Consider the following 44897-nt stretch of genomic DNA (forward strand, 5'->3'; position numbering starts at 1 on the left):
GTTCTCGTTCTCTGTGTTATTGCTTATTTGATTTGGGAATCGGCTTGCTTTTGAGCGTCTGCAAGAACAGCGTCAACGGCTTTGCCGTTCAGGTAGTTCTGCATTTCCACGACGAGGATGTCTTCGATCGCGTACGTGTGCATGCCGTAGTTGACGTTAGGGATTTCCGCAGTCCATTTCGCGAAGTCCTGCACGATCTCTTGACCGCCGAAGAAATCGTTTTTCGCTTTGTACGCTTCGCCTTCGGATGCAGGCTTGTAAGTGCCTATCGCGCCGATCTCTGTGACGAGCTTCTGGTACAGATCCACGTCTTTGCCAAGCGTAGCGCCGAGGAATTCGGCTGCCGCCTCTTTGCCCGGCACGTTCAGGACGTACCACGAGCTGCCGCCGAGGCTGGATGCGTGTACGGAATTGGCGTTGTTCGTCAGCTTAGGCAGCGGAACGATCGCCCATTTGCCGGATTGGTCGGCTGCCGCCGTGATGGAAGGCGTGAACCAGTTGCCAGTCGGTACGGATGCCGCCGCGCCGCTGTTGTAATTTGCCACGAATTGGCTCCAGTCGGAGTGGATTTTTACAATGTTGGCGTCCATCATTTTTTTGTACGTTTCAAATGCTTCTTTCAGAGCGGCGTTACCGGCCAGATCTGCCGTCTTGCCGTCTTCCTTCAGATACCAGGAGCCCGCGGATTGAATCATGACGCGCAGGATGCCGAGGTCATTTGGATCAAGGGACAGCATTTCTTTCCCCGTTTTTTCCTTAACGGCCTTGCCGATCTCGATGTACTGATCCCAGGTGATGTTTTGCATATCTTCTACCTTATATCCGGCTTGCTCCAGATAGTCGGTTCTTACATATAAGCCGGTAACGCCGGAGTCGAATGGAAGTCCGTAGTTTACGCCGTCCACGCTAGTCGGTCCCAGCTTGTATTCCGCGAAGTCGGAAGCCTTGAAGCTGTCCGTCAGAGGATGGAACATGTCCGGATAAGCCTGCAGGAAGCTTTGTGCCCGGTAGTCCTCGATCAGAACGATGTTCGGAAGACCTTTTGTCGTGCCGGAGCTCATGCCCGTGTTCAGCTTCTGAACGATATCGGCTTGCGCGTTTTCGATGATTTCGATCTTTACGTTAGCGTTGTCGTCGGCGTAAGCTTCTTTCGCCAGATTCATCGCTCTAATATTGAAGTTCGGATCCCATGCCCAAACCGTAAGGTTGGTTGTTTCCGCCGCGTTGTTGCCGCCGTTCGCGCCGCCTTCGCCCGCCTTATTGTTGGCGTTCGATGAGCACGCCGCCGTAACAACCATCATGCCGGCAAGCAGAAGAGCCATCATTTTTTTCATTTGTCCAGACCTCCATTTTATATATGTGGCGAAAGCGTTTCCCGCCTTCTGATAACATCTTAGCATCGGGACAAAAGCGTGCGTTATGAGGATCTTTGCCTTCAATTGTCGGATTGTTATCAGTTGCGCATTAGTCACTTTCTGTCATTTGGAGTATCTTTGGATTATTGGACGATTTTTATTCCTCAATCAAAGGAATGCGGATCTTCACCTTTGTTCCTTGCCCCGGCTGGCTCGTCACCGTCACGCCGTAACTCTCGCCGTAGAGAAGCTTGATGCGCTCGTGCACATTTTTCACCCCGATGCCGGTAAACAGCTGCCGCCGTCCCTCCCGCTTCGCCAGCCTGTCATCCTCGATTGCCGCCGGATCGAAGCCGTCGCCATCGTCGACGACCTCGCAGACAAGCGCGTCCGGTTCCTTCGCCGCCATAAAGTAAATACTGCCTGTCGCCTTGCGGTTGAAGCCATGAAAGAATGCATTTTCGATAAAGGGTTGGATCATCAGCTTCGGCACATGGTACCCCATGCAATCCGGCGCGACAAAATAGTTCATCTTGATCCGATCGCCGTACCGGACATGATTGATGAATACGTAGTTGCGCATATTGACGAGCTCCTGGCTGAGCGTAATCGTCTCGCTGACGTTGCCGATCGCGTTCTGCAGCAGCGAGATCAGGGAATTGATTGTATCCGCCGCCTTCTCCTTGCTGCCCTGCTGCACCATAAATTTTACCGAGGCAAGCGTGTTGTAAAGGAAGTGCGGATTAATCTGCTGCTGCAATGCCTCCAGCTCCGCATTGCGCTGCTGCTTCTGGGTATGCACCAGCTCCTTTACGTATTCTTGCAGTTCGTCCATCATAGCGTTAAATGCTTGACCCAGCTGCCTCGTCTCGTAGCTCCCGCCTACGTTGACATGATGGTCGAATTCATACTTGGAGATTGTGGAAATTTGTTTGACGAGCCGGGTCAGCGACTTCGTCAGTCTCCTGGAAATAAGAAAGACGATAATCAGCGCCGCCGCGACGATGGCAATAACGCTGAGCGCAATGGTCCTCGTATCGGTGAGCTGGCCGATCGCCGCTTCCTTGTCGACCAGATTGATAAGATAGAGCCCGAACGGCGCCAGCATCCGGGATAACACGATACCTTCCTTGCCCATAATCTCCGCATTTACGGAGGCCAGCTTCTTCTCCTCAATATCCTTCGCGTATTGGAGCAGATCGGGAAACGGCTGTCCCAGCCAGGCCGTACGGTTGCTCGATACGATAGAGCCCGCTTCGTCCATGATCGCGACGTCGTTTCCGAAGCTGGTAAAGCTTTCGAAAAACTTCTTGAAGTCTCTTTCCCGGATCGCAAAATAAATCGCGCCGTACACGTCGTCCGTCGTACGGTCGATGAGCGCCTTGGACGCGACGATCGTCGGCTCCGTTGCCGCTACGCCCGAGCGGCTCGAATCGTCATATTGATAGTGGATCTTGCGCGGCTCCGCAAGCGTTCGATCGGTTAAGGGATGCTCGCGAAGCTTGGCCCCGTACACCGGCCAAAGCGCGGGATCCGTCGTATAGCTCCTTCCGTTCATGCCGATGACCGTTATGCCTACCTCATAAGCGTCCACCAGAGATTGAATTCGTTTAACCTGTTCCACCAAATTGTAATAGGATCGATATTGCTCCAGGGAGCTGCCGTCTCCCTCGGACAGGGCGCCTCTGATCGTGCCGCTCTGCTGGGCGTTGTTAGCCGCCATAACGACGGCATAGCTGAACGCGTCCATATTGCTCGTAATCTGAGCGATGACCTTGGCGTTTGTAATACTGAAAGTTTGCATAAATACCCGTTCCGATGTATTGATCGTGGTCCAGGTAGACGTCACGGATACGGCAATAATCGAGACCACCATAATAATAAACATCTTAATAAACAAGCCGTTGTACTTGAATCGATCGAATACGTTCCTCATACCCGCCCCTTCTCTTCTCCCACGAATTGCCTCCTGTAGCGGCTCGGCGAAAGCCCCGTCGACTTCTTGAACACCTTGCAGAAGTAGCTGTGGTCGGAGTAGCCCACCATGCCGCTAATCTCGGAGATCATCGCGTCGCCCTTGCGCAGCAGCTCCTCTGCCTTCTCGATTCTGACCTTGTGCAAATAATCGACGAACCCCTCGCTGTTATGCGCGGAGAAGTAGCTGGACAGATAAGAGGCATTAAAGTGGAAGTGTTTCGCCATATCCGTCAGGTTCAGCGGCTCCGCATAATGCTGGTGAATGTAATCAAGCAGCTTCTTCATGTTGGCGTTGCCCGGCAAAGCGGCCTTGTCCGAGATACATGCCTCCGCCTCGGCGATAAAGGCATCCAGACAATTCAGCGCCTCGGAGGCGGACTTGGCATCCTCGATCGCCTTGAAGTGGCGATACTTATCCTTCTCAAGCTCTCGGGCGTCATACTCCATATTGCCCAGCAGCACCGTTATATTGAAAACGAGATTGCCCAGGAACGACTTGAAGGCGAACACATCCGTCGTATAATCGCCGGCCATCGCCTTGGCGTGATCGCGCAAATAATGGAAAGCCTGATGGAACTGGCCTCGCTTGAAGTCCTCCGTAAAACGGTTCAAATGGAAGCTCTCCGTTTGCAGCACCGGCGGAGGCAGCTTGCCCTCCTGCAGAACGCCCATATCCGGCAGATAGAAAGCATAACCCAGCAGCCTGGTCAAAGAGCCGTTGTACACGTCGCGCAGCTCTTTCACATCCGGGAACGGATTCGTGACCGCGATCGGAATACGCTGGCCAGCAGCGGACAAGCTGACCGCCGCCATGCCTGCTATGCGGACCGCTTCGTCCATCGCGCTCTGGTCGGCGTTGATCAAGACGGCCCTCAGCTGCCCTTCTATTGGAAGTGCCCGTATAACGGGCAGGTTCCTTTCAGAGCTGGAGCTCGACGCCAGCAAGCCCGTTAACTTCTCCTGCAGCTGAACCGCAGAAAGTTGAACGCCTTCCTCCAGTACTCGCGGGTCAAAGCCGGCTAGCAAGAAGAGCGGATGCGGAAACGTCTCCCGAAGCTCGTCCGCCGAGAAGTCGGCATCGTATCCGGATAAAAGACGCTCCAGCTTCTGCTCCAGGGAAGGAGCGTAGCCGCCCCCCGACGACTCCTTGGCGCCGAGCGAGGGAATACGCTGCGCCGTCATCTTAAGCACCGTCAGCAGATGCTGGAGATCGAGCTTCGGCTTTAAAATATAATCCGCGACGCCGCTCTGAAACGTCGAACGGACATAATCGAATTCGCCGAAGCTGCTTAATACGATCACTTCTATCTCGGGGTAATGCTTCTTGATCTGCCTGGTCAGCTCTTCTCCATCCATGACCGGCATCACGATGTCCGTAATGACAATATGCGGCCTCAGCTCGGCGATCCGCTCCAACGCCTCTTGTCCGTTTGACGCCTCTCCGACAATATGGAAGCCTTCCTGCTCCCACGCCATAAAATGTTTGATTCCCTGTCTAATGAGTACCTCGTCGTCGACGATGAGCACCCTGCAGTATTCGGACGCTGCCATATGGGCCGCACCTCCCGCGCGTAATGAATGTGCTTCTAGTATAGCCGTTCTTCACGACAACTGTAATGCCCCTTGGGAGAGCATGAGCGTAAGCCGTCGATATGACTGGGAAGATGAGGGGGGCAGATGGGGAAAGAACATGAACGAACGCCGGACGGATGGAGAACGAGCGTGGAAGGAACGCGGAACGGATGGGGAACTATCGTGGAAGTAACGCGGCGGAAGTCTAACGGACATGGTTGCATCTTAGACGCCGTTATTGTATCAGCTACGATTCTAACGGACACAGTGGACGCTAAGCCGGGCGAACGGGGCGATATACCTTGCATTTGATGCTCAAAGAGTTGCTGATGTCCGTTAGGAATTTGAATTTGTGTTTTTGGTGCGCTAAGCGTCGCTAATGTCCGTTAGAGGGTTCGCCAACAGAAAGCTGGTCGTGATTTTTCGTGTTTCGTATAAAAATCTCTGACGGCTACGGCCAAGTCCGGCTCAATATAGCGGACTTTTCCACTATATTGAGCCCATCCGAATCGAGCCGATCAACTTCGACAGCCTGATCATCGGCCGGCAGATACACCCCATTATTTGACCAAATCCTCTACAAACTTCGGCAGCACGAATGCCGCTTTGTGAAGGCGGGGCGTGTAATACTTGGTCGCAAGCTCCGGAATGGACGATTCCTCGACTTCAAGCGGATCGTAAGTCTTGCTGCCCATCGTAAATGTCCACAGGCCGCTTGGATACGTCGGGATGTTGGCGCCGTAAACGCGCACGATCGGGAACACTTCCTTCACGTCGCGGTTCACGCTTTTTATTAGTTCCGCCTTGAACCAAGGATTGTCCGTCTGCGCGACGAAGATGCCGTCCTCCTTCAGCGCTTCGTAGATGCCTTGGTAGAAACCGCGCGTGAACAGGTTCGCCGCAGGGCCGACCGGCTCGGTGGAATCCACCATGATGACGTCGTACGCATTTTTGTGATCGTGAATATGCATAAATCCATCGCCTACGAGCACTTCGACGCGGGGATTGTCCAGTTCGCCGGCAATGCTCGGCAAATACGTTTTGGAATATTCGATGACCTTGCCGTCGATGTCGACAAGGACCGCTTTTTTTACCTTGGGATGTTTCATCACTTCGCGAATCACGCCGCCGTCGCCGCCCCCTACTACGAGAACATGCTCCGGATCAGGATGCGTGGACAATACCGGATGCGCGACCATCTCGTGATAAACGAACTCATCTCTAACGGTTGTCATAACCATGCCGTCCAGGACCAGCATCGTACCGAACTCTTCCGTTTCGATCATATCCAACTGTTGAAAGTCGGTTTGCTCATGGACATACGTTTTCGTAATTTTAGCCGTTATGCCGAAGCTTTCGGTCTGTTTCTCGGTATACCACATTTCCATCGTTGATCCCTTCTTTCCTTTAAAGGTTGTTCAAAAACTCCGCTTTTGAGATTCATACACTCCTGTGCTAAAAACCAAACTTTTTAGCTCGCATATTTAGAAGCGGCACGTTTGCGCGCGGTTCAGCCTGTTTTATAGTGTTTCAAACCCGTGCACTTCGTATGACAACAATATCGGCAAATGAATAGCCTATGCCGCAATTTTCCATACTAAAGGTAGAACTTATCAACATGAAGAACAGAACAACCTCTGCGAAAGGGAGTCGGCAGCTATGACCAAGTCTTCCAATCAGCCCGTCAAGCGGCAGGGCAAGCTGCGCCGCGCCGTCAAATTCCCTCGCCTGTCGGAGCGGCTCCTGGGACCCGCTCTCGCTCTCCGCAAGTGGTCGATTAGGGCAGGTCTGGCCGCTCTGGCCTGTCTGATCCTGCTTGTCGGGCTTTATCTCTATATAAGGTCGCAGACCCTGCCAGCGTCATCGGTGAGCCAAACCTCTCAAATGCTGGATATCCATGGAAACGTCATCGACACCTTCCATGCCGGCGAGAACCGACGGTCGGTCGCTCTGGCGGACATCGCGCACGAACTGATCGACGCGACGCTTGCCATCGAGGATCGCCGCTTCTACGACCATTCCGGATTCGATCTGAGGGGGATGGCGCGAGCCGTCGTCGTTAACGTGCAAGGCATGTCCAAGCTTCAAGGAGCCAGCACGCTCACCCAACAGCTCGCTCGCAATCTCTACCTGAGCCATGAGCGGACTTGGGAACGCAAGCTTAAGGAAGCCGCGTACACAGCCCAGCTCGAGATGAGCTATTCCAAGGACGAGATTCTCGCCATGTACTTGAATCAGATCTATTACGGTCATGGCTCGTACGGCGTCGAAGCTGCGGCCATGATGTATTTCGGCAAACACGCCTCGGAGCTGTCGCTGGCCGAAAGCGCCATGCTCGCCGGCATACCGAAAGGACCAAAATATTATTCGCCATACATGAATATGAAGAACGCCAAGGACCGTCAGTACATCATTCTGGAATCCATGCTGGAGGGCGGCTCTATTACGGAGGAACAAGCGGCGGCGGCTTATGCCGAAGTGCTGGAATTCCAGCCGTTCGGCGGGACGGAGCAAGAAGGTTTCGCCCCGTACTTCCGGGACTACATTAGAAGCGTTGCCGTAGATAAGCTCGGCTTCGACGAAAAGCTGCTTAACGAAGGGGGCATTACGATCTATACGACGCTGGATCAGGAAGTGCAGGCCGCGGCCGAAGAAGCCATCAAAAACGGCATGCCGGAGAGCTCGGAGCAGCAGGCCGCGCTAGTCTCCATCGATCCCCGTACCGGCTATATCAAAGCGATGGTGGGAGGACGCGATTATTCGAAAAATCAATATAATCGCGTATTCGCAAGCACTCGTCAGCCTGGTTCGTCGTTCAAGCCCTTTTTATATCTGGCCGCCATCCGCAGCGGATTTATGTCTCCCATCACCCGTTTCAAAAGCGAACCTACCGTCTTTACCTACGACGAAGGGCGCAAAACTTACAAACCGAGCAACTACGGGGACAAATATACCGGCGATTATATCGATATGCGGAAAGCCATCAGCGGCTCCGACAATATCTATGCGGTAAACACGATTATGACTGTAGGGGCCGATAAGGTGATCGAGACGGCCCGTACGTTGGGCATTGACAGCAAGCTGACTCCCGTACCGTCGCTTGCGCTCGGCACCTCTCCGGTCAGTCCGTACGAGATGGCCTCCGCATATGGCACCTTCGCGAACGGCGGAACACGGATCGAGCCCGTTGCCATCCTCCGGATTGAAGACCGGAAGGGCAACGTATTATATGAAGCGAAGCCTAAGGCGCAGGAAGCCATTACGCCGGCCGAAGCCTATGTCATGACGAGCCTGCTGGAGAGCGTGTTCGACGAAGGCGGCACCGCCCATCGCGTAGAGGCTACCATTAAGCGCCCCGTCGCCGGCAAGACGGGAACGACGTCGACCGACGCATGGCTCGTCGGCTATACGCCGGAGCTGGCGACGGCGGTCTGGGTCGGCTACGACAAGGACCGCATGCTCACCGTCGCGGAAGCCCATCGTGCCGCGCCGATCTTCGCGAACTTTATGGAGGATGCTTTGGATGCGGTGCCTCCAAAGATGTTTACGGTGCCCGAAGGCGTCGTAAACGTCTACATCGAGCAGGAAAGCGGCAAGCTGGCGGCGGCCGGCTGCTCCGGTACTACGCGGCTGGAGTCCTTCCTCGCTGGCACGGAGCCGACTGAGGTATGCGGCAACGCGGCAGTCGGAGGAACCGGAGATTCGGGCACCGATGGCAGTGGAGGCGCAGGCAAAGGCCGTGCCGGTTCGGAGAAACAGCGCTCTTGGTGGCAAGATCTAAAGCGTTGGTGGACGAACTGACGTTTCGCACGCCGAGATCGTTCCCACGTTCATGCTTCCATCCATTTGTGCCATCCCGCGGCCGAGGTAAGTTCGTCAAGTTTCGCATGCTTTTGATCGCATATGCAGCAGGCAGGATCGCCCAGTTTTGCGACGGCGGTCCTGCTTTTTCTTTGGCGATTTAGGCATATAAACCTTGTCTCCGGAGGAAGCAAGCGCTATTTGTGACAGCCAAAATAAGATTCCGTGTCAAAAATATGTGCAAATCGTGAATTTTCTTTGAACAATCGACATAAGATGTGTTATAGTGGGTATAAGAATGAAAGAAAGCACTTACATCAATACGTAAGGAGTGTTTCCCCTATGACGACGAAGACTGCAACTATAAGCCAACTGCGGCCAACCAAATCCGACGTAAAACGTCTAGTAAACGTAATGACCCTGATTGCATGGGGAGTCCTCAGCATCGGCGTCCTGCTCTGCCTCATTAATCTTAGCCACTTCAGCGACAAAAACATCGGCCTTATGGTCGGGATCGGCTTTTTAATCGGCAGCGTTCATATCTACGTCATCGGTACGGCTATCGGTCTCGTTCATGCGTGGAAGTCCGAGATGGCGAAGTCGCACTCGAACAATCAATCGCAAGAGTAGCTGCAAACGGCGGATATCGGCCTTGAGTCGAGGCGTTAGCTTTTCGAGGTCCATTTGCGCCAGCTTATGGCGAAGAAAAAAGAAGCGACAGGGCAACTGTTTCGCTTCTTTTTGTTTTGCAAAAATATCACAGCCCTCCTTGTGACAACTTTCCCATATCTGGTTGTGGCCGCGGATGCCTGAAACTCGTTTCGACGTCCACGGACAAGCCTGTTTCAAGCCTCCTGTAATCGCGTTACAAATAGAGGAATGCCATTTTACGGGAGGGCTTCATCGCTTTTGTCTAACTGGTGACTGACAAGTGACGGAACTTTGTCAGAACTAAGTCGAATTGTTTACATCGTCTTCGCGATAGTGTTATTCCGGTGTGATTTTGTTACATTATTCACAAGCTAATGAAATCGAGGAGTGGAACCGCAATGAGACGTTATTATCGAATGCTGGCAACAGCGCTCTTTCTGGCGATGATTGCCGTGATCTCGGGCTGCAGCAGCGAGCAGTACATCGTGCTTGACCCGAAGGGACCAATCGGACAGCAGCAGAAGGATCTTATCATTATTACTACCCTTCTGTGCGCGGTTATCATCGTGCCCGTCCTTATTTTAACCGCGGTCATCGTTATGCGTTACCGTGATCGCCCCGGCCGCAAAGCGCGCTATACGCCGGATTGGGAGCATAGCACGAAGCTTGAAGTGACATGGTGGACGATTCCGATTGTCATCATCATCACTCTTGCTGTCATTACCGCTATCTATACGTATAAGCTCGAACCTTCCAAGCCGCTTGAATCGGCGAAAGAACCGATTACGATCGAAGTAACGTCTCTCGACTGGAAGTGGCTGTTCACTTATCCGGACGAGGACATTGCGACCGTCAACTATATCAAGTTTCCCGAAGATACGCCGGTCCGTTTCCAGTTGACGTCCGACAAGGCGATGAATTCCTTCTGGATTCCGCAGCTCGGCGGACAGCTCTATACGATGTCGGGCATGGCCATGACGCTGTTTCTGCAAGCGGATGAGCCAGGCATCTACTACGGCTCGGGCGCTAACTTCAACGGCGAGGACTTCGCTCAGATGACGTTTGACGCAGAAGCGGTCTCGGATGAAGAGTATCAGGCTTGGATACAAGAAGTGAAAGGCGATTCTCCTGCACTGACCCTGGATGGTTACGAGCAGCTCAAGAAGCCGGGACGCTCCGACGTGCAGCTGTTCTCGAGCTTCCCGGAAGGACTGTTCCAATACATCGTGACGCAGTATGTTGAGGACGGCAGCGGCGGTGCGCATGCCCATCACGGTCAAAGCGGGGACAGCGGACAATAACGACCCGCGCATACGAAAGGAGAAAGCTTCATGTGGGATAAAATCAAGGAATTTTCATCCGAGTTTTTCGTGACGGGTGACCCGCTCATTCTCGGCGCACAAGTCTCCATCGCGCTGACGCTCGTAGCGATCATCTTCACGCTGTCTTATTTCAAGAAGTGGCGCTGGCTCTGGACGGAGTGGCTTACTTCCGTCGATCACAAGAAAATCGGCATTATGTATATCATCGCATCCATTCTGATGCTGTTCCGCGGCGGCGTCGATGCCCTGCTCATGCGTGTGCAGTTGGCAGCGCCTGAGTTGGAATTCCTGAACGCCGAACACTATAACGCGATATTCACGACGCATGGCGTTATCATGATCCTGTTTATGGCGATGCCGCTCATGTTCGGTCTGTTTAATATCGTCGTGCCGCTCCAGATCGGCGCGCGCGACGTCGCGTTCCCGTTCCTGAACTCCCTGAGCTTCTGGATGTTCTTCTTCGGGGCGATGCTGTTCAACGTTTCGTTCGTTATCGGCGGCTCTCCCGATGCGGGCTGGCTCGCATATCCGCCGCTCTCGGAGCTGTCAGGCAGTCCGGGCGTCGGGCAGGACTTCTATATATGGGGCATACAGATATCCGGCATCGGCTCGCTCGCGACGGGCATTAACTTCGTCGTCACCATTCTCAAGATGCGTGCTCCCGGCATGAAGCTGATGAAGATGCCGATGTTCAGCTGGTCCGTTCTGTCTTCTTGCGTAACCATCATGCTAGCGTTCCCGATTCTGACTGTTACGCTGTTCCTGCTCTTCTTGGACCGCTATCTCGGCGCGCATTTCTTTACGCTCGACGGGGGCGGCAACCCGATGATGTACCTCAACCTGATCTGGATGTGGGGACATCCCGAGGTATATATCGTTATCTTGCCGGCATTCGGTATCTTCTCGGAGATAGTCGCTACCTTCGCGAAAAAGAAATTGTTCGGCTACAAATCGATGGTGTTCGCACTGATGTCCATCAGTTTCTTCTCGTTCTTTACCTGGGCGCATCACTTCTTTACGATGGGCTCAGGCGCGAACGTCAACGCGTTCTTCGCCGTTACGACCATGATTATCGCGATTCCGACCGGGGTCAAGGTGTTCAACTGGTTGTTTACGATGTATCGAGGAAAGTTATCGTTCCCGACGCCAATGCTTTGGACAGTCGCCTTTATCCCATGTTTCATCGTGGGCGGTATGACCGGGGTTATGTTGTCGGTCGCACCGGCGGACTTCCAGTTCCATAACAGCTACTTCCTGATCGCTCACTTCCACCAAGTGTTGATCGGCGGCGTCGTGTTTGGTTATTTCGCGGGTCTGTACTACTGGTGGCCGAAGATGTTCGGCTTCAAGCTCCACGAAGGCCTTGGCAAATGGGCGTTCTGGTTCTGGAACATCGGCTTCTACGTCTGCTTTATGCCGCAATACGCGCTTGGCTTCATGGGCATGACACGCCGCTTCAACGAATACAACTTCGACATGGGCTGGCAGCCGCTTAACGTCGTGTCCACAGTGGGCGCGTTCCTGATGGGTATAGCATTTCTCTTCCAGGTATGGCAGATCGCGCACAGCATCAAGTTCCTGAAGATGGAAAAAACCGGCGACTCGTGGAATGGCCGTACGTTGGAATGGTCGATTCCTTCTCCGGCGCCGCACTATAACTTCGCCAGAATTCCTGTCGTAACAAGTCAGGACGACTTCTGGGAGAAGAAGCAACGCAAGCTTCGCGGAGAGAAGGATGCTCCGGAAGTCATCGCGGCGGAGCAGGCTCCGCTTGAGCCCATTCATATGCCAAAAAATTCCGGCATACCGTTTATCATGTCATTGTCCTGGTTCGTCGCCGGCTTCGGCTTCGTCTGGGATTGGAAATGGATGATCTTCGTCGGCATGGGCGGCGTCATCGCATGCATGCTTGCAAGATCGTTTACCTACGATACAGACTATTATATTCCGGTCGATGAGGTGCAGCGTACGGAAGCTGCGGCAAGGGGGGCTCACTAATGGCACTACTGAACAAATTTCTGTCCGGCGGCAAGAGTCAGCCTCTTGCCGCGGCGCACGGCCAAGGCGGCGGTCAAGCCGCGCATGGCGGCCATGACGCCCATGGGCATGATCACCACGATCAGGAAGGCATGAAGGTATTCGGCTTCTGGCTGTTCCTGATTACCGACGTTATTCTTTTCGGCACCTTGTTCGCGACCTTCGTCGTGCTTCGTCTCAATACGGCAGGCGGTCCGACGGGCGCCGAACTGATCGAAATCAACGGCATCATCATCTCCACGTTCATCTTGCTGACGAGCAGCTTTACCAGCGGCGTCGCGCTGCTGGAGATGAACCGCGGCAACAAAAAAGGACTGATCACCTGGCTCGTTATTACCGCGCTGCTTGGCGCATCCTTTATCTATCTCGAGGTAACGGAATTTATCCACCTCGTTCATGAAGGCGCCACGATCGGCACGAGCGCTTACTGGTCTTCGTTCTTCACGCTGGTCGGCACGCACGGTCTTCACGTCTCGATCGGCCTAGTCTGGATGGTAGCGCTGATTATTCAGCTCGCAAGACGCGGCATTACCGATGTTACGAAACGCAAGGTCAACGTCATCAGCTTGTATTGGCACTTTCTCGACGTTATCTGGATCTTCGTCTTCACGATCGTATACTTGATGGGGGTGATGTAAGATGGCCAATCCTAACGCTCACGGCGCTCAGCACGGTCATGACAGCCACGGAGGCGGCCACAGCGGCTCGCTGAAGTCTTACGTTATCGGCTTCGTCCTCTCGATCGTCTTGACGGTCATTCCGCTCGTCGTCGTCATGAACGATATGTTCAGCAAGCAAGTCAACACCTTGATCATCCTGGTGATGGCCATTCTGCAATTCGCCGTACAGCTTCTGTTCTTCATGCATATCCGGGATGAAGAGAAACCTCGCTTCAACCTGATTGCCCTGATCTTCGGCCTCGTCATCATGCTGACGATCGTCGCGGGCTCCATCTGGATCATGACTTACAATGCGGTAGCAACTTAAGGCGTGTTGGCGAATACAAGGTGAATCGGCTGTCGCCGTCGTAAACTTATACCTTCCTGTAATTTAAACGGTGGACCCACAACTTGTGGGTCCCTTTTTGTTTGAAGATTTGGTTGGCACTTTAAAAACGTAAAATCAACATATTACACTATCAATCTACCCATACCCTTTCTTTTCCTCTGAATAGTATAGATTATTCGGAACGGAGAGGGGGGATTGGGATGAAAAAAATCATCGTAATTAGCTGCGATCGTGACCGTGACCGCGACCGTGATCGTGACCGCGACCGCGACCGCGACCGTGATCGTGACCGCGACCGCGACCGTGATCGCGACCGTGACCGCGACCGTGATCGCGACCGTGACCGTGACCGCGACCGTGACCGTAACCGCCGCTGCAGCAGACGCGACCGCGAACGCATCCGCAGACTCAGACGCTTGATCAGACGTTTGGAAAGACGCTTACGCCGTTTGATTCGCATGGGCGGCAACCGTAACGAAATCCGCAGACTGAGACGTTTGATCAGACGCCTCGAAAGAGAATTGCGCCGCTTGGAAGATCGTTGTGACCGTCGAGGTTTTTAATCTGAGAGAAATATAGAGATAGTATGGCAAAATCATATACCTCCCTATATTTGAACGAAAACCCGCAACTGACACTTGAATAAGTGTCTGATGCGGGTTTTTGCCGTACTAGGGCTTAGCCTTGGATACATACCATCCACTTGATAGAAGGCCGTGACGAGGGTGTTCAGACGCAGAAATATGGCTAGGATAACCAATCCGAAAGCAGCAGTATCAAGATACCTAGCAGCAAGATCGCCGCCAACGTATAGCCGAAATATCGAAGCGGTTTAGGCATCTCGCTCATGTTCACCTTGCGAATCGGCCCGCCGCCTTCTACACGCTGGATGCCGTCCATATTTATGTCCCTGTATGTCTCATCGACCGCTCTTTCCGTTTCCGGCTGCGTCTCGTGGGTATTATTAGGATATGACATCTTTTCCGCCTCCTTTGATTCTTCGGCCAAACTTCATCCTGCTTCTGGAAACTAATACTCCATGCCGGCGTATAGTTGGATAAGACTTTGACATCAGACGACAAGGAGGAACGTCCATGTTTTTTGTATTCTGGCTGATTGTTTTGGTTATTGGCATTGTCATTCTGTATAACAATCGTGAGCAAGAGGAAGAGCTTCTCGCGTTAAAGCTGGTGGGATACTACCTTCTCGGCACCTTCTTTTTTTCAATTAACGGCCTCGTTCTCCCCATCGGCTTTGTCATTAGCTTGTTTATGAGGCCTAGTCAAAACAGGGGCGTCAAACGCGGTTCCGCGATCTTCGGCCTGGTGCTGATGATTATCGGGCAGTTTATCATTTGATAGATTTTTAATGAGTTGAAAGGCGGCAGCCATTGTGGTTGTCGTCTCCTTTTATATGCGTCTGATCCCGCAGTGATTCAAAGTAAATCCTCGACTACAATTCCTGCTTGCCATACAGTTGCCCGAATTCGCTTGCGGTCATGCCGAAATGAAGTTCGTCATGGTATTCTCCATTCGTATAAATCATGTCCCGCAGTCGTCCCTCTTGGACGAAACCCAGCTTCTCATGCAATCGTATGGAAGCCGCGTTAAATGAATAGACATGCGGCGTCGCCTTGTGATAGTTCATCTCGTGGAAATAAAAACGCAGCACGGTGCGAATCATCTCGCTCGCATATCCCTTAGAGCGATGCTCCGGCAGCAGGGCGATGCCATATTTGAACGTTCCATATCTTTTGTTGCACAAAAACGAATTGATCGTCCCGACGAGTTCTCCGTCACTCGTCTCCGCAACCCATCGGAACGCATCGCCCATTCGATTCCGTTGCTCGGCCTCCAGCCATTGGATCTGCTTCTCAGGAGATTGCGGGAAGTGGATCATGTCCACCTTTCGGTTCACCTCGTCATCCAGCGCTTGAAATAAAGCAATATCCGATGATTGCAGCGCTCTTAACGTCAGTCTATCCGAACGCCAATAATGGAAAGGCATATACATCCTCTTTTCGTCTCGTAATAAAAGCGGAAGTTCCAGTTCCTATCCATTCGACAAGTGAATTTCAAATCCCTTCCAAAAGACAACACATAAGGACGAGCGAAAAGCCAGACCTTTCGATTGTTGCTGCGGAAAAGGGTATAATACAGGTAACCAATGTCAGAAGAAACGGGTGAACCGATGAGCGATATGCAGAACAAAGCCGGAACGACCGGTTGGAACTTGAAAAATAGCTATGCCGAATTGCCTGCTGCCCTGTTCACGGCTGTAAAACCTACTCCCGCGAGCGAGCCTCGGCTCGTTGTATTAAACGAATCGCTTGCAGCCTCGCTGGGACTAAATCATGACGAGTTGTCCGGCGAAGAAGGCGCCGCTGTGTTGGCGGGAAATAAGATTCCCGAAGGAGCTTTGCCGCTCGCTCAAGCCTATGCGGGGCATCAATTCGGCAATTTCACGATGCTAGGAGACGGCAGAGCCATCCTGCTAGGCGAACAGATCACGCCGGACGGACGGCGAATGGATATACAGTTCAAAGGCTCCGGCGCTACGCCCTACTCGCGGCGCGGTGACGGGCGGGCTGCGCTGGGCCCCATGCTGCGGGAATATATAATCAGCGAGGCCATGCATGCGCTGGGCATCCCGACGACGCGCAGTCTGGCGGTCGTCGCGACGGGTGATCCCGTCTACCGCGAGACTGTTCTGCCCGGCGCCGTCCTGACCCGCGTCGCGGCCAGCCATCTACGCGTCGGCACGTTTCAATACGCCGCCAATTGGGGCGGCGCAGAGGAGCTTTACGCGCTCGCGGACTATGCGCTGCAGCGTCATTATCCCGACATCCCGCTGGATGACGGGCGTTATTTGGCCTTGCTGCGCGGGGTTATCGCCCGCCAGGCGGAATTGATCGCCAAGTGGATGCTGGTCGGCTTCGTCCACGGCGTCATGAACACCGACAACATGACCATCAGCGGCGAAACGATCGATTATGGACCGTGCGCGTTCCTGGATGCTTTCGATCCGAAGACGGTATTCAGCTCCATCGACGCGAACGGCCGCTATGCCTACGGCAATCAGCCTTATATCGGCGTGTGGAATTTGGCGCGGCTTGCAGAATCGCTGCTTCCCCTGCTGCATGAGGATGAGGAGCAAGCGGTGAAGTTAGCCGAAGAGGCCTTGGGCGAGTTTACGGACTTGTATCAAGGTCACTGGATGGCTGGCATGAGAGGCAAGCTGGGTTTGTTCGGCGAAGAGGATGAGGATGAGTCGCTCGTGAAAGAGCTTCTGGGACTGATGCAGCAGCACGGAGCGGACTATACGAATACGTTCGTTGCTCTTACGTTTGGCAAGACCGGAGGCGAAGCGCTGTACGGTGACGAGGCGTTCGCCGCGTGGCGCGATCGGTGGCAGGGGAGACAGAGCAGGCATCGCAAGCCGGAAGAGGATTCGCTGCGGCTCATGAAAGCCAGCAACCCTGCCGTCATCCCTCGCAACCATCGCGTCGAGGAAGCGCTGGACGCCGCTGTGGAAGGCGATCTCAGCGTCATGGAGGATCTGCTGCGGGCGCTGGCGGATCCTTATGATCATCGACCAGAGCAGGCGGAGTATGCGATTGTGCCGGAGGCTTGCGGGCCTTATCGGACGTTTTGCGGGACGTAGGTTTTTGGTGTGCATGTCATTTTAAGAAGGTCTTGTATCCCTTTATGATTAGGGAGAGCACTGCCTTCTTTTTTTGTCGGTTCCCGCCTTTATAACGAAATCAAGCTATCACTGTCAGTAGCATACCGATACTGTTTCGTTTCATTATTGATGATCATCTCGAACACGTTTGTTTGACTGTTGTACGTGACGCTATTCGTGGTGCCGATCTCCTCGTTCAGATTAACCTTCATGATTTGATCGCCAATCCTTTTGTAGACATGGATCTCGATTTGGGGAGAGCCTTGCATCATAACTACTTCTTTCTCGCCATCCTCGTTCAGATCAGCAACCAATACATGTCCGCTAAGTCTCAAAATGAGCTGAGGCTGCCCGTCCACCTGCTCAAACAAATAGTTTTCGACGCAGTTTGCCCCACATATCCCGGTTAAAAGCGTCATCGGTCGTCCGAATAACGACTCTTCGTTTTTCGTAAAATCTTGAATATAAGTCTCCTCGCCAACAAAGCCATATTCCGTTAATTGTTTGTCGCGCACAGAACCGAGATATAAGTGAGAATCGGTCGTCGTTTTTTTATAAACCATAAACGAGTTATCGAATTTCTTAACCTCATGAACGTCATCGTACGCGAGCTGAACGCCTGCATCGGTAATCGTCTCTGTTTCCGAAAACTCCAGGATTATGCTGCTGCCCGTCGCTTCGCCCGATTCTTGACTGAAAGAACATCCCATCAAAATCGTCAAAAACAGGGTCAGCAGGCAGATGCTCATCGTTCTCCAATTTTTCATTGCGATCTCCTCCTCTATTTAAATCCGCTGATTCCGAATATATCGCGTTCCGCTTTCGATTACTCTACTTCATTGACAGCTTTTTCATTCAAAAAGTTGCACTCCAACCAAGAGCCAAGATCAATTACCGCTCATAGGTTTGCTTGGCCAATTGATGCGTCAGCACCGTCGCTCCTGTTACGAGAATGCCCTGCAGCACTCCCTCGAGCGGGGATTCCAGCAAAAAGACGCCTCCTGCGATTCCGCACGCCAGAAGTGTCCACGGTATAGTCCAGTCAGGTACCTTGGGGGAATTCTTAAGCAACAGGCCGATAACAAAAAGCGCCGGCATCAATGCCAGCGCTTCTTCTTTGATATAATGGATGATTTCGTTCATCATGTCGCGGCTTTCGCCTCCTTATCGAGTAATTGCAGTCGGTCCAGCAACACAGCAAGCTGCGCCCTCGTGATGGGCTCGTCTGGACTGAATCGGTCTGCCGCCGTTCCAACGAGCAGTCCGGTTTGCAGCGCTTTGAGAATGGATTGCTCTGCCCAGTGGCCTTGGATGTCCCTTATGACGGGGGTAGGCTTCGCTACAGGCGTTGTCTTGCTTGGTGCGGTTGCAGCAGCAGGAGGCTTATAGGGATGGGCGATGTAGGCGCAGAAGCCTTGAACGACCGCTTCCGCGTAGGTCTTCCACTTGTTCTTGAGCCGTTCGGCATCCTGTGCGTTACTGCAAAACCCGTATTCGACGATGACCGTCTCGACTTTGCCCGTATTGCGGTGCATAAAGTAATAGTCGCCACCTGACTCATTGGAGCGAGAGAACGCACGTCTTCGCGGCTGTCCCGCGCCAACAATGGAGTCCAGCAAGGCGTTTGCCATTTTGCCATTCGCGTACACGCTGTAGATCGTCTCCGCCCCTGCCGCCGTGCTGGATGGCGCCGCATTGATATGATTGCTGATGCCGTATTGTGCACCGCTTTGCTTCACCATCTCCGCTCTAGGCGTTGGCTCCAGCGTCGTGTCGCTGTTCCTGGTCAATGCGACTTTAACTCCCAGCTCCCGGAACCGGTTGTACTGGTATAACGAAATATCGAGCGTCATCGCCTTCTCCACGATGCCGTTGCCTCCCGCTCCTGGATCTGCTCCCCCATGGCCGGGGTCGATGATCAGGAGAGGCTTCGAATCTCTAATCAAAATGTGATCTCCTTCTTTCTTGTTGTAGTTAGTGGAAGTGTTTGTTCAAACCGCCTTTGTACGACGCGAGCAGCGCACGATGTAGCCGGCGCCTGACAAGAGCGATCGTCTCCATCAGGCGCGGCTTTTCCCCTGCTCTATGCGGTCGATTCGATGATGAGCCGATTTCGCATACTCTTCCAATCTCGTTACTCGTTCGGACAACTCGTCAAATCGCTTGCTTTGAGCTCTCTGCTCCAGCCGGACTTCATCGATACCCCGCTTGATGTATTCCATATCGGCGCTTATGCGCGCATCCCGGTGCACGTCGTCCTTGAGCTCCTGCTTTGCCGCCCGGGCCCGCCCAATCCAGCCTAAGAAGATACCGCTGATCCCGGACATGGCCCCGACGACCGCGATAAACGTTGCAACGTCTTTCACCATCCGTTCACCTCGATTTCATAAAAATAAGGCTCCGGTTGGGGCGGAGCCTCTGTGTGGCATATAAAAGTTAATTTATTAAAAGATATCAGAATTTAAGCGATTATTTTCTTGTCCCACTCTTTCCACCATGTGCTTTTCTTCGCGGCATCTTCCTTGATAAAAAGTAAATGTACCCTACCCATTTTGCGGCTCCATCCGTTATGTGGCCACAGGTAGGCGCTGCCGCCTCCGTCACCATTTACTGCATTCGGACAGCCCGGTGCGAGCATAATTCCCTCTCGTGTGTCCACATAGACCTTGTCGAGCGTTCTCTGGGCCGGTACAAGCCTACCGTCAGCCGTAAGCCTGTGACCCGGTAGTTCTTCCCTTTCCAGGAGCTGTCGGAGAGTTGGTCACGCTTAACGCTTTCAGTGGTAGAACTCGTGCCATCCATAAGAATGTGCGGAGAACCTTGTACAGCATGTACCGCGTTAGCTGGTGCCTTGCCTATATGCCATGCCCCGTCAGGCAGCATGTAGAGCTCGTCGCGCGCTTTGGTCTTTGGACTATCGGAATTGACTGTTTTTCCTTCAACAATGACTCGCCCGATCGGTACACCGTTGTCTGTGTCAGCAAAATTAAAGTCGATTGCAGCGTCAGCACCAGTTGCCTGCCCGATGTCTTTGACCGTCGCCCCGATCTTGTGAGAAACAAATGCCTCGTCGACTCCTGGAGTTGCAATTGCTAAACAACATTGACTCCATTTTCTGAAGCAAGGATTAGTCACTCCCTACAATAAAATAGGCCCCGCTTATGCGGAGCCCTCGTATGGCTGACCTGTGATTTGTTCGTACTGTGCAGCTGAAATCTTGTTACCGACCACAAAAACCGCGACTTGTGTGTCCGTGTACCGTCCCGCATCATAGTGGCGCTTGATTGTCGCAAACCAATCCATCTATAACACCCCCTTATCAACAAGCTCAAATAGAAGGCTTGCGTGATCTGTTTCAGACTGGTCGAGTCTTATTTGCGTATCGACAAGTTCTAGCGCAAGCATGGCGGCTTCATCTTCAAGTTTTGCTACACGATCAGAAGGTATAATTGGCGCAGGATGTGGCGTGAGTTCTTCCATTTCGTACTCAATTGGAATACCCTTATCGATGCAGTCTGCAAAGTATTGCGCCTCTTCTTGTGTCATCGGGACACGTCCTGCTTTATATGGATTGTGTTCTTGAGCGAAGTTTGTTAGCTCATTCTCAACAGTGAATCCATATCCACCATTCACTTCATAAATTTTATACAAGGGACATCCTCCGTTCTATATGGTGTAAAAGAAAGTGCTACTAAATCCAGTAGCAGAAAAGTGTGCAAACACCTTACCCGAAGGAGATATTGTTGACCTTCCTCCAACAGTAGAGGCGAAGACCATACCTGGAATCACCCAATATTGCCTAGTTACTGTATCAAAAACAAAACCAGCCACACCTTGATAAGCCGGAATGACTACGTGTCTACCATCTGGTGAGTAACAAGAATGACCTTGAATCGCCATTGTACCAGCAGTTGAACTAATTAAGTAGTTGACAAAAGGGTTGTTTATATTTTCTGGAATGAGAGTGTTTAAGTGGAAGATGACGCTATTACTACTATTTACACCCGATCCACCAATAAAGAATAGGGCATGTTTATCTTTGAGATAAACCATGTCAAAAGGGGGAACACTTGCACCACCCCAGATGTTACCGTAGTAAACGACAAGTGACCATGTGTTGGTCGAGATTCGATATTGATAAACAGCGGAATCTACCCCTGTCCAAGTATTTGTGCCAAAAACAAACCACATCAAATCATCGCCATCAAAAGCAGAATAAGTGGCTTTTTTATTAGCGTATGGACATTGTGCCAACGCAGTAAAAGCACCAGTTGTCTTGTTAATCCATCCGAACGGTGTTGCGTGCGTCTGACCCATGTAAGCATAAAGCCTATCATTAGATTGTTTATAAAACATGTGTGGATTGTTGCCACTTACAGTTGTATTCATAGTGATATCTGCACGAGCGAAGTCGTTCGTGTGGTTAAGAGTGTATAAAGTATTAGAATTAGTCATTATCACATAAATATGCGTGTCACTAGCCGCCATATCAAAAATCTCAGCATTACCAGGAGACAAGCCAACATTCTTATAAGCAGTAGGATATTTAAAACTAGGTGCACCGCCTCCACTCACACTCTTCCACTCCCCTCCATCAAGATATTGTAATGCGCCATTCACGACGCGAGTATTTGTAGATACAGAAGTCCACGCTGTCCAAGCTGCGCCATCATAGCGTGTACGTTGATAAGTTAATCCAGAGACAATCTCCGTGTAACGCTGAATCAGATAATCTGAACTCACAAAGACTTCAAGCAACCCATAATCAGCCGTGGCAGGCGGGCGATTCGCAGAGTCAGAAATGATTCCCAACTTATATATGCCGACATTTGTAATCGTGTTGAAGTTCGTGTTATTCACAATAGCTCCAGCGTCACGAACCACGTTTGCAATCGCATTATCCACCGTGTCTTTACGTGCAATATCTGCCGCCACAATTGGAGCCGCTACTTGCGCGCGACCGCTTCCGTCTCTCTGGATGATCTTATTAGGCGTCGCGATAGATGTTGAAACAGCAGCAACAGCCTGCGATACCCTAAGTGGTGTCATATCTGTAGCGTTGTCTGTTCCAGCTTCCGCTTGGGCTTGCGTGGCAATGACACGGTTCACCTGCGCACCTGTTGCAATACCGCCAAGCTTCGTTCGTTCCACATCTGTCATAAAGCGGTTATTGGCGTCCTGAGTAATGATGGATGGTGGATGATTCGCCGGATGCGTATAGTTATTTGCTCCAGACGCGATCCCGTCGAGTTTAGACTTGTCCGCTGCGGACATAAAACCAGCTGCTGCTGTCGTAGCTGCAGCGTGAGCGGTACCTCCAGTGCCAACATGAGTTAGTGGAGCTTGCTGCACATTATCCACGTTACCGAGCCCTACGTCAGCTTTCGCCAAGGTGACAGCCCCAGTCTTGCCAGCAACACTGCTCACAGTGTTCACCTGAGCTCCAGCCGTGATACCGTTGAGTTTTGATTTGTCTGCCGCTGACATTCGTCCCGCTTCCGTCGTGCTGGCGAGCTTCGTCACTTCCGCATCCAGAATATCCGCATTCCCGTTCAGATCGTCAATGTTGACGTTGTCCGTGCTCCCTGGCTTCTTCAAATTCAAATTCGATGTTAACTGCATTCGTTATCCTCCTCCATAAGTTCTTAATTGCCCCCATGTCCGTGTTCCGGCTTCCTGCCATGTCAGATCAGACACCATGTCCCATGTGGTGTAGGTGTAGAGGAACGAAACGGACAGATGGGCGGGCTTAATCTGATCCAGCATCGCCATGAATCCGGCCAAGTTAGCCGGAACACCTAGCACCCCGATAAATTGAATCACGAACCGGTACTCATCCGGATATTCCAACACGTCGACCTCGCCACCACTGAATGCAGCAGCAACGCCGATCAGCATTTGTTTGGTTACTGTGCCATGACCGCGAAGCTTGGCGAAAATGATCTCGCGACGCCATTCGTACGACATGGACGGGTCAGTCGCCAACCCAAACTCCCGCTCCCAATGAGCCAACCCCCAGGTAGCCGTAGACACATAGAACTGAGCTGCCAAGTCGGAAGCCGAAGCGATGCTGATACCAAGCTCCTCTGCCAATGTCGACTGCAGCTCAACCATGTCGCGTATGCCGTGCCAATATGCCGGCAGGTACGCCATCAAGTCAGGCGGCATCACATCAGGCGGTTCCGGAGGCGCTGCCGTATCTCCAAACAAAAGTGTTCCGTATAGACCATCGCCGTACGACATCAAACACCACCTCGCAATTGACCCCATGTGACTCCGGGAGAAAGCTTGCCCACTGCCAAATCATAGGCAGCTTTGACCGCGCTTGGCGTAGCTGCTTGCGTCGTGCTAGTGCTATTCGTCGCACTATTCAATTGTGCGATGCCCGCAGCGCTCGTACTCGCCGTAGGGAGCCGCGCTGCTGCCACGGTACCGGACGCGATGTCCGCGCCGCTATGCTGATGGGCAGCCGGTGCAAACGTTGCAGGTTTGCCGCTAACTCCAGCCCAAGGCACACTATCCGCCGCATCTGCGCTATCCACTTTGCCGTTATTGTTCGTGTCGTAGATACTCTTGAGCATGTCGCCTGCGGTCTGAGCGGCAACGAGCAGTACATTTCCGCCTGCAGAGCCAATGTACAGTTTTTTCGTATCCGTGCAGAATCCAAGCTCACCTGTTTCTAAGGTGCCGATGTCCGCTTCCAGACCTCGACGCACCTGCATTAATACATTTCTGGGCATCCTTTAGCCCCCTTAGAACGTCCCGCCATCGACGACCGCGACCATCAGGCGGTTGCCGTTGGCGGCATCGTAAACGATGCTGGCCGCATCTACATTAGCTTCAATGCCAGTGCCGTTTACCAGAATACCCTTACCCGGCTTGGCCGCAACCGTTGTCGATCCGACAGTAATGCCGTTGCCAGCCCCAACTGTCAACGTCACCGTATCCGCGGTGCCGCCTCCAGTCAGGCCGTTACCTGCTGCGATCGTCTGCAAAGCGCCGCCAGTGCGAACCCACTCCGTTCCGTTGTAGGTGTACTGCTTCGCCTCGTCGTCGACGATACAAGTCATGCCGACCGACGGTACGATAAAGCTCCAAGCCGAGCCTGCCCATTCAGCTATCTGGTTTGCGCGGCTTGCCCAGGCACCCGTTGGAGATGCGCCGATGATATAACGATCCTTGACAGCAGGCGATCCCGGAGGCGCGGCCAAGTCCTTATCCTTGACGCTGTCCTGATACTCTTGTCCCGCACGAGCCAAATCCAGCTCGTTCTTGACCTTCTGCGCAGACCATAACTCGGTTGGAGAGGTGCCGGAGTCATTAATAATGCGGTGCCGAGTGGCATCGTCAATATGCGTCTTGATCTCCGCTGCCGTCTTCGTGTTCGTTCCGTCGGATACCCGACTCACACGCCCTCCGGTCAACTCCGTCAGTCGCACCTTGCCGAAGGTCGCGCCATCCGCAATATCGTCCAGGTCGCCGGTTAGGTCAGCCAAATCGAGTACATTCACATTCGCCCAGGCTGCGCCGGTATCCAGATACAAGCGGCCAATGTTTTCACCAGTCGTAACGTAATACATACGGCCAGAGCTGGCGGCCGATGGCCGTGCTGCATATGTCCCAGACATCACCCGGCCTACAAAGACGTTAGACGTCCCGTCTCCGATAAAAACTTCTTTCGTATCGCTGCAGAAACCCATCTCGCCGCTTTGCATTGCGCCATGAGCCTGCAATTGCGCTTTTGTGCCGCGCATAATCAATATGGTTTGTGCCATTCGCTACATCTCCTCATCAAAATATCCACCGTCGATGATGCCATTACCCTTATACTGCACGACTTCCGTTTGCACAGCCGATACAGCGGTCTGTAGACGATTAATGTCATCAGCGTCCACCTGGTCGCCTGGCGTTTGGTACGTGACATAAGCTGCTTCGGCACTAGCGAATACACGAATATACCTCCGCCAAGGTGCATCTGCTGGAATAGATACGGTAAAGGCCGTAATCTCGGTACCGCTCATATTCGGACCGGTATATACACGCACAGTACTATTGGCTATATTGTCATGAGCGAGCAGCCCCTCGAATTTCCCATCAGTCATCCTCAGCTCTTCCTGAACCGTATAGTCTGTTCCGTCAGCCCGCTTGTTCAACTTCTCGGGGAATACCTCTATCGCATCCGGATATGGCATGGTCTACACCCCCAATTCGGCGCCGGCCAGAGTAGGAATTTCTTCGTCATCCAGCGCGACGTTGCCCGTTCCGCCATTCAAGGTCAGTCCCGTATAATCCAGCACGCCAGGCACGGATAGCAGCAGAACCCCGATACCGGCAATGCTGACATAGGAAGCCGAGAACGCGATGGATCGGAAGTGAGTCTCGAGCGCCGCAGCAAAAGCGTCCGTAACTGCCTGCAGTGTATAACCAGCCGCCAACACGACTGTAGATGTCACCGTGATCGGAGCCGCCGAGGCCGATACCACCGTTACCGCCGCGCCGATGGGGCGTTTCGTCTCGATTTGTCCAGCCGTCTCCGCCACCAGAGTCGGACTGGCGGGTCTTTTGTCGCTATCCACGATGACGACCTTTACCGTGCCGGGTCCGTCCCATAACGGATACACCTTAGCCCCTCCGACTCCCGCGACCGACATCGCCCAGTCCCGATAATCCGCCGCATTGCCTCCGCTGGAGGGATTGCGTACCCGGTGCAAGTAACGCGCTCGCAGAGCTTCGTCCGACTCGTCGTCCTCGCCCGGCACCAGCACGTCCCCCAGTTCGGCCCGATCAAGACCGTTCACGTAATCAACCGGAAGCAAGGGGCCATAATACGTATTGCCAGCCGCGCCAGGCGTCTCGCATTCGAGCACGAACACCCCGCTGCCCATTTTCTCCCGAACGACATAAATCAAATCCTCGGCGCTGTATCTGCTGCCGATCGGGACGTCAAGCGGTTCATCCCCTCTGCCAAAAAACAATCCTTCGCGGCGCGATGGGGAGGCAAGCTGTCGATCCACGCCGTAGTCCGCAGTGCGCAGCGCCAAATACTCGCCGCTGGACGTCGTGCCGTATGCAAATCGCAGCTGCAAGTCCAATTCGATATACAGCTGTGCGAGCTCGGCCGCCGCAGGAGCAAGCGCATCATAGATGATGCTGCCCTCCCGCTTGTCGAGATCGTTCGGAATGCGGTCCAACATGCGCCCCATAATGCTCTCCATCGTGGTTCCTTCGTTCAAGTCATCACCTCCCAAGTAGAAGAGAAAGAGCCGTGGCGGGTGACGACCGTAAACGTAATGACTGCCTGGTCGCCCCTTACCACAGTCTCTATCCCCTCTATTCCTTCGATTCTTTCGTCTTGGCCAAGCGCCTCTTTCAGCATCCGCTCGGCTTCCATCGGAATTGCAGACGGACTGCGTCCGATAAGGCTTCTCCATTCGCACCCGTAATCGGAGCTATAGATGAGGTGTTGGAAACGCTCGGTCTGCAAAATTTTATACACGGCTTGCCGAACGGCTTCCAGTCCATCCGTCATCCCGCCGGCCCGGCCCTTCTCGAAGTCGATCCGCCATGTACGGGAGGGCAGTTCCGCCCTCTCGGTCGACGCATCGATCGACGCTCCCGTCGGAATCATGGCGTCACCATCCGATCCAACACCACGTAGCTCTGGCCGCCCTGCATGCGAAGCAGAATCAGGCTGTCTCCGACGGCAAGCGCGCGAGCTGCCAGACTTTCCGGCACGACAAGCGCGCCTGACGGAAGCGTTAGTCTCTGGTCGAGCCGGACAGCAAGCGGCTGTAACGACACGACCTGGCCAAATTGCACCTGCACGGGCTGGCCGGCTTCCACTGCGCCGATCCCGGCTTTTTTGATCACATCCAACATGCTCATGAAATCACCTTCACATCCAGCGACATCGTATGGACGGCGCCTTCGAATTTATGCGTGCATTCGTTGACGAGGAACGGCGCATTCAGCCCCTGCTCCTGCAGCAAGACCCGGACGTAGCTGCCCGCCCGGACCCGGAGATCGCCCAGCGCGTCGAGCTTGAGCGTCTTCGACTCCCGGTTGTGCAGCGTCGTAAGCGTCGTGAGCAGTTCGTTGATCTGCGCATCGTTCTTATTTTCGTCAACGGACTGGTAAAGCTGGAGAATGCCCCACTTCGCGATATTGGCGCTATCCTGAGCCATGTACACATCCCGCTTGCCCGTCGTTTGATTGTTTTTGTACAGCACGATCCGGTTGTACGTATCCCCGTCGATAGAGGTAGACATGCTGTAATCCGTCAGCAAGCTGCCGTCCCCAATATAGAAGTCGACCAGCAGGTCTTCCACATTCCGCAGGGCCAGTGAGCCGAAATCGTCGTAGAGGACGTAGTTTTTGCCCCCATGGATTAACGTCAGCGTCAGCGCCTTGCCGCATAGATCCAGCAGCTTCTCTCCGTCGCCGATCAACACGGGAATGACATAAGGCGTCTCCGCGATCGTCCCCGTGCGCAGCTTATATTTGGCTGCAATGGTACGAATGACGTCGGAAGCCCGTTTGTTCTCGAAGGAGTAGTGGTCCGCCGTCAGCAAATAACGGATCTGATCGAACGCCTTGATTCGAATACTCTCCCCGCGCCCGTCTTCCACCGTAAACACATAGCCGTAAAAGATCGGCTGCCCGTCCTTTTTCGCCCAAATGACATCGCCGTTCTGAATGCGGTAGTCGGCCGACTGATTGAGTCCGCCTTTCACCAGCGTCAGATCCAGACTGCCTGCCTTGCCGATTCGGCTGGTCTGCCAGCTCATGCTGACCGCCAGCTCCGACACATCCCAGACGTTGCCGTTCTTGTTGTCCACCCACACCTCGATCATGGCAGCTTCAGCACCTTTCCGACCGGCAGCCGTCTGATTTCGGCGTCCTTGATTCCATTAAGGCGCTGAATTTCTCCCCAGCGTGAACCGTCGCCCAGCATGGTCTGCGCCACCTTCCACAGCGAGTCTCCGGCTCGGAGCGTGTATGTCTTGGGCTGTATCCGTTCATCAGGGCGCTTCGATGACGGAGCAGTCGCTTGCCCGTTCTGTACCGTCATCTTCCGGGCCGAGTAGAACACGTAATGTTTCAGCTTAATGGAGTACTCAATGTCGCCTCCGCCGCCGGCCGTTTCCTTCCATTGGAATGATTCGATGCTGACCGGTGTGTCGATGCCGAAGGTTGAGCCGTTATATTTGAGACGAATGGGCCGCTTGGACTCCATCCATTTCATAATCAGCCTGACGCATTCCCGGGGCGGCTTGTAATCCTCCTTCACCCGCGGTGCCCCGGTGTCCTCGGGAGCCGGTTTCACGAGCTTCGGCCAGAAGGGCGAACCTTCTTTCGGGAAAAAGCTCGCGAAGCTGTACTCCGACAGCTTCCTGTCCTTGATGACGTTGATTTCCCCCAGAGCGGCCACGTTGAACGTGGAGCCGCTTCCGCTCTCCGACATTTCGATGGAAGCCGGCAGCACGGGAATATAGAACCACTCTTGCCGGTTGTTAAAGCTCAGCTCCATCCAATAACTCATGCGTACACCCCTTCCGCCGATGCCGCGATCTCTTCCTGCAACGCTACGGTAATGGCCTGAACCATGGAGCTAACATCCATGCCATTGCGAATATCGCCAGTCTGGACGTTCACCGAAGGCGTTAGCGTGACAAAGTTTTGGATATTCTTCAGCTCCGCGAGCTCACGCATCGTCTTCAGATCCTCGCTGTTGATTTCGACGGTATCGTTTACGCGGCCAACCTCGTCGAGGCGGCCTCCGCCCACCACAACGGACTCCGTCTGCGCAATGACTGGATTAACCGCATTCAGGGGCTGTGCCACTTCTTCTTCCTTGTTTCGCGCATCCTCGCGATCCTTCAGAAACTTCGCCAGATCAGCTTCCCGATCTGCTGCCTTCTTTGCGGCAACACCTTCCATACCCACCTTCAGAGCACGTACCACTTGAAGTTTCCCATCTGCCCAATCTTCTATTGATTCTGGAGAAGGCAACTTGAGATCCTTATCAAACAACTCGTTGTATATCTTGATCAAAGGATCGAACTTCTTAAATAATCCGCCTAAAAACTTTGATATAATCTCCGAAAACTTTTTGAACACAATCAATACGCCTTCAACCATACCGAGGAAAAAAATCGGAATTTGATCGACAAATCCCAGGATCCAGTGCCAAATCCGAATAAAGAAAGCCGCAAACTGATCATTGGTTTTCCAGAGCGAGATGAGCGCCATAACAATGCCAACGATTGCGGAAGCAATGAGAATAAACACATTGGCCTTCATCGTAGCATTCATAGCCGACCAAGCATTCTTGAGTCCAAGTGTGGCTAACCGCTGCCCTTGCTGCGCGACAGTCACAAGGACGGTGTATGCCCTGCTAATGAGCTGAAGCGTATTGTAGGCCGAGATCGCCGCGTTCACTCCCTTGTAGACATGCTCGAATGCTCCCCAATTATCAACAACAAATGCCGATACAGCGGAATTTTGTGTCATGAATGCGCTGAAAGCTTGATTTAATCCCGCCACCTGATCTTTAAGATTTGGCATGGGTGCCACATTAGGAACAGACTGTCCGCTATTGTTCATAGCCCCTGGGGTTGGAACGGCGCTCCCTGCCGCATTATTAGCGGTAAGAGCGTTGTTTGCGATCGCTTCCCGTGAAACTTGCTGCTCGGTAGATTTCACCGACATTTCCGTTTGTTTTCTTTGCTGAGCTTTTTCCTGCTCGGACATCGCCTTAGCAGCTACCTCCACCGCTCTCGCCAGCGGACCTCCAGGATCCGCATTGTTTTTCGACGTTTGCTTTACCTGTTCGGTTTTCTCAGCCAAGGCTACCGCTTTGTTAGCCGTTTCTACCGCTTTTGCTAGCGGGCCGCCTGGATCCACATCTCTTTTGGACGCTTGTTTGGTCTGTTCCGCTTTCTCGAGAGAGGCCACAGCCCTTGCAAGCAGTCCTCCTGAATCCGCTTCGCTGGTCACCGCCGGCTTCGCCTTCTCAGCCAAAGCTGCCGACTTGCTTGCTTCCGCCGCTAATCTTGCTAGCGGGCCGCCTGGATCCGCTTCGCTGGTCACCACCGGCTTCGCCTTCTCAGCTAAGGCTGCCGACTTGCTTGCTTCCGCCACAGCCCTTGCTAGCGGGCCGCCTGGGTCCACATCGCTGGTCACCGCCGGCTTCGCCTTCTCAGCCAAGGCTGCCGACTTGCTTGCTTCCGCCGCTAATTTTGCTAGCGGGCCGCCTGGATCCACATCTTTGTTTGCCGCAGGCTTCGCTTGTTCCTTGGCCTTAAACTCTCCTAAAGCTTTATCCACCATCTCCGCCGCTTTAACGAGACGGCTTCCAGATTCCTTCTCCCCGTTCTCCTGCGTCGATTTCTCTGCCGCCGCCATCACCTTACTGGCCGTCTCGACTGCCTTGGAGACTTGCATCCGGGCAGTCTCTTCGCCTGCAGCCTGCTTTTCCGACTTCTCCTGCTGCTCGCTAAGTTTTTTCTCTCCGCTTGCTTGCTCTACCTTTTGGTTCAGTTCGAATATAGGAATAGCGCTCGTCAGCATTTCGCCAACTCTTGCAAACGCAGGGAGCACTTCCTTCTTGACCTTATCCTCGATCTGCTTCTTCTGATCTTGCTTGTCCGACCCAACGGCTGCAGCCAAAGCCGGGCTTGAGCCCGACACGCTCGCAGCCGCTGAAGCCCGTGCGGTCAACTGCATAGCGCTCATATGCTTGGTCATGCCTGCCAGCCGCCCGCTCGCTTCCCGAATCGCGGCATTCATATCCGCCAGGCTGGATGCCGCTTCCGTCATGGGGTCGACTAACCGCTGAACGGCGCGCTCCATTCGCTCCACGCTCTTGTTCAATCGTTCCGGCGCTTGAGCGTCATAGGCCGACATGGACCGGTTCAAACCCTCAGCTGCCCTGGCAGCCAACCGCATCATTCCCGACAAGCCGCGCACCGAGCCAAGAAGCTTTCTTTGCTGCGTATCCAGCGCCTTCGCCGTACTCAATTCCATCACCACCTCTCCAATGCAAAAAGGCACGTATCGCTACGCGCCTCCGCTCTGAATTTTCTCCTTACTTCCGTCGCGCCGCCTGCTTCTTCTCCTCGGCGATCCGCTCCTGGATGCAGGCGATCATAAACGCCTTCTCCTCTCGAGTCTGACCCATGTATTCGCGCGGCGTCATATGGAATTTCATGAGGGCGTAGTACGCGTAGTTCGCGTCGCTGTCGCCCTCGCGAATTAGTTTTTTGCTTCGTCGACGAGCTCCTCGAAGTTCGTGTTATAACCCGAGATGCGCTGAATCTCCTTCGCCAGCTCCTCGATCTCGCCGGCCAGCAGCACCTTCTGCAGGTAGCTGTCCGCATCGAAGCAGCCAAGCTCGCGAATGCTCTCCGCATCCTTGAAGCTCGGGTTCACCGTGTGGTTCACCACGATCGCTTTCGTAATAGCGCCGGAGTCGATCTCCACCTTGCGGTCCTTGCTCTTGGGGTTGATCTTCATCGCCCGCTTCTGGTAGGAAGCCATATCGTCTGCGCTCATGGCGCGGATCGTGAACTTCATTAACTGGCCCTCATCATCACGGAACCGGTCGGAGATGACGACCTCCTCCGTCAGATTGTCCACGGGATGCCGATTCAAAAATTGTTGCAGTGTGCTCATCTACAATAGCCTCCTTTAATTTGTCGTTGCTAGGGATGTCTACAGCGCCGTGAAAGGTGTGTTAATCGTGAAGTCCTCGAAGGTGAACGGAAGTTCCTCCTCCAACGTGTCCTCTCCGGCCGCGTCGAACTTCGCCAGAAGCACGCTGTCCAGGTTGCAGCGCTTCAGCGTGACCGCCTGCTTGCCCGTGCGGGAAGCCGGGTCCTCGTTCACGATCATAAGTTCGAAATAAAAGTCAGTGCCTTTCGTGGCGTATTCCTCCATAAGCTGGCGGAATTTGGATGTGACATAATAAATCGTCAGCGTGCCGGTTCCCGTCCAGCCCATCGTTTTTTTGCCGATAGACGTTTTGCCGAGCATCGGCACGTCCGCTTTTGTCTTCTCGATCGTCGCTTCGCCCGTCTTGGCGTAGAACAATTCCTCCTGCTGTTTGCCGATCTTTATAATCGCCTTCGCTTGCTTGCCACTAATCGTATCTTCTACATTCATATAGGCCATATTAGACTACCTCCACGGAAATATAGATTTTTTCGACGGCATCCACCGGCTGCACGCGCAGCTCGACCAATACGCCGTCAGTCTGCCCTTCGATCGGCTGCACGATTACGTCGGCTCCGGGGTCGAAGTTCTGAAGAGCGCCCAAATTGACCAGATTCGTCAAATAGTTGACGCATTCGTTCTTGAACAGCTCCCGGCCATTGGCATCGTTGGAGATTTTGCCAATATAATAGTTGCTGAACAATCCGGACAGATCGTTATTGATGGCATCCAGCGCGCGAATGACGCGGTTCTTTGAGAAGGCGCGTCCTTTGTCTGGCGCGAACGAAGTAAATGTATTAATATCCTGCTCGACGAACGCTCTTCCGCCATCCTGCGTGAACAAGAACTCACCGTTCTGCAAAGCCGTCGTTGTCTGCGTATGCGTGTAACGCGGGGACGCGTCCACCGCGCCGTCGTACGAAGCGTAAGTGAGCGATTCGTTCACGCCGGCCGCTGCCGATGCTCCCGCCACCCATGCCGTCGCTTGTGCCGCCGTCAACGCGGCGCCATTCTCCAGAACGACGCCGTTTTTGACGCTGATGACGCCCTCGCTGTCGGCACCGGGATAGTTCTCCAGAACAAGCGTCGCTTTGCGTCCCTCATTGTTCCGAAGCCCGTTAACGAAGGCAACGAATACGGCCTTCAGATCTGTGTCGGTCGACGGCAGAGCCATCGTCTGGAACTGCTGCGTTTCAACCGCGTCCAGATAATCCGAATAATCTTGAGCGGCAGCCGTGCCGTTCGAACCGCCTGCAAGCGGAATGCCCGCGCTGACCGCCAAGTCGCCGGTCGCATTCCACGTCACCCAAGCATTATCCTGCAGCCCCGCAATGTCTGCCACCGTCTGCGCATCCAGCTCCACGCCAGCCACTAACGTTCTGACGTCGAACAACGCTGCGTTGTCCACATTCGTCTCGACAACAATTGTAATGTCGTTGCCTCGAACGCCGCCGTATCGCGCGGTCGCCACCAGCTCGCCGGCTGTCGCCGTAGCCTTTACGCCCTCATTTACGCGATACAGCAGGAGCGTCTTCGCCCGCTTTAGCGTCTCGCGCACCAGCAGCAGCTCCGGCGCCGACACCGGGTAGCCGAGCTTGTCCATCGTGTTCTCGCCCGCTTCGATCGCGATCAGTTGCTTGGATGCCCCCCACGGCAAAATCGCCGGCAAGGTAGCCACGCCCCTTTCGCCAACCGCTCCCAGCGGCTGCGGCGCATTTTTGAAGTTTACGTATACGCCTGGTCTTGTTTTGTTCGTTACCGTCCAATTTCCTCCGGTCATGTTACTCCACTCTCCTATTCGTAAAAGTTTGGTTTAGCCGCTTCGCCTGCTGAACCGTGTACGACTCTTCGTCCTTCAGCAAGGCAGCGAGCTGTTCTCGTTCTCTGGAGCTCCAGCCGCGTCCGCGCAGCAACTGCGCTTTCGTGAATCTGGGCTCCTCCTTGGCCGTCGTTTTTGTCATTTGACGCCCGCCTCCTGTTCCAACGCGCCCATCTTGGGAAGCCCCTGCTCGGATCGCCGCAGCCGCATCACCATCTCGAAGCGGAAAGCCAGCTTCCCTTCCGCGACCTCGTGACGCATATTCGCCGTTCGATAACGCACGCCGCCCAAGTCCACTTGATCCAGCGCTTCGTACAATTGCTCCGCCACTCCGTGCAGTTCGGCCGCGCCGCCTCCTCCATCCGAATAATGGATGGCGAAGCCGAATGTTCGGCTGCACATGTTGCCAAGCATCGCCGTCTGCGACACGGCTGGCAGCTCGACCAGCAGTTGCATGGCATCGACGCTGGCCGACATGTCGCCGATTACGTCGTATGCGGGGAGCTTGGCCGCCAGCATCGCGATCATGCCCGTCCTTACGCTATTGGCGGTTACAGCCACCGCGCACCGCCTCCTTTGTGCCTGTCGTCCAATGGGATTCCGTATTGTGCAACAATTCCCAACCTCCTTTCTCTTACCTCGAAACAAGAACGTTAGTTCGCATTTCGACAACTAAATCTTATCACGGGAATCGCCCCGAGTGCTCCCCAAGTTACCCCCACTTTGCCCCTTAGGACCACGACACAACAAAAAAGCCCCTTCAACGGACGGGTCCGCGAAGGAGCTTACTTAAGAGAATATAAGTTCAAACTATACTTGCACCAGCATCAAAATAATAGAAGATAAACCTAAGCATGTGCTTAGCAGCATGAGTACCATCAGCGCCTGCTTGTGATTGAGTCCCGCGCGCAGCAGTCGGTAGTGGGCTTGGCTGGCGTCCGCCTGGTACATCGGCTTGCCTTGCATAAACCGCTTGACGACAACGAACAGGTTGTCGAAGATCGGCACGCCAAGCGCCAGAATGGGGATGAATAACGACAAAACCGTTGCTTGCTTAAACGCGCCGTCGAGCGCGATCACAGCCAGCAGGAAGCCCAGGAACGTCGCGCCGGCGTCTCCCATAAAAACTTTGGCGGGAGGTTTGTTATATTTGAGATAAGCTAGCGTAACCCCTACCAATATAATCGCCATAATGGCCGAATTGGACTGGCCCATCGTCAAAGCTACAATAAACAGCGTGGCGGCGGAGATGGCCGAAAGCCCTCCCGCCAGTCCGTCCAGCCCATCCGAGAAATTGATGACTGTCGTCACGCCGAAAATCCAGAGGATCGTCAGGACGAACTGCAGGATGACGGGCAATACGATGTAGTCGCCGGAGAACGGATTATAGAATCCCGTGAACACGTTGCCGGAAACGTAGACAAGCACGGCCGCCGACAACTGTACGATCAACTTCGGCAGAGCCGGGAAATCCTTGCCCTTGGTCTTGTACCAATCGTCCAACGTTCCGATGGCCAGCAGCAAAATACCGCCTGCGAACAGCGCGCCGGTCTCCCATGTAATTTCTCTGGAGACAGCCAAATACGCGGCAAAAAATCCTATAAATATCGCATAACTCGCGGTTAGCGGAATGGGTTCCCGGTGCAGCTTGCGTTCGACGTCCTTACGGGGCTTGTCCACAAAATCGAGCTTGAAGGCCAGCTTGCTGAAAGGCGGAATAAGAATATACACGACAAGAAAAGACAGCAGAAACGCTGCTAAATAAAGAATAACACTCACCACCGATAATAAATTGTTAATGCCATCCGTATTATACCTTTTTTCGGTGAATGCTGTCGACTTTTGCCGCAGCCCATCGCGTTCAAGCCTTTCCTTCCCACGCCAGCAGCCCCCAGAGCTTCAATGTACTTGCAACGGAAGAAACGCCGTCGTTTAAGCGTCGGTCCAGCGTTGAGCTTTTTTCGCCGCGTCTCATATAGTAGAGCGTCTCCGAATACGAGTGTCCCTTTAAATAACGAAGCGTGACCGCCTGCCGGGCCTCATCGTCCCGAATCATCCCAACCGCCCGCTCGATCGCTCCGCTGACCAACTCGCATTCCTCCGCCGCCAGCTTCTGATTATGCGCGACCTGGACGGCGTTGGCCGTCCGATTGCCGTACAAATCCTCGCCGTCCAGTCTGCGCGTCCTTTCGCTCTCATATAGCGTCGTTTTAATCAATTCTTCATGCTCCTTGTAATCCTCCACGACCCTCTTTAGTTCCATATAATTGCGAAGCAAGCGCTGCGCCTGCTTCTTCTCATCCGTTGTAGGCTTGGCCAAATAAGTCATCGCGGTTTTTCCGTTCATGTAGGTCCCCCCTTAAGGTAAAAAACAATATAGACTCGAACACCAAAAGTACAAGATACTTGTACTTATAGCTTTATGGTACGAACAAATGATCGCTAAGTCAATCAAAAAGTACAAGAATCTTGTTTTTTATTGCTTTTTCAGCTGCATCATGTACAATATACTTGTACTTTGTTTCCGCAAGATTTTTGTCATCCTAAGAAGGAGAGATCCCCTTGTTCAGAGCCGATCGGTTAACGGAACGCAGAAAGCTTCATAAACTAACGCAAGAGCAGCTCGCGCGACAAATTGACCTGACCAAGGCCGCGATCAGCAATTACGAGCAAGGGCGAAGCGTCCCGCCGCTAGAAACATTATCTTCGCTGGTGGACGCACTGCAGACAAATGCCGATTATTTGCTGGGACTTACGGATGACCCCGAAGCGAAGACTCCCATCCAGTCCTCCCAGGAGGAGGGTTTGGCTCCTGTCTATCTCGCCTTTCTCGGCGGACCGCCGGAGGAAATGGACGAGGAGGAAGCGGAACACCTGAAGCGCGAGCTCGAGATGTTTCGCGCATTCAAAGAGAAGCGCCGCAAGGAAGGGCAACCTTACAACAACCAAGACTAGCATCAGAACCCCATGCGGGTTTTATTTTTGGTCATACATACGAACATACATTCTTATAAGTAGGAGGAGCATTATGGAAGAACTGGATTTCGAGCTGTATCGCCCGACGGATTTGGAGCTTTGGATCGGATCTGTCTATGAGAAGAACGGCATTCATTACCCGGGGGATCTGGATGATCTGGATCATATCGCCACGCTGTTCGGGTCACATCTCGCCTACACGCAGGGGAGTACAAAGGTAATCTTCGACGAAGAAGGGTTTTTCATGATTTTCCTGAATATTCACTTGGATCAGGCGGATCAGAGACTCGCGTTTTTTCACGAGCTTGCTCATCCGGCCCTTCATTCTGGGGATCAGCGCCAATTGCCGCCGGCTTTTGTCCATCTGCAAGAATCGCAAGCGGCGCACTTCCAGCTTTATAGCGCAATACCCTACCACATCCTGAAAGAGCTTGAGCATCTCAGGCACCAGCCTCACTTTCCCCGGTTGATCGCAGGCGCGTTCGGGGTGCCGCTCTCCTTCGCGGAGACCCGGCTGGAACGAATGGCGGCACGTATGCGACAGGAGCACTCGGACCGCAATCTGCGCGCCAAGCTGGCTTCGCTGTCGGCGAAAGTATGCGGCTACGATCATCCGGAAGCGGCAGAACGGCTTCTTGCACAGCTAGCCAGACAAACCGCGCGGAAGAAGCTGAAGAATACAGCGAGGTAAGATGGGCAGATATAGGGAGGGAAGTCTGGTGAATAGGGAAGTGACGATATAGGAGGGAGTCTTGTGAATAGGGATAGAAGTATAGCAGGGATGTCTTGTGATTAGGGATAGAAGTATAGCAGGGATGTCTTGTGAACAGGGATAGACGGTATAGGGAGGGTCCTCTGGAATGGAGATTGGAAAGTTGCATGTATTATATGAGAGAGACGGGGACTCCGGGCATCAGTTGCCAGTATGGGTTATGCTTACGGAGATGAGAGGAACGGATTGGGGGCAGACCTTATATATTCGGCTGGATGCGCCGTTTGAAGCTTATGCTTCCGATGTGTTGGATGCAGACACACTGGCCGTCGCCGTTCCGGATCACGTTTACGTGCGGCATAAGGATGATCCTGACGTGATCGGCATTCATATGCCTTCTTTGAGAACCTATGTAGAACGATATACTGCCCTGGCGGAATATCCCGTTCACTATACGGAAATGGACCGACTGCTGCTGCGCATATCCGATATTGAGGATATGCTGCAATATGATGTTCGGGTGCTGCTGCCATGGAACGAGATTTGACCGCCGACGTGTGAGCGAACACCGCGTGCCGCGATGGCACTGCGCTCCGGGGGGCGCGCGGCGGGAGGCGAGCGGTTCGGAGAGATGATCATCTCGTAGAAGGATCGCCCTAGTTGGGCTTGTCCGGAAGTAGGGCATCAGCTGAGCTATTGAAAACAAAGGGAAAAACTCCCTCTAATTCGTTGGATTGTGGTTGCGAAGAAGAAACAGAGGGATTAGCTCCCTCTATTTCTTCTCAAAAAGCTGTAGAATCCAGGCTGATGGCAAATCAGAGGGCAGAAATCCCCTTATTTTTGCTTTTCTGCAGATTTGGGATGAAATAAGGGGAACTTTTCCCGCAATTGGGTCAGGCCGTAACGTACGGCCAGCTCGTCCCTAAGAGCGTCACTCTACACACTTACACAAGCTTCTTGACGGAATCCTCGTCCCCCGCGCATTTTGCTAATAACCTCGACGTCCCCTTTCCTGCTAATGACTCATGTGATATAAAGCATGAGACACCCCAAGCACTGGCCCAACATTTATCCGCTCTAACGGACAGAGATGTCATTACTTCAGGGATATCGTCGATTTTCGAATTCTAACGGACGGCGCAAACTTTATATGCGTGCTGCACCACTCCAAGTAACCAGATTTGCCCCAATAAGGTTTCACACGAGACTGCGATTCATAGTGTGCAAAGCTGTAAATGGAGCTACAATGGATCATCGCCAGCCTGCAAACGGAAATGAGAGCTCTTATTTTGATCGTATTTATTTCCGGACAATTGCCCGCAGTTTCACCTATGCACAGTTAATCACCGTTACTAAACCTGCCCCACCGACTCGCCTTCCACCAGCGAGACGTAGATGCGCTCGTGCTCCGCGCCGCTGCCTTCGATCAGCCGGATGAGCTGCTCCGCGGCGACGGAGCCCCAGCGACGCTCGGAGTAGTCGATCGACGTCAGACGGGGCTGCAAAAAGTCGGCAATATCGATATGGTCGAAGCCCACCACATGAACATGCTCGCCTATGTGGTACGGCGTATCCTTTAAGCCATGGTACATGCCGATCGCCATCTCGTCGTTCAGGCAAAAGACGCCGACCGGTCCGTCGTATTCGGACGCGATTCGCTTTGCCGCGGCGGTGCCGCTCGCTTTGTCAAAATTGCCTGGAAGCTCGCAGTAATCCAGCTCCGGATCGCCGCGCTCCACGGTCTGGCGCGCGGCCGCGAGACGTTGTTCCGAATCAAACGAGCCCTCGGGCCCCGTCAACGCGTACAGCTTCTTGTGCCCCTGGCGGATCAAATATTCCATCGCGAACGTCGCTCCGGCCTTATTGTCTAGCAAAACCTGCACGATGTTATTGTGGCTTAGCTCACGGTCGAGCACAACGAGCTTGTGCCCGCGGTTCGCATGCAGGATCAATTCCTCATCGGAGAATCGTTTGTCGAGGACGATCGCGCCGTCGAGCATGCCCTCCGGCAGCATGCGATGCGACTGCGTGCCGCTGCAGATGACAAGGTCATACCCGCGTTTGTTCAGTTCCTCCTTCATGCCCTGCAGCAGCTCGCCGTAAAAAGCTCCCTCAAAGGTCGTAAGAAACGCGCCGATGATTCGGGTTTCACGTTTCTTGAGCGTACGCGCAGCCGCGTTCGGCACATAATTTAATTCCTTGGCGACAGCCAATATTTTTTTGCTTGTTTCTTCCGTTACTTTCGAATTCCCGTTTAATGCATAGGATACGGTGGAAATCGAAACGCCTGCGTGTTTGGCAATATCCTTGATGCTTACCACAACATTCCCCATCCCCCTTCTCTTGTTGTCGTTAAATATTATTGCGAAACGTTTCAATTTCTTACTCTCCAACTTAAAAACCGTATTTTTCCGCGAAAGATATACGGTTGTTCGCTTCGCCCAATGCAAGTTAAACGTTTCAATTCATTTATATTTCTTATTGTAAACGCATTCAACGTGGTCTTGTCAACAAAAAATTAGGGTTTACAATCAAAAAGAGTGATGATATATTCTAGGAGAAGCGTTTTCATTCCAATGAAAGCGATTACCCAAAACGAATCCATGACTAATTTTCTGTTCCAACCGTTTTTTTATCCGAAATATAAACGTTTCGATGATGTACTGTGAAAATGCTCATACGTGCTCCAACCCATTCTTGCAATGCTTCATAAAGGAGGTCCAAACGTATTGTCAGCCTTTTTATGAAAGGGTCTCCAACAGTAACCCCATCCTTATTGAAAACGTTGCCAATCGGTCGACCGAACGGTTTCTATCCATGATCAAGGAGTTGGTAATCATGCGCGTCCTAACCAGTCTAAAGCTTCAATGCGGCAATATCGCGCGCGAAGTCATGAAGAATAAAATTCTTTTCCTCATGCTTCTGCCCGTTATTCTGTACTTCATCATCTTTCATTATCTGGTTATGCCGGGCGCTTACGTCGCCTTCGTCGACTTCAATATTAGCAAAGGGATTTTCGGAAGCCGATTTCTCGGGCTGGATAACTTCAAGTTTCTGATTCAGACCGGCGATCTTTGGAACATCACGAAAAACACGCTCCTCTACAATTTCGTATTCCTGGCGCTCGGCAACGTCATTCAGGTCGTATTCGCGATCATGCTCACTGAGGTGGCCGGGAAATGGTTCAAAAAAATTTCCCAATCGATCATTCTGCTGCCGCACTTCATCTCGATGGTTATCGTCGGCGTGTTTGCCTACAACATGCTGAACTTCAACTCCGGCTTTATCAATACGCTGCTTGTTCAGGCGGGACTTGAACGTTACGAATTTTATTCGGATCCGGGAATCTGGAAGTACATCATCGTCGCCTTTAAAATCTGGAGCATGACCGGCTACGGCATGATCGTCTACCTGGCCGCCATAACCGGCATTAATAACGATCTGTACGAGGCCGCGTACATGGACGGGGCGAGCAACTGGCAGCGCATCCGCTACATGACGCTCCCGATGCTCAAGCCGACGTTTATCCTGCTGCTGCTCTTCGGGCTCGGCGGCATCATGAAAGGCTCGTTCGACCTCTTCTACAACCTGATCGGCAACAACTCGGTGCTGTATCCGCAGACCGATATTATCGATACTTTCGTATTCCGCAGCTTGGTCGGCCAATTCAACTTCTCGATGGGTGCGGCGGTCGGCTTCTACCAATCGGCATTCGGCCTGCTCCTGGTCCTATTCGTCAACTACATCGTGCGGAAGGTCGAGCCGGACAGCGCATTATTCTAAAATGGAGGCGAAAATCATGACTTCAGCCAAAATCAAGCAGGACCGCGGCACACTCGCGATCAAGGCGATCAGCTACTTCAGCATTACCGCATTCGCCTTGGCTTGCCTCTTCCCGTTCGTTTTGATGATTTCTTCTTCGTTCATGAACGAACGCGAAATTCTTCAGGAAGGCTACAAGCTGTTCCCGAAAGAGATTTCGTTCAAGGCCTACGACATGATGCTCAACAATTCCACGGCGTTGACCAAAGCCTACGGCGTCACCATCTTCATCACGGTCGTCGGCACGCTGTTCGGACTGTTCATGATGTCGATGGCGGGCTTCGTGCTCAACCGGAAGGACTTCAAATACCGGAACTTCTTCTCGTTCATGATTTATTTCACGACGTTGTTCGGCGGCGGACTGATCCCGACCTATATTCTGATGGTCAAATACCTGGACCTCAAGGACAGCTTGTACGCGATGATTTTGCCCGGCATCGTCGGCGCTTGGTCGATCTTTCTAATGCGGAACTTTATGAAGGCTATACCCGATTCGCTCTACGAATCGGCTACGATAGACGGCGCGGGCGACTTCCGAATCTATTGGCAGGTGTTCCTGCCGCTCGCCGTCCCGTCGCTGGCTACCGTCGGTTTGTTCACGGCGCTGGGCTTTTGGAACGAATGGTATAACGGCATGTTGTACATTCAATCGCCCGATAAGTTCCCGCTTCAATACTTCCTGCAGCGAATGATTAACCAGACGAACATCCAGGCACTCATTAACCAAGGCGCCGTCATCGACACGGCGGATCTGCCTTCGCAGTCCATCAAGATGGCGACGGCCGTGCTCGCCACAGGCCCGATCATTCTGCTTTATCCGTTCTTGCAGCGGTACTTCATCACCGGTCTGACGATCGGCGCGGTAAAAGGGTAAGATCATTTTCGTTAATAGACGGCCCAAGGACCGTTTATTATATAGGGCTTCACGGATTCGTTCATTTACCAAGGGGAGGTTTTCAAGATGAAAGGGAAAAAGCTGTTAGGAGTGGCTCTTGCAGCCACAATGTCGATGAGCTTGCTGGGGGCGTGCTCGTCCTCGAATGGAAATGAACCGACGAATACTGGATCCAATAACGGGAAGACGCCAACCAGTACGGCAGGCACGGAGTCGAGCGGGGTGGACACCTCCAAGGAAGCGAAGCTCGTTTATTACCTGTGGGGCGGAGAAGGGGTCGCCAACAAGGATATTTTGGCCGAAATCAACAAAAAGCTGAAAGCGGACATTAACGCAACCATCGAAGTGAAATACATCGACTGGGGCGATATCGCGACGAAATATCCGCTGCTCTTCGCTTCCGGCGAGAAGTTCGACATGTCCCACGCGTCCCCGGGCGCCCAGGTTTCCTACTATACGCTCGCGTCGCAGGACGCGCTGGTCGATATCACGGACATGCTGGACAAGGTCGCGCCGAAGCTGAAAGCCGCGATTTCGGAAGCCGCGTGGAAAGGCACTATGGTTAACGGCCGCATCTACGGCGTGCCTTCCATGTACAGCGAATATACGCCTTCCGGTTACGCATACCGTTCCGACCTGCTCAAGAAATACGGCATGGAGAAAATCGCTTCCATCGAAGACATGGAGAAATACATGGACAACGTCCTGGCGAACGAATCGTATGCGCCGATCAACGGCAACGCGGCGGATGCACAGAACATGTTCCGCATGCTGGTCGACACGACGGGCAAGTGGCTGAACGCGCCGGGCATTTCGTTCTCCGAGCTGAACCTTGTGACGGAAAGCCCGGAAAGCTTCAAGAAAGTGTTCCACCCGGCCTTTACGCCGGAATTCGAGGCATGGGCAGTCAAAATGCGCGAGTGGTCCGATAAAGGCTACTGGCCGAAGGACATTCTGTCCTCGCAAGTCGGCGCGAACACGAACTTCCAGGCAGCCAACTCCGCGGGTTATCTGACGCACGCGCAGGACTGGATCGGCAAATACGGCGCCGACAAAAAGGCTCAACCGGAAGCCGATCCGTACTTCTACACGTTCGCGGAAGCGAATGGCAAGATCAAAAGAAAGATCGGCGTCGAAAACTCGACGGTCATCAGCACGAACTCCGGCAATCCGGAGCGCGCCCTCATGGCTATCGAGAAGTTCATGACCGACCCGAGCTACTACAACCTGATCCAATACGGCATCGAAGGCCGTCAATACGAGATCGTCGACGGCGTGAAAAAGACGCCGGAGAGCTTCAACCAAGAGAAAGACGGCGGCGGCTTCGCGGCTTGGTCGCTGCGTACAGACGAGTACAACCTGCCGATGGATTCCGAGAACCCTGTCCGCAAATCGCTCTACGAAGAGTGGGATAAAGTGGCCATCAACGATCCGTACGTCGGCTTCAGCTTCGATCCGTCCAAGGTTACGACGGAGCTGGCGGCGATCTCGAACGTCAACATGCAGCTCGGCATGCAGCTGATGCTCGGCAAAACGAGCAAAGATCCAAAAACTGCCGTTGAAGAATACAGAGCAGACCTCAAGAAAGCCGGCATCGACAAGGTTATCGCCGAAGTCGAGGCTCAACTGGCGAACTTCGATCCAATTCAATAATAACTCATATGAGAAAAACCGTCAGGGACAAATCCCTGACGGTGCTTTGCGTTCATGTGTCGCCAAATAGCATGAACATAACGGGGTTTTCGCATACGTTTGGAGTATCCCTGCATGCGTGTATCAGTAACCCCTCTAGCCCCTCTATACATGAATCTATACATGAAAATGAATATGCAACCTTGTCTGAGTCGACGGGATATCGTTCAGAGGGATTCGTTTGCACATGGCAAGGCCCAAACATCGGCATCTCTGCACATTTGTGCATTACTCCCTAATTTCCGAACCATATTGGGCCCCTGTACAGCGATTTGTACGAAAATACACAAATTCTCGCTTCAAATCGTCGTTCGGGCCCCCTCTGAACCAATATTTATGTATATATGTACAAATATACGAAGGAACGGCTCTTACCTCACCATCATTGTGTATTTTCGCTCAATTATTGCGTAAACAGCACAAACTAATCTGCATCTGAGAGCGCCATAACCAAGCCGACACGATAGCAAACTTATATTCCCCCTTAATTCAAAAAAAGGGGCTGTCAAAGTGACAGCCCCCTCTCTTTGCTCGTCGTTTATTCGATGCGCCCGACCGACTCGCCTTCGATCAGAGATACGTAGACGCGCTCATGCTCCGCGCCTTCGCATGCGATCAGCTTAATAAGCTGCTCTGCGGCAAGCGCGCCCCAGCGGCGCTCCGAATAATCGACCGTGGCCAATCGCGGCTGCAAATAATCGGAGATCTCGATATGATCGAAGCCCACCACATGCAGATGTTCGCCGATCCGGTACGGCGTATCCTTTAACGCTTGATACACGCCGATTGCCATCTCGTCATTTTGACAAAATACGGCGGCCGGACCGTCGTATTCGCCTAGGATGCGTCTCGCCGCCGC

Annotated in this window: 48 protein-coding genes; 15 read left to right on the plus strand and 33 right to left on the minus strand. The window is 53.2% G+C overall.

What is annotated here, in order from left to right:
* Positions 1-23 precede the first annotated feature (23 nt).
* The 4 genes from PAT3040_RS30415 to speE form a co-directional block, all read right to left on the minus strand.
* The gene (locus tag PAT3040_RS30415) at positions 24-1334 is read right to left on the minus strand and encodes an ABC transporter substrate-binding protein (RefSeq protein WP_108995625.1); all 1311 of its coding nucleotides are present in this window, start codon (positions 1332-1334) and stop codon (positions 24-26) included.
* Positions 1335-1512: 178 nt separating this feature from the next.
* On the minus strand, positions 1513-3291 hold the full coding sequence (locus tag PAT3040_RS30420; protein WP_108995626.1) for a sensor histidine kinase: 1779 nt from the start codon (positions 3289-3291) through the stop codon (positions 1513-1515).
* Positions 3288-4883, minus strand: a complete 1596-nt coding sequence (locus PAT3040_RS30425) for a response regulator transcription factor (protein WP_108995627.1) — start codon at positions 4881-4883, stop codon at positions 3288-3290. The genes PAT3040_RS30420 and PAT3040_RS30425 overlap by 4 nt, the downstream gene beginning before the upstream one ends.
* A gap of 581 nt (positions 4884-5464) precedes the next feature.
* Positions 5465-6292, minus strand: a complete 828-nt coding sequence (gene speE, locus PAT3040_RS30435; protein ID WP_108995629.1) for a polyamine aminopropyltransferase — start codon at positions 6290-6292, stop codon at positions 5465-5467.
* Between the two features lie 271 nt (positions 6293-6563).
* Between speE and PAT3040_RS30440 the strand changes: the two genes are divergently transcribed.
* The 7 genes from PAT3040_RS30440 (at position 6564) to PAT3040_RS37665 (ending at position 14286) form a co-directional block, all read left to right on the plus strand.
* Positions 6564-8705 carry a transglycosylase domain-containing protein gene (locus tag PAT3040_RS30440; RefSeq protein ID WP_108995630.1) on the plus strand — a complete coding sequence of 714 codons (2142 nt, stop codon included), beginning with the start codon at positions 6564-6566 and terminating at the stop codon, positions 8703-8705.
* Between the two features lie 342 nt (positions 8706-9047).
* Positions 9048-9335 (plus strand): hypothetical protein, encoded by a 288-nt coding sequence (locus PAT3040_RS30445; protein WP_087571691.1) that lies wholly within the window; start codon positions 9048-9050, stop codon positions 9333-9335.
* Positions 9336-9754: 419 nt separating this feature from the next.
* Complete coding sequence (gene cyoA, locus PAT3040_RS30450) at positions 9755-10657, plus strand: ubiquinol oxidase subunit II (RefSeq protein WP_108995631.1); 903 nt, start codon at positions 9755-9757, stop codon at positions 10655-10657.
* Positions 10658-10687: 30 nt separating this feature from the next.
* Positions 10688-12676, plus strand: coding sequence for a cbb3-type cytochrome c oxidase subunit I (locus PAT3040_RS30455; RefSeq protein WP_087571689.1), 1989 nt, complete (start codon positions 10688-10690; stop codon positions 12674-12676).
* Positions 12676-13353, plus strand: a complete 678-nt coding sequence (cyoC, locus tag PAT3040_RS30460; protein WP_108995632.1) for a cytochrome o ubiquinol oxidase subunit III — start codon at positions 12676-12678, stop codon at positions 13351-13353. Before PAT3040_RS30455 ends, cyoC begins: the two co-directional genes overlap by 1 nt.
* Position 13354: 1 nt before the next feature.
* Entirely contained in the window at positions 13355-13702 is a 348-nt protein-coding gene (gene cyoD, locus PAT3040_RS30465) for a cytochrome o ubiquinol oxidase subunit IV (RefSeq protein WP_108995633.1), read from the plus strand.
* 221 nt (positions 13703-13923) lie between these two features.
* Positions 13924-14286: a hypothetical protein gene (locus PAT3040_RS37665; RefSeq protein ID WP_181376939.1), complete on the plus strand. Its 363-nt coding sequence runs from the start codon at positions 13924-13926 to the stop codon at positions 14284-14286.
* A 184-nt stretch (positions 14287-14470) separates the two neighbouring features.
* Here PAT3040_RS37665 and PAT3040_RS30475 read toward each other — a convergent pair whose 3' ends face one another.
* The gene (locus PAT3040_RS30475) at positions 14471-14701 is read right to left on the minus strand and encodes a hypothetical protein (RefSeq protein ID WP_108995634.1); all 231 of its coding nucleotides are present in this window, start codon (positions 14699-14701) and stop codon (positions 14471-14473) included.
* A 116-nt stretch (positions 14702-14817) separates the two neighbouring features.
* On the opposite strand from PAT3040_RS30475, the gene PAT3040_RS30480 reads away from it, so the two are divergent.
* Positions 14818-15081 (plus strand): hypothetical protein, encoded by a 264-nt coding sequence (locus tag PAT3040_RS30480; RefSeq protein WP_108995635.1) that lies wholly within the window; start codon positions 14818-14820, stop codon positions 15079-15081.
* 94 nt (positions 15082-15175) lie between these two features.
* Here the strand turns inward: PAT3040_RS30480 and PAT3040_RS30485 are convergent, their stop codons facing one another.
* Complete coding sequence (locus PAT3040_RS30485; RefSeq protein ID WP_108995636.1) at positions 15176-15730, minus strand: GNAT family N-acetyltransferase; 555 nt, start codon at positions 15728-15730, stop codon at positions 15176-15178.
* A 159-nt stretch (positions 15731-15889) separates the two neighbouring features.
* Between PAT3040_RS30485 and PAT3040_RS30490 the strand changes: the two genes are divergently transcribed.
* Entirely contained in the window at positions 15890-17386 is a 1497-nt protein-coding gene (locus PAT3040_RS30490) for a protein adenylyltransferase SelO (RefSeq protein WP_373863987.1), read from the plus strand.
* Positions 17387-17475: 89 nt separating this feature from the next.
* On the opposite strand, the gene PAT3040_RS30495 is transcribed toward PAT3040_RS30490, so the two are convergent.
* The 25 genes from PAT3040_RS30495 to PAT3040_RS30610 form a co-directional block, all read right to left on the minus strand.
* The gene (locus PAT3040_RS30495) at positions 17476-18174 is read right to left on the minus strand and encodes a hypothetical protein (RefSeq protein ID WP_108995638.1); all 699 of its coding nucleotides are present in this window, start codon (positions 18172-18174) and stop codon (positions 17476-17478) included.
* Positions 18175-18298: 124 nt separating this feature from the next.
* The gene (locus PAT3040_RS30500; RefSeq protein ID WP_218781671.1) at positions 18299-18553 is read right to left on the minus strand and encodes a phage holin family protein; all 255 of its coding nucleotides are present in this window, start codon (positions 18551-18553) and stop codon (positions 18299-18301) included.
* Positions 18550-19353 (minus strand): N-acetylmuramoyl-L-alanine amidase, encoded by an 804-nt coding sequence (locus PAT3040_RS30505; protein WP_108995639.1) that lies wholly within the window; start codon positions 19351-19353, stop codon positions 18550-18552. The genes PAT3040_RS30500 and PAT3040_RS30505 overlap by 4 nt, the downstream gene beginning before the upstream one ends.
* A 114-nt stretch (positions 19354-19467) precedes the next feature.
* On the minus strand, positions 19468-19776 hold the full coding sequence (locus PAT3040_RS30510) for a hypothetical protein (RefSeq protein WP_087571679.1): 309 nt from the start codon (positions 19774-19776) through the stop codon (positions 19468-19470).
* A gap of 790 nt (positions 19777-20566) precedes the next feature.
* Positions 20567-20710, minus strand: a complete 144-nt coding sequence (locus PAT3040_RS30515) for an XkdX family protein (RefSeq protein ID WP_108995640.1) — start codon at positions 20708-20710, stop codon at positions 20567-20569.
* Entirely contained in the window at positions 20711-21058 is a 348-nt protein-coding gene (locus tag PAT3040_RS30520) for a hypothetical protein (protein ID WP_108995641.1), read from the minus strand. It abuts the gene before it with no gap.
* 15 nt (positions 21059-21073) lie between these two features.
* Positions 21074-23029 (minus strand): pyocin knob domain-containing protein, encoded by a 1956-nt coding sequence (locus PAT3040_RS39175; RefSeq protein WP_108995642.1) that lies wholly within the window; start codon positions 23027-23029, stop codon positions 21074-21076.
* A 3-nt stretch (positions 23030-23032) separates the two neighbouring features.
* Positions 23033-23650 (minus strand): putative phage tail protein, encoded by a 618-nt coding sequence (locus PAT3040_RS30530; RefSeq protein WP_108995643.1) that lies wholly within the window; start codon positions 23648-23650, stop codon positions 23033-23035.
* Positions 23650-24147, minus strand: a complete 498-nt coding sequence (locus PAT3040_RS30535; RefSeq protein ID WP_108995644.1) for a tail fiber protein — start codon at positions 24145-24147, stop codon at positions 23650-23652. Before PAT3040_RS30535 ends, PAT3040_RS30530 begins: the two co-directional genes overlap by 1 nt.
* A 12-nt stretch (positions 24148-24159) precedes the next feature.
* Positions 24160-25182: a DUF2793 domain-containing protein gene (locus tag PAT3040_RS30540; RefSeq protein WP_108995645.1), complete on the minus strand. Its 1023-nt coding sequence runs from the start codon at positions 25180-25182 to the stop codon at positions 24160-24162.
* A gap of 3 nt (positions 25183-25185) precedes the next feature.
* Positions 25186-25599: a phosphoglucomutase gene (locus tag PAT3040_RS30545; RefSeq protein WP_108995646.1), complete on the minus strand. Its 414-nt coding sequence runs from the start codon at positions 25597-25599 to the stop codon at positions 25186-25188.
* Positions 25600-25602: 3 nt separating this feature from the next.
* On the minus strand, positions 25603-26640 hold the full coding sequence (locus PAT3040_RS30550) for a baseplate J/gp47 family protein (protein WP_108995647.1): 1038 nt from the start codon (positions 26638-26640) through the stop codon (positions 25603-25605).
* Positions 26637-27035 (minus strand): DUF2634 domain-containing protein, encoded by a 399-nt coding sequence (locus PAT3040_RS30555; protein ID WP_108995648.1) that lies wholly within the window; start codon positions 27033-27035, stop codon positions 26637-26639. Before PAT3040_RS30555 ends, PAT3040_RS30550 begins: the two co-directional genes overlap by 4 nt.
* Positions 27032-27292: a DUF2577 domain-containing protein gene (locus tag PAT3040_RS30560; RefSeq protein WP_181376940.1), complete on the minus strand. Its 261-nt coding sequence runs from the start codon at positions 27290-27292 to the stop codon at positions 27032-27034. The genes PAT3040_RS30555 and PAT3040_RS30560 overlap by 4 nt, the downstream gene beginning before the upstream one ends.
* Positions 27289-28260, minus strand: coding sequence for an XkdQ/YqbQ family protein (locus PAT3040_RS30565; RefSeq protein ID WP_087571669.1), 972 nt, complete (start codon positions 28258-28260; stop codon positions 27289-27291). Before PAT3040_RS30565 ends, PAT3040_RS30560 begins: the two co-directional genes overlap by 4 nt.
* The gene (locus PAT3040_RS30570; protein WP_108995649.1) at positions 28257-28949 is read right to left on the minus strand and encodes a LysM peptidoglycan-binding domain-containing protein; all 693 of its coding nucleotides are present in this window, start codon (positions 28947-28949) and stop codon (positions 28257-28259) included. The genes PAT3040_RS30565 and PAT3040_RS30570 overlap by 4 nt, the downstream gene beginning before the upstream one ends.
* On the minus strand, positions 28946-31435 hold the full coding sequence (locus PAT3040_RS30575) for a hypothetical protein (protein WP_108995650.1): 2490 nt from the start codon (positions 31433-31435) through the stop codon (positions 28946-28948). Before PAT3040_RS30575 ends, PAT3040_RS30570 begins: the two co-directional genes overlap by 4 nt.
* A gap of 61 nt (positions 31436-31496) precedes the next feature.
* The gene (locus tag PAT3040_RS39180) at positions 31497-31619 is read right to left on the minus strand and encodes a hypothetical protein (RefSeq protein WP_256976036.1); all 123 of its coding nucleotides are present in this window, start codon (positions 31617-31619) and stop codon (positions 31497-31499) included.
* A gap of 44 nt (positions 31620-31663) precedes the next feature.
* Positions 31664-32083 carry a phage tail assembly chaperone gene (locus PAT3040_RS30580; protein ID WP_108995651.1) on the minus strand — a complete coding sequence of 140 codons (420 nt, stop codon included), beginning with the start codon at positions 32081-32083 and terminating at the stop codon, positions 31664-31666.
* A gap of 39 nt (positions 32084-32122) precedes the next feature.
* Complete coding sequence (locus tag PAT3040_RS30585; RefSeq protein ID WP_108995652.1) at positions 32123-32581, minus strand: phage tail tube protein; 459 nt, start codon at positions 32579-32581, stop codon at positions 32123-32125.
* A 1-nt stretch (position 32582) separates the two neighbouring features.
* A complete protein-coding gene (locus PAT3040_RS30590; protein ID WP_108995653.1) occupies positions 32583-33902 on the minus strand; it encodes a phage tail sheath family protein in 1320 nt (439 codons plus the stop codon).
* Between the two features lies 1 nt (position 33903).
* Positions 33904-34083 carry a hypothetical protein gene (locus PAT3040_RS30595; protein WP_108995654.1) on the minus strand — a complete coding sequence of 60 codons (180 nt, stop codon included), beginning with the start codon at positions 34081-34083 and terminating at the stop codon, positions 33904-33906.
* Positions 34080-34502, minus strand: a complete 423-nt coding sequence (locus PAT3040_RS30600) for a phage tail terminator family protein (RefSeq protein WP_108995655.1) — start codon at positions 34500-34502, stop codon at positions 34080-34082. Before PAT3040_RS30600 ends, PAT3040_RS30595 begins: the two co-directional genes overlap by 4 nt.
* Positions 34503-34751: 249 nt before the next feature.
* On the minus strand, positions 34752-35720 hold the full coding sequence (locus PAT3040_RS30605) for an MraY family glycosyltransferase (protein WP_258235244.1): 969 nt from the start codon (positions 35718-35720) through the stop codon (positions 34752-34754).
* An 82-nt stretch (positions 35721-35802) separates the two neighbouring features.
* Positions 35803-36288 (minus strand): hypothetical protein, encoded by a 486-nt coding sequence (locus tag PAT3040_RS30610; protein ID WP_108995656.1) that lies wholly within the window; start codon positions 36286-36288, stop codon positions 35803-35805.
* Between the two features lie 215 nt (positions 36289-36503).
* Here PAT3040_RS30610 and PAT3040_RS30615 point away from each other — a divergent pair, with 215 nt between their 5' ends.
* The 3 genes from PAT3040_RS30615 (at position 36504) to PAT3040_RS30625 (ending at position 38176) form a co-directional block, all read left to right on the plus strand.
* Entirely contained in the window at positions 36504-36896 is a 393-nt protein-coding gene (locus PAT3040_RS30615) for a helix-turn-helix domain-containing protein (protein ID WP_181376941.1), read from the plus strand.
* Positions 36897-36969: 73 nt separating this feature from the next.
* Positions 36970-37608, plus strand: a complete 639-nt coding sequence (locus tag PAT3040_RS30620) for an ImmA/IrrE family metallo-endopeptidase (RefSeq protein ID WP_108995658.1) — start codon at positions 36970-36972, stop codon at positions 37606-37608.
* Between the two features lie 169 nt (positions 37609-37777).
* Positions 37778-38176: a hypothetical protein gene (locus tag PAT3040_RS30625; RefSeq protein ID WP_108995659.1), complete on the plus strand. Its 399-nt coding sequence runs from the start codon at positions 37778-37780 to the stop codon at positions 38174-38176.
* 805 nt (positions 38177-38981) lie between these two features.
* Here the strand turns inward: PAT3040_RS30625 and PAT3040_RS30630 are convergent.
* Positions 38982-39950, minus strand: a complete 969-nt coding sequence (locus PAT3040_RS30630) for a LacI family DNA-binding transcriptional regulator (protein ID WP_108995681.1) — start codon at positions 39948-39950, stop codon at positions 38982-38984.
* Between the two features lie 517 nt (positions 39951-40467).
* Between PAT3040_RS30630 and PAT3040_RS30635 the strand changes: the two genes are divergently transcribed.
* From PAT3040_RS30635 to PAT3040_RS30645, 3 genes are all read left to right on the plus strand, one after another.
* Positions 40468-41412 carry an ABC transporter permease gene (locus PAT3040_RS30635; RefSeq protein WP_214626672.1) on the plus strand — a complete coding sequence of 315 codons (945 nt, stop codon included), beginning with the start codon at positions 40468-40470 and terminating at the stop codon, positions 41410-41412.
* 16 nt (positions 41413-41428) lie between these two features.
* Positions 41429-42325, plus strand: coding sequence for a carbohydrate ABC transporter permease (locus tag PAT3040_RS30640; RefSeq protein ID WP_087571656.1), 897 nt, complete (start codon positions 41429-41431; stop codon positions 42323-42325).
* An 87-nt stretch (positions 42326-42412) separates the two neighbouring features.
* Positions 42413-43999 (plus strand): DUF3502 domain-containing protein, encoded by a 1587-nt coding sequence (locus PAT3040_RS30645; protein WP_108995661.1) that lies wholly within the window; start codon positions 42413-42415, stop codon positions 43997-43999.
* Positions 44000-44576: 577 nt separating this feature from the next.
* Here the strand turns inward: PAT3040_RS30645 and PAT3040_RS39185 are convergent.
* On the minus strand, positions 44577-44897 hold a 321-nt coding region (locus tag PAT3040_RS39185), incomplete at its 5' end, for a substrate-binding domain-containing protein (RefSeq protein ID WP_258235239.1).

The organism is Paenibacillus agaridevorans (assembly GCF_003112455.1).
Taxonomy (GTDB): Bacteria; Bacillota; Bacilli; order Paenibacillales; family Paenibacillaceae; genus Pristimantibacillus; species Pristimantibacillus agaridevorans.

Coding starts and splice junctions, on each gene's coding strand:
- PAT3040_RS30560 (WP_181376940.1), bottom strand. CDS start 27,292: ATGAGCATGTTGGATGTGATCAAAAAAGCCGGGATCGGCGCAGTGGAA.
- PAT3040_RS30595 (WP_108995654.1), bottom strand. CDS start 34,083: ATGACAAAAACGACGGCCAAGGAGGAGCCCAGATTCACGAAAGCGCAG.
- PAT3040_RS30490 (WP_373863987.1), top strand. CDS start 15,890: ATGTCAGAAGAAACGGGTGAACCGATGAGCGATATGCAGAACAAAGCC.
- PAT3040_RS37665 (WP_181376939.1), top strand. CDS start 13,924: ATGAAAAAAATCATCGTAATTAGCTGCGATCGTGACCGTGACCGCGAC.
- PAT3040_RS30610 (WP_108995656.1), bottom strand. CDS start 36,288: ATGAACGGAAAAACCGCGATGACTTATTTGGCCAAGCCTACAACGGAT.
- PAT3040_RS30475 (WP_108995634.1), bottom strand. CDS start 14,701: ATGTCATATCCTAATAATACCCACGAGACGCAGCCGGAAACGGAAAGA.
- PAT3040_RS30415 (WP_108995625.1), bottom strand. CDS start 1,334: ATGAAAAAAATGATGGCTCTTCTGCTTGCCGGCATGATGGTTGTTACG.
- PAT3040_RS30440 (WP_108995630.1), top strand. CDS start 6,564: ATGACCAAGTCTTCCAATCAGCCCGTCAAGCGGCAGGGCAAGCTGCGC.
- PAT3040_RS30565 (WP_087571669.1), bottom strand. CDS start 28,260: ATGATCGAGGTGTGGGTGGACAACAAGAACGGCAACGTCTGGGATGTG.
- PAT3040_RS30590 (WP_108995653.1), bottom strand. CDS start 33,902: ATGACCGGAGGAAATTGGACGGTAACGAACAAAACAAGACCAGGCGTA.
- PAT3040_RS30635 (WP_214626672.1), top strand. CDS start 40,468: ATGCGCGTCCTAACCAGTCTAAAGCTTCAATGCGGCAATATCGCGCGC.
- PAT3040_RS39175 (WP_108995642.1), bottom strand. CDS start 23,029: ATGCAGTTAACATCGAATTTGAATTTGAAGAAGCCAGGGAGCACGGAC.
- PAT3040_RS30530 (WP_108995643.1), bottom strand. CDS start 23,650: ATGTCGTACGGCGATGGTCTATACGGAACACTTTTGTTTGGAGATACG.
- PAT3040_RS30545 (WP_108995646.1), bottom strand. CDS start 25,599: ATGCCATATCCGGATGCGATAGAGGTATTCCCCGAGAAGTTGAACAAG.
- PAT3040_RS30535 (WP_108995644.1), bottom strand. CDS start 24,147: ATGCCCAGAAATGTATTAATGCAGGTGCGTCGAGGTCTGGAAGCGGAC.
- PAT3040_RS30575 (WP_108995650.1), bottom strand. CDS start 31,435: ATGGAATTGAGTACGGCGAAGGCGCTGGATACGCAGCAAAGAAAGCTT.
- PAT3040_RS30570 (WP_108995649.1), bottom strand. CDS start 28,949: ATGAGTTATTGGATGGAGCTGAGCTTTAACAACCGGCAAGAGTGGTTC.
- PAT3040_RS30495 (WP_108995638.1), bottom strand. CDS start 18,174: ATGAAAAATTGGAGAACGATGAGCATCTGCCTGCTGACCCTGTTTTTG.
- PAT3040_RS30640 (WP_087571656.1), top strand. CDS start 41,429: ATGACTTCAGCCAAAATCAAGCAGGACCGCGGCACACTCGCGATCAAG.
- PAT3040_RS30455 (WP_087571689.1), top strand. CDS start 10,688: ATGTGGGATAAAATCAAGGAATTTTCATCCGAGTTTTTCGTGACGGGT.
- cyoD (WP_108995633.1), top strand. CDS start 13,355: ATGGCCAATCCTAACGCTCACGGCGCTCAGCACGGTCATGACAGCCAC.
- PAT3040_RS30500 (WP_218781671.1), bottom strand. CDS start 18,553: ATGATGAACGAAATCATCCATTATATCAAAGAAGAAGCGCTGGCATTG.
- PAT3040_RS30510 (WP_087571679.1), bottom strand. CDS start 19,776: ATGGTGAAAGACGTTGCAACGTTTATCGCGGTCGTCGGGGCCATGTCC.
- cyoA (WP_108995631.1), top strand. CDS start 9,755: ATGAGACGTTATTATCGAATGCTGGCAACAGCGCTCTTTCTGGCGATG.
- PAT3040_RS30485 (WP_108995636.1), bottom strand. CDS start 15,730: ATGCCTTTCCATTATTGGCGTTCGGATAGACTGACGTTAAGAGCGCTG.
- PAT3040_RS30580 (WP_108995651.1), bottom strand. CDS start 32,083: ATGAGCACACTGCAACAATTTTTGAATCGGCATCCCGTGGACAATCTG.
- PAT3040_RS30555 (WP_108995648.1), bottom strand. CDS start 27,035: ATGATTCCGACGGGAGCGTCGATCGATGCGTCGACCGAGAGGGCGGAA.
- PAT3040_RS30585 (WP_108995652.1), bottom strand. CDS start 32,581: ATGGCCTATATGAATGTAGAAGATACGATTAGTGGCAAGCAAGCGAAG.
- PAT3040_RS30425 (WP_108995627.1), bottom strand. CDS start 4,883: ATGGCAGCGTCCGAATACTGCAGGGTGCTCATCGTCGACGACGAGGTA.
- PAT3040_RS30540 (WP_108995645.1), bottom strand. CDS start 25,182: ATGGCACAAACCATATTGATTATGCGCGGCACAAAAGCGCAATTGCAG.
- PAT3040_RS30420 (WP_108995626.1), bottom strand. CDS start 3,291: ATGAGGAACGTATTCGATCGATTCAAGTACAACGGCTTGTTTATTAAG.
- PAT3040_RS30645 (WP_108995661.1), top strand. CDS start 42,413: ATGAAAGGGAAAAAGCTGTTAGGAGTGGCTCTTGCAGCCACAATGTCG.
- PAT3040_RS30625 (WP_108995659.1), top strand. CDS start 37,778: ATGGAGATTGGAAAGTTGCATGTATTATATGAGAGAGACGGGGACTCC.
- PAT3040_RS39180 (WP_256976036.1), bottom strand. CDS start 31,619: ATGAAATTCCATATGACGCCGCGCGAATACATGGGTCAGACTCGAGAG.
- PAT3040_RS30480 (WP_108995635.1), top strand. CDS start 14,818: ATGTTTTTTGTATTCTGGCTGATTGTTTTGGTTATTGGCATTGTCATT.
- PAT3040_RS30515 (WP_108995640.1), bottom strand. CDS start 20,710: ATGGATTGGTTTGCGACAATCAAGCGCCACTATGATGCGGGACGGTAC.
- cyoC (WP_108995632.1), top strand. CDS start 12,676: ATGGCACTACTGAACAAATTTCTGTCCGGCGGCAAGAGTCAGCCTCTT.
- PAT3040_RS30445 (WP_087571691.1), top strand. CDS start 9,048: ATGACGACGAAGACTGCAACTATAAGCCAACTGCGGCCAACCAAATCC.
- PAT3040_RS30620 (WP_108995658.1), top strand. CDS start 36,970: ATGGAAGAACTGGATTTCGAGCTGTATCGCCCGACGGATTTGGAGCTT.
- speE (WP_108995629.1), bottom strand. CDS start 6,292: ATGGAAATGTGGTATACCGAGAAACAGACCGAAAGCTTCGGCATAACG.